Annotated in this window: 30 protein-coding genes; 22 read left to right on the top strand and 8 right to left on the bottom strand. The window is 42.1% G+C overall.

The window, feature by feature from the left end; translation table 11 throughout:
• The first annotated feature begins 463 nt into the window (after positions 1–463).
• From LBQ60_05455 to LBQ60_05385, 15 genes are all read left to right on the top strand, one after another.
• Positions 464–1,768, top strand: a complete 1,305-nt coding sequence (locus tag LBQ60_05455) for an IPT/TIG domain-containing protein (protein ID MDR2037352.1) — start codon at positions 464–466, stop codon at positions 1,766–1,768.
• 24 nt (positions 1,769–1,792) lie between these two features.
• A complete protein-coding gene (locus tag LBQ60_05450) occupies positions 1,793–4,933 on the top strand; it encodes a TonB-dependent receptor (GenBank protein MDR2037351.1) in 3,141 nt (1,046 codons plus the stop codon).
• A gap of 12 nt (positions 4,934–4,945) precedes the next feature.
• Positions 4,946–6,952 (top strand): RagB/SusD family nutrient uptake outer membrane protein, encoded by a 2,007-nt coding sequence (locus tag LBQ60_05445; GenBank protein ID MDR2037350.1) that lies wholly within the window; start codon positions 4,946–4,948, stop codon positions 6,950–6,952.
• Between the two features lie 18 nt (positions 6,953–6,970).
• On the top strand, positions 6,971–7,909 hold the full coding sequence (locus LBQ60_05440; protein ID MDR2037349.1) for a DUF4361 domain-containing protein: 939 nt from the start codon (positions 6,971–6,973) through the stop codon (positions 7,907–7,909).
• A 21-nt stretch (positions 7,910–7,930) separates the two neighbouring features.
• The gene (locus LBQ60_05435) at positions 7,931–9,478 is read left to right on the top strand and encodes an Ig-like domain-containing protein (GenBank protein ID MDR2037348.1); all 1,548 of its coding nucleotides are present in this window, start codon (positions 7,931–7,933) and stop codon (positions 9,476–9,478) included.
• 321 nt (positions 9,479–9,799) lie between these two features.
• On the top strand, positions 9,800–11,068 hold the full coding sequence (locus tag LBQ60_05430; protein ID MDR2037347.1) for a Gfo/Idh/MocA family oxidoreductase: 1,269 nt from the start codon (positions 9,800–9,802) through the stop codon (positions 11,066–11,068).
• 107 nt (positions 11,069–11,175) lie between these two features.
• A complete protein-coding gene (locus tag LBQ60_05425; GenBank protein ID MDR2037346.1) occupies positions 11,176–11,334 on the top strand; it encodes a hypothetical protein in 159 nt (52 codons plus the stop codon).
• Between the two features lie 136 nt (positions 11,335–11,470).
• Positions 11,471–11,926 carry a hypothetical protein gene (locus LBQ60_05420; protein MDR2037345.1) on the top strand — a complete coding sequence of 152 codons (456 nt, stop codon included), beginning with the start codon at positions 11,471–11,473 and terminating at the stop codon, positions 11,924–11,926.
• Between the two features lie 65 nt (positions 11,927–11,991).
• Positions 11,992–13,212, top strand: a complete 1,221-nt coding sequence (locus LBQ60_05415) for a 6-bladed beta-propeller (protein ID MDR2037344.1) — start codon at positions 11,992–11,994, stop codon at positions 13,210–13,212.
• A 229-nt stretch (positions 13,213–13,441) separates the two neighbouring features.
• Positions 13,442–13,801 carry a hypothetical protein gene (locus LBQ60_05410; protein ID MDR2037343.1) on the top strand — a complete coding sequence of 120 codons (360 nt, stop codon included), beginning with the start codon at positions 13,442–13,444 and terminating at the stop codon, positions 13,799–13,801.
• Positions 13,791–15,077, top strand: a complete 1,287-nt coding sequence (locus LBQ60_05405) for a hypothetical protein (GenBank protein ID MDR2037342.1) — start codon at positions 13,791–13,793, stop codon at positions 15,075–15,077. The genes LBQ60_05410 and LBQ60_05405 overlap by 11 nt, the downstream gene beginning before the upstream one ends.
• A 33-nt stretch (positions 15,078–15,110) precedes the next feature.
• Positions 15,111–18,854 (top strand): carboxypeptidase regulatory-like domain-containing protein, encoded by a 3,744-nt coding sequence (locus tag LBQ60_05400; protein ID MDR2037341.1) that lies wholly within the window; start codon positions 15,111–15,113, stop codon positions 18,852–18,854.
• A gap of 140 nt (positions 18,855–18,994) precedes the next feature.
• Entirely contained in the window at positions 18,995–22,324 is a 3,330-nt protein-coding gene (locus LBQ60_05395) for a DUF1080 domain-containing protein (protein MDR2037340.1), read from the top strand.
• A 48-nt stretch (positions 22,325–22,372) separates the two neighbouring features.
• Entirely contained in the window at positions 22,373–23,698 is a 1,326-nt protein-coding gene (locus tag LBQ60_05390) for a Gfo/Idh/MocA family oxidoreductase (protein ID MDR2037339.1), read from the top strand.
• Between the two features lie 318 nt (positions 23,699–24,016).
• A complete protein-coding gene (locus tag LBQ60_05385; protein MDR2037338.1) occupies positions 24,017–26,272 on the top strand; it encodes a CotH kinase family protein in 2,256 nt (751 codons plus the stop codon).
• Between the two features lie 29 nt (positions 26,273–26,301).
• Here LBQ60_05385 and LBQ60_05380 read toward each other — a convergent pair whose 3' ends face one another.
• The 3 genes from LBQ60_05380 to LBQ60_05370 all read right to left on the bottom strand — a co-directional run bounded on the left by LBQ60_05380 (position 26,302) and on the right by LBQ60_05370 (position 30,433).
• Entirely contained in the window at positions 26,302–26,895 is a 594-nt protein-coding gene (locus LBQ60_05380; protein MDR2037337.1) for a sugar O-acetyltransferase, read from the bottom strand.
• Positions 26,896–27,112: 217 nt separating this feature from the next.
• Positions 27,113–27,961 (bottom strand): aldo/keto reductase, encoded by an 849-nt coding sequence (locus LBQ60_05375; GenBank protein ID MDR2037336.1) that lies wholly within the window; start codon positions 27,959–27,961, stop codon positions 27,113–27,115.
• A 414-nt stretch (positions 27,962–28,375) separates the two neighbouring features.
• Positions 28,376–30,433: an AAA family ATPase gene (locus LBQ60_05370; GenBank protein MDR2037335.1), complete on the bottom strand. Its 2,058-nt coding sequence runs from the start codon at positions 30,431–30,433 to the stop codon at positions 28,376–28,378.
• Positions 30,434–30,567: 134 nt separating this feature from the next.
• On the opposite strand from LBQ60_05370, the gene LBQ60_05365 reads away from it, so the two are divergent.
• Positions 30,568–31,044, top strand: coding sequence for a GNAT family N-acetyltransferase (locus LBQ60_05365; GenBank protein ID MDR2037334.1), 477 nt, complete (start codon positions 30,568–30,570; stop codon positions 31,042–31,044).
• Positions 31,045–31,071: 27 nt separating this feature from the next.
• On the opposite strand, the gene LBQ60_05360 is transcribed toward LBQ60_05365, so the two are convergent.
• From LBQ60_05360 to LBQ60_05350, 3 genes are all read right to left on the bottom strand, one after another.
• Positions 31,072–31,836 (bottom strand): LuxR C-terminal-related transcriptional regulator, encoded by a 765-nt coding sequence (locus LBQ60_05360; protein MDR2037333.1) that lies wholly within the window; start codon positions 31,834–31,836, stop codon positions 31,072–31,074.
• Positions 31,837–31,919: 83 nt separating this feature from the next.
• Positions 31,920–32,942: a WYL domain-containing protein gene (locus LBQ60_05355; protein MDR2037332.1), complete on the bottom strand. Its 1,023-nt coding sequence runs from the start codon at positions 32,940–32,942 to the stop codon at positions 31,920–31,922.
• On the bottom strand, positions 32,926–33,435 hold the full coding sequence (locus LBQ60_05350) for a hypothetical protein (protein MDR2037331.1): 510 nt from the start codon (positions 33,433–33,435) through the stop codon (positions 32,926–32,928). Before LBQ60_05350 ends, LBQ60_05355 begins: the two co-directional genes overlap by 17 nt.
• A gap of 134 nt (positions 33,436–33,569) precedes the next feature.
• On the opposite strand from LBQ60_05350, the gene LBQ60_05345 reads away from it, so the two are divergent.
• From LBQ60_05345 to LBQ60_05335, 3 genes are all read left to right on the top strand, one after another.
• On the top strand, positions 33,570–35,084 hold the full coding sequence (locus LBQ60_05345) for a TROVE domain-containing protein (GenBank protein ID MDR2037330.1): 1,515 nt from the start codon (positions 33,570–33,572) through the stop codon (positions 35,082–35,084).
• Between the two features lie 279 nt (positions 35,085–35,363).
• Positions 35,364–37,319: an InlB B-repeat-containing protein gene (locus tag LBQ60_05340; protein MDR2037329.1), complete on the top strand. Its 1,956-nt coding sequence runs from the start codon at positions 35,364–35,366 to the stop codon at positions 37,317–37,319.
• Between the two features lie 317 nt (positions 37,320–37,636).
• Positions 37,637–38,029 carry a pyridoxamine 5'-phosphate oxidase family protein gene (locus LBQ60_05335; protein MDR2037328.1) on the top strand — a complete coding sequence of 131 codons (393 nt, stop codon included), beginning with the start codon at positions 37,637–37,639 and terminating at the stop codon, positions 38,027–38,029.
• Positions 38,030–38,355: 326 nt separating this feature from the next.
• On the opposite strand, the gene LBQ60_05330 is transcribed toward LBQ60_05335, so the two are convergent.
• Positions 38,356–38,574, bottom strand: coding sequence for a hypothetical protein (locus LBQ60_05330; protein ID MDR2037327.1), 219 nt, complete (start codon positions 38,572–38,574; stop codon positions 38,356–38,358).
• Between the two features lie 74 nt (positions 38,575–38,648).
• Positions 38,649–38,933 (bottom strand): hypothetical protein, encoded by a 285-nt coding sequence (locus LBQ60_05325; GenBank protein ID MDR2037326.1) that lies wholly within the window; start codon positions 38,931–38,933, stop codon positions 38,649–38,651.
• Positions 38,934–38,971: 38 nt separating this feature from the next.
• Here LBQ60_05325 and LBQ60_05320 point away from each other — a divergent pair, with 38 nt between their 5' ends.
• The 3 genes from LBQ60_05320 to LBQ60_05310 all read left to right on the top strand — a co-directional run.
• On the top strand, positions 38,972–40,414 hold the full coding sequence (locus LBQ60_05320) for an SWIM zinc finger family protein (GenBank protein ID MDR2037325.1): 1,443 nt from the start codon (positions 38,972–38,974) through the stop codon (positions 40,412–40,414).
• An 86-nt stretch (positions 40,415–40,500) separates the two neighbouring features.
• Complete coding sequence (locus LBQ60_05315) at positions 40,501–42,339, top strand: HEAT repeat domain-containing protein (GenBank protein MDR2037324.1); 1,839 nt, start codon at positions 40,501–40,503, stop codon at positions 42,337–42,339.
• A gap of 44 nt (positions 42,340–42,383) precedes the next feature.
• Positions 42,384–42,952 (top strand): AAA family ATPase (locus tag LBQ60_05310; GenBank protein ID MDR2037323.1); only part of this gene is annotated, 569 nt, incomplete at its 3' end.

The raw sequence follows: 42,952 nt of genomic DNA, 5'->3' as shown, positions 1-42,952 counted from the left end.
GAGAGAGAGAGAGAGAGAGAGAGAGAGAGAGAGAGAGAGAGAGAGAGAGAGAATGTAAAAAAAGAGAGCCCCTAAAGCTACAACTACTTTTCAGGAAAAGCAACATCCCGAAATCATTTTTTATATCTGGTCATTCGTCAGGATTTTGGCATATCTGTTCCACAACGAATTTGTTGTAGGATAGATGCAGTGCGTCTATCCCTGAAATATTATCCAAGTCATCCACCCCTAAATCTTATGCCTATGATCAGATAAATAACAGCTTATGAAATAAATGTTGTCGCATTCAATGACAATAACTGGGACAAGAAATAATATTCAATATTAATGAAGAGAAAGATGATAGATTGAATGTAACTAGCTGAAATCGTGTATTCTGCGAATGTGGTTATTTGACAATAAAAAGCATATTCCTGATATACGTAAAAATGCGTTTATAAAAATTATAAAAAATTACACTAAAATGAAAAGAAAAAAGCAACTAAGTATTCTCTGTTTTATTGCAGTTATGATGCTTCTATATTCGTCGTGCAAAGACAGTGACGGATCCAAAACAGATTACGACCCTACAAAGCCTGTCCTGATAACCAATATAGAACCTGAAGCGGGAGGCCTGGCGACTAAGGTCTTTATTTCCGGAAGTAATTTCGGCACAGATGTATCAAAGATCAAAGTATATTTCGGTGAAACGCCTGCTCCGGTAATCAGCTCTTCGGGAGAGTACCTCTACGTATTTTCTCCGCGCCAGCAAGACGGATCAAGGCACATATCCGTTGTTGTGGAGAATGATAGTACAGTATTTGAAGATAAGACGTTTACGTACACAGTCAATTTCATTGTCCGTACCGTTACCGGGAAAAAGGGGACCACACAGTTTAAAGCGGGTAAACTGACGGAAGCAGAATTTCATCAGCCGTCTACATTAGTAGCCGACCAGAATGGCAACCTCTTTTTATCACATTGGCGTGTTCCGTTCTGCTTGGTCCGGATCAACGAAAAAGAAGACATCGTGGAAGCGGTATTGCCCGGAAGCGATGCTACATATTATGCATTGGGAGCACCCACAGTGAATGTAAACGGGGTGGTATCCGCAATTAATGACGACGGTGCTGTCTATTTCTCTTTTGATCCTATTGAAAGCTGGACACCAAGGGAACGGACTATTTTATCCGATGGGACCTATACAAAATCAAATGCGCACAGTATTGCAGCCCATCCGGTAACAGGCGATTTATATACACGTTATCAGGGGAATGGGTATCTCATCAGGATCAATGCTGAAACCAGGGAAGCGACGCTTGAGTCTGAAACAGTATCTCCGTCCGATTCATACCTTGTTTTCGACCCTGTTAATCCGAATCTTCTGTATATCGCATATGACCAAATAAGTTGCATCGGTTTGTATAATCTTGAGACAAAGGAGCATACTATTTTCGCAGGCGCGGCAGGACAGGCAGGATGGATGGATGGGCGGTTGAAGGAAGCCAGATTCCGCAACCCAAGCCAGATGATCGTAGCGCCCAATGGCAATCTGTATGTAGCAGACAGGGCTAATCATTGTATCCGTGAGATTGTTCTTCCCGATGAAAACGGCGAAGGCGGTATGGTGAGAACAATTATCGGCAAGGGAGGCGTAGCCGGTTATCAGGACGGCAACCCCGATGATGCATTGTTTAACGACCCGAGAGGAGTGGCTGTGTTGCCCGACGGCACCATATATATAGCCGACCGGGGTAATAATGTAGTCAGAAAATTAACCCAAGAATAATTAATCATTTATAATTAAGAATTTATGCAAATCATAAATAAGAAATTTCTGGTCATTTGCTTGCTGTGCCTGTTCCCGTTTCTGGTTTCGGCGCAACGAACGCTGAACATGGGCGGCGTGGTATCCGACGAGGAAGGGCCTATGCCCGGAGTGAGCATACATTTGAAAGGCCGTACTACTATAGGTACGACCACCAATACGGATGGTACATTCAAGATCAGGGCATCCAAGGGCGATGTTATTGTATTTTCCTTTATCGGCTACGAAACCGTTGAATATCTGGTGGATCAGGAAGATAATAATATTCAGGTGATGATGGTCTCCGCTGGTACCGAATTGGAGGAGGTGGTAGTTACAGGCTTGGGGACCCAGCGTAAAATAAGCGTTGTAGGCGCTGTTACCTCAGTGGATGTAAAAGAACTGCAGGTTCCGGCAACCTCCATGTCCAATATGCTTGGGGGACGGGTTGCAGGTATGATTACCACATTGAGCAGCGGTGAGCCCGGTAAAAATATTGCCGAATTCTGGGTTCGGGGTATCGGAACATTCGGTGCCAGTAGCGAAGCATTGGTATTGATTGACGGACTGGAAGGAAAACTCTCGGATATTGACCCTGCCGATGTGGAGTCATTTTCTGTACTGAAAGACGCTTCAGCAACGGCTGTTTACGGTGTCCGCGGCGCCAACGGCGTGGTGTTGGTGACTACCAAGCGTGGAGTCAGCGGAAGACTGAGGATCACAGCAAGGGCAAATGTGACATTGTCTCATCTGAACAAGATGCCTGAATATCTGGGAGCATATGATTACGCCCGTTTAGCCAATGAAGCGAGATCTGTACGCGGAGAAGAAATTCTGTATAACGATACTGAAATGAAAATCATCCAGCACGGCCTGGACCCCGACCTGTACCCGGATGTTAACTGGCAGAAAGAAATCATGAAACGAGTAGGATTTCAGCAAACTTATTATATGAGTGCGCAGGGTGGCGGCGATGTGGCGCGCTACTTTGTCAGTTTGGGCGCTTCTATTGAAGATGCAGCATACAAAATAGCTTCTGAAAACAATATCAGGAAGAAAGTTGGATACAACACCTACAATTTTCGTATGAATCTGGATATCAATCTGACCAAAAATACAACAATGTATTTTGGTACTGATGGCTTTATGTCTATGAAAATAGAGCCGGGTTTTGCCGATACTGATGCCATGTGGGCTGCTCAGGCGAATCTCACCCCGCTTACCGTTCCCGTTAGATATTCGAATGGTGCGTTTTCTGCTTACAATAATGCGGCTGGTTTCTCAAATGTTTCGCCTTATGTGTTGCTGAATTTTACGGGAAGAGCAAATAAGCAGGCTTATACAGGTAAGCAAACTATAGCTGTTGTACATGATTTTTCATATTTGTTGGAAAATCTGAAACTAAGGGTACAGGGAGCATATGATATTAATTCGTGGAAAAACGAAATACGCTACGTAATGCCTGATTTGTACTTAGCGACCGGACGTACTGAGTGGGGCGATTTGCAGTTATCCCGAAGTTTTGATGCCAGAAGCCCGTCATACGCAGATTCGCAGCGCCAGGCGAGAAAATTCCACCTTGAAAGTACGGTGACATGGGATAAAGTTATTGCAACCGACCATCGCGTAAGTGCGTTGGTATATTATTATATGAGCGATGAGATGGATACCAACTACGCTGCAAACGCAGCTGATGGCCGTGTAGCATTGGAAGCTTTGCCGAAACGGTATCAGGGACTTTCAAGCCGGCTTACTTATGGGTTCAAGGATACTTACATGATTGATGTAAACTTTGGCTACACCGGTTCTGAAAACTTTGAACCCGGCAAACAATTCGGGTTTTTCCCCTCAGTGGCTCTCGGGTGGATCCCTACCCAGTATCAATGGATGAGGGATAATGCGGGATGGCTCAGCTACCTGAAGATCCGCGCTTCTTATGGAACGGTGGGTAGCGACCGTATAGCCGACTTCCGCTTCCCTTTTTTGACCATTATAACGGAAAATCGGTCCACAGGATGGGGAAGTAACCTCAATGGTATTGTTGAAGCACAATTTGGCGCCGGTAACCTGGTATGGGAAAAAGCGCTGAAGTCCAATGTAGGTATTGAAGTACGTTTTCTTAACGACAGACTGCAGCTTGTAGCCGACTTTTTCAACGACAAGCGTGAAAATATTTTTCAGCGTCGCCAAACTATACCCGGTCATGTCGGTCTGGTATGGTCTGCACGTCCATATGGTAACGTAGGGAGTATGCGCAGTTTCGGTAGTGATGGAAATATTTCCTACACGCATGACTTCAACAACTGGGGTTTTACGGTCAGAGGAAATTATACGTATTCGAGAAATGAAGTTTTATTCTGGGAAGATGTGCCTACACCATATCCCTACCAGCTACGTGACGGGTATCCTCACGGCGCTATACGCGGTTATATTTCCACGGGGTTATTTACTGACGAAGCAGATGTAGACAATAGCGCCGCCCAGTCTTTCGGCGGATTCAAAGTGATGCCGGGCGACATTAAGTATAAAGATGTCAATGGTGACGGAGTGGTCAATACCGACGATATGGTGTATCTTTCCGACCCTACTTACCCACAGCTGATGTACGGATTCGGCGGTGAAGTAAGGTATAAAAACTTTACGCTGGGTATATTGTTCACAGGCAGGGGTAAAACAACCTTCTACCATGTTGGCTATACTGATGGATATGGTACCAATGGTCCCGGTTATGTACCTTTCAACAATGGACGTGTCGGTAATGTCCTGACCATGGCTAACGACCCTTCCAACCGTTGGGTGCCGAAGGACTATGCCCTGGCAAATGGCATAGACCTCTCTAAGGCAGAAAATCCGGATGCCCGTTTCCCACGACTGTCGTACGGATATAATAATAATAATTCGCAGTTGTCCACATTCTGGAAAAATGACGCTCGCTTCCTGCGCCTTCAGGAAGTCACGCTCAATTACAACCTCAACAGCGATTTCCTCAGAAAGGTAGGATTGTCGTCGGTGGATATACAGTTTGTCGGCAGTAACCTTTATGTCTGGGACAAAGTAAAAGACTGGGACCCGGAACAGGGTTACAGAAACGGACGCGCATATCCGATACCGGCGAGATATACGCTGCAGCTTTATCTTAACTTTTAAAAAATAAAAAAAATGAAAAAAATGTTAAAGCATATTATCATTTTTACGTGCGTGGCCATCATGGCGATGCCTTCATGCAATTATCTCGACATTGCCGATAATTTTGAAGAGTCGTTTAAATGGGATTCTATTTTTACCTACAAGAGGCATCTGGAACGTTATATCTGGAATATACCGACGATGTTTCCGGATGAAGGCCAGAAATTCATCCACCTGGGTTCGTTTGCCTGCGACGAGGCCTTTTCGATCATGGTCAGCGATTATACCGCGCTCGATTATATACAGGGAAAAATAACGCCCACCAATCTCAGGACGTTTAATATCTGGAACGACATGTACATTGTCATCCGCAGGGTGAATACGGTTCTTGCCAATATGCATCTGACGGTCGATCTGGAAGATGGTAGCCAGGAAAAGAACGAATTGCTGGGTTATCTCTATTTTATGCGCGCCTACGCATATTACAGGCTGGTGACATATTACGGTCCTGTAGTGATTGTAGGTGACGAGGTGTTGGAGAACAACGAGGAGATCGAGTATTATGACCGCCACAGAGCAACCTTCGACGAGACGATAGATTACGTTTGTGGAGAATTGGAACGTTCGGCGGCGCTTATGCCGGAGACTGTTTCGGCCAGCTATTTCGGTCGGCCTACATCCGGCTCCGCGCTGGGGCTGAGCGCCCGCCTGCGGCTGATACAGGCAAGTCCGCTATGGAATGGAGGTCTTGCGGCCCGCAGAACCTACGGAACATGGTTACGGTCGACCGACGGGGTAAACTATGTTTCGCAAACCTATAACGAGCAGAGATGGGCTGAGGCAGCGGCGGTTTGCAAGCGTATCATAGATTCCGATCTTTATGCTTTGCACACCATCCAGAAACGTACAGATACTCCGGAATTACCCGACAATGTACCTACCGCTGATTTTCCCGAAGGAGCCGGAAATATTGACCCTTTCAGATCGTTTCACGATATGTTCGACGGGGAATCGCCGATGATGCGTAATCCCGAATTCCTGTGGGCACAACGGTCGGACGGTCCCGGTATAGAAAACTATACGCGGCATTCCTTTCCGTACGAAACATTTAACGGATATGGCACAGTTTCCGTACCGCAAAAAATGATCGATGCATTCCGTATGGCCGACGGACGTCCTATCAATAATTCAAGCGCTGAATATCCTTACGAAACAGATGGGATATGGAATGGAAGGGATACTGCTTTCTCCGGTTATACGCTGAAGGCAAATGTTCACAAAATGTATGTCAATCGCGAGTTGAGGTTCTATGCCAGCATCGGATTCAGCGGAGCGCACTGGCCTATGCTTTCCACTGCAAACAACGCAAGAAAAAATGTGCAGTTCTGGTATAATTCAAGCGGTAACGCGGGCAAAAACACTGTCCGTAACCTGCCCTACAACGTAAATACTACCGGTTATACGTTGAGAAAATTCGTACACCCTGAAGACTCATGGGGAACAACCGGCCAGGGAACAGATTACGAAAATTCCCGGCGGATGGCTAAAGCTTATCCTATTATACGTTATGCAGAGATCTTGCTTGCTTATGTGGAAGCGTTGAACAACCTGACCACTACTCATACCATTCAGGGCAGCGATAATAAAACCTATACGCTTTCGAGGGATATGGGCGAAATGGCGAAATATTTCAACATGGTACGTTTCAGGGCAGGCTTGCCGGGATTGACTGCTGGAGAGCTCGCTTCGCCGGAAACGATGCAGAGTTTGATAGAAACAGAACGCATGGTGGAATTGCTTCATGAAAACGCACGTTTCTGGGATGTGCGGCGCTGGGGCAAGTACGAAACCACTGAAAGGGAGCCGATCATGGGTATGGATATGGATGCTGACGGATTAGCCTTCTACAATATTGTTCCGGTCAATCAGGTGGTTGCCAGAAACAGAGTAGTAGACAAGAAACTGATCCTTGTTCCTCTTGATCTGAATGAAGTAAGGAAAACACCTTCCTTAGATCAAAATCCGGGTTACCAGTATTAATTGAAAACAGAAAGTAATATGAAAATATCAGTAAAAATATTCATCGCCGGCATCATTGCATTCAACTTTGCCGGTTGTGACAGCGATGCCATTTATCAGGACGAACAATACAAACCTATGGTTTATCTTCTGAGCAGCGGTACGGAAAATGTATATGTTGCATCCTATACGCTCAATGAAGAAAGTTCGGAACAGTATGTTACCGTCGGATGTGGAGGTTCCGAAACCAACGAGAAGGCAATCGAAGTGAACATCGAGCCGAATCCTGAAATGTTAGACAGGTACAACATGTTGAACTATGATTACGAGCATCAATATGCCAGACTGTTGCCAGCATATAGGTATGAAATTTCCTCTTACTCGGTAACATTACCTGCGCAGTCGGATGATCACTATGCAAGAATGCCCGTGAAAGTCAGGCCGGATGGGCTGTCGCCCGATTCGATCTACTTCGTTCCGCTGAAAATCGTAAGCATATCGGAATACGAGGTGAACGAGGAAAAACAGGATGTCCTGTTCCGTGTAGCGATTGAGAATGATTATGCCACCCAGTATCCGAAAACCGAATACACCAAAAGCGGCCAACTGTCCAACCCATTGCTTGTGATGAGCGGTACAAAAACAGTACATCCGTTAACGAAAGATAAGGTGAGGATGTTGATCGGCAACGAATCGTATACAAGCGAAATCACTACTGCAGGTCTTGCCAAAAACTCCGTTGTGGTTCAGATACATGAGGATAACACCGTTACCGTTACACCTTATGATGATTCCATGATGGAAGTGGAAATGATTCCTAAAGAGGATTACAACCGTTACGATCCTGCCCTGATACAAGGCCTTACCCCAATGCGCGTATTCTGGCTGAGCTACAGGTTTCGTCAAAGTGCCGATGGTGTTAATTTTGGTGCATGGAGGGAAGTAGAAGAAAGATTGATACGTGTAGAAGAAGATTAATCAATTAAAAATAAAAATGAAATGAATAAGGATAAGAATAGATTTTTGTTTCATGCATGCGTCGTTGTCTTTGTCGGCTGTTTGATGCTTTCGGGTTGTGCCGAAGGTCCCGACAGGGATATAGAACATAAAATTTTTGTCACCCATACGGAATTAAACCTGATTGCAGGTGACGAAGTTCAGGTCATTGCAAGCCCCACGAATCAGACCTTTATATGGGAAAGCAGCAATACAGCGGTGGTTACGGTCAGTTCAACCGGTCTGGTAAAAGCCGTTGCCGATGGAGCATGTTTTATTTATGTTACCAGTAGTGAAGGTTTAAAAAGGACCATACCTGTTGATGTGGTTGAGTTTATTCCTCTTGCCGGGATTGAAGTAATCAATCCCGCAAATCTTACAACCGTAGAAACAATATCCATGTTACTCGGTCAGTCTATGAGCCTGGGAGCAAACGCCTTACCAGAAAATTATAATGAAGAAATACCTTTCAATGTAATCTGGGAGTCAGGAGACGAAAGTATTGTGATCATTGATGAAGTTACAGGCACATTGCAGGCGCTTGACTTTGGCAGTACTGAGATTATCGTTTCATCTGTGGAAAAGCCGGATGTGAAAAAAGTGATTCCGGTAGAAGTACTGGTGATTCCGATTACTGAAATCGTAGTAGCTCAAACTTCTCTGGAATTATTACAGTATCAGATCGTCACCTTATTGACCTCCTTCCTGCCGACAGACTACAGCGTTAGAGACGAATCACTCGTATGGGCCTCATCCGATGTATCCGTAGTAACGGCCACTGATGGTAAATTAGAAGCCATTGGCGCAGGTACGGCTACTGTAAAAGTTTCGTTGACCGCCGATCCTGGCGTATTCAAGGATATTGCCGTAACTGTAACGGCGGTTTCTCCAGGTGTTACCACTCTTGATTTCTCGACTTTTTCTTCCTTCGTTGCAACTCAAGGTAACGAAGCGCATGATTTCATTTATAAGAAAGTTAATTTTAGTAAAGACAGTGAAGTGGAAATACAAGGAATGGCTCCTGAAGATGTTGCAGAAATTTACAATCGCGATTTTTTCTTTTACAATCGTGATAAAAACAAATTAATATTTACAGGAGCATCAGGCGAATGGGATGTTATGTATTCTGAAAAATACAAGTACATCTGGATTACCAGGGAAAATGATTTGCGCCCTGCTTGCAACTGGATCATGGGGGCTAATTTTGCATCCGCTCCCGTATGGCATCCTGACTTTGGCAATGGCAACTATAGTGGTCAAAGAGGAAATCCAAAAAATCGCGCATACATGGTTCAGATTCGTGACGGTGTTTATCAGGCGCATATATTGTTGGATCAAGCATCGTTTGCAATTATGATTGTTAGAGGTTGGGAGTTGGTTGGTGGCGATTGGGACAGTAAAGTTTCTGCTCCCGGATTAACTATTGTTGGCGCTCCATTAACCAAACCCGCTAATAACGAGATGGGTCCGGAAGGTGGATTTATTCCGGGCTACTATAAGGTAACTTATGATGCCAACAATCAACGGTTAACACTTGAAATAGTAGATTAGTGATTTTTATATCCTGCCGTGAGTTTTTTTCTTACGGCAGGATTTTTATTATTGATACTTTATTATTGAATATTGACAGGGTATAGTAAATCAGCATTGTAGAATTAATTTTTATGTAAATGTTGAGGATGATCTTTCAGGCGAACTTAAATCATTATGCAACTTAGAAAAGTAACGTTTCTTAATCCTGTTAAGAACCTGTATCTGGGATTGGAGAAACCTATCAATTAACTTTTTGTGTATTAATTTGTTACAGTGTCATAACGCTCTGTGTAAATAAACAATAAACAATAATCGATTATCAATTATCAATTACTTACCATGAATCAGACAATTCAAAATAGGCGTAGTTTCCTTAAAACAGCAATTGCAGGAACGGCGGCTTTTACAATTATTCCCCGCCATGTTTTGGGAGGGAAAGGTTTTTGGGCGCCAAGCGACGAGCTTACTAAAGCAATTATCGGCGTAGGCAACATGGGGCGTAACCATATCTCTTATCCCGGTGCGCGCCTGACAGCTATCTGTGATGTGGATAAAAATCATCTTGAAACGGCGCTCGGGATGTGTCCCGCCGGAACCAAAACATACCACGATTACCGGGAATTGCTTCTGGATACTTCCATTGACATTGTCCATATTGCTACTCCGCCACATTGGCATGGTATCATGTCGGTCGATGCGGCTAAAGCCGGAAAAGATGTGTGGTGTGAGAAACCGATGACCCGTACCATCGGGGAAGGTATTCGTGTCCGGGAAGCCATGGAACAATATGGCCGTATGTTCCGGCTGAATACATGGTTTCGTTTTGCCGATAATTTTTATGGGATGGGAACCACTGTGAAACCGATTAAAAAGCTGGTCGAAAGCGGATTATTGGGCTGGCCGTTAAAAGTAACGGTAAGTGCCGTTACAGGCTTTGACTGGAAATTCTTCTGGGTCGGAAAGACAGGGCTGGCAGTCGAACCCATACCTGCCGGACTGGATTATGAGATGTGGCTGGGCCCGGCTCCGTTCAAACCATACAATGCCCACCGTACGCACAATACATTCCGTGGATATTGGGATTATGACGGCGGCGGACTTGGAGATATGGGACAACATTATCTTGACCCGGTACAGTATTTTCTCGGGAAGGACCATACCAGCCCGGTAGAAGTGATCGTGGACGGAGAACAACAGGATGCCGATGCCTGTGGGACATGGAAACGTATAGAACTGATATATGCCGACGGATGCCGTATTATACTCGACGGTGAAAACAAAGATAAGGACGCTGCTTATATTGAAGGCCCTAAAGGTAAACTTTATCCGGGATTTCGTTCGGATATTCCTGATCTGGAGAAAAAGCTGGCCGCTTTTCCCGATCCTGAACAGCAAATGGTTAATTTTGCAGAAACCGTGCGAAGTCGTACTACTTTTGCTTTAAACGAGCGAAATGGCTTCCGTTCATCCACGATTGTAAATATGGCGATCATAGCTGTACGATTAGGGCGGTCATTGAAATTTGATCCTGAGAAACTTCAATTTATAGATGATCCGGGTGCCAATGCCTTAATAAATCAACCGATGCGTGCTCCGTGGAATATCTGATTTTAATTATTCGTTTACGTTCATGAGACCGCTTTACTTAGTTGAAGATTTTTATTGCCGATAAAAATCTTCACGCAGGAATCAGAACCAAAAATTTATAATCGAAAATGAAGAAGTTATTAATATCATCCATATTAATAGTCGGGATATTATCAGTAACGTTTTCCCAAACCGACACAAGGATCCGTGTGGACAGGATTGCGGATATAGTTATGAAATTATCCATAGAAAATACGACGGGTTCGAATCAATTGATGGATGAATAAAGCTGATTAGGTATTATTATTATGGATTTGGACTGCAATAATGATTGAACAAAGCGTTACGGAGAGTGAAAATTATAAATTATTTTTTTGACAATTTAATCATTTTAATAAATAAACCTTTAAAAATCTATATCTTATGAATCGGAAATTTTTTGTTGCGATTGGTTGCGTGGCTTTAGTGCTATGCTTTTCTTTGAATGTGCGAAATACTTTGGATGATTATGGTATTCAAAATATTTCATTGAAGAATGTCATTTGGGCGCAAAACGGATCTGGTAGTAATGGTTCTGACGGATCGATGTTGGTACCTTGTCTGACAGAGACAATGGGTTATGAGCCAAAGTTTTATGACTGCTTTTATTGTGTGAGCCCATTAAATTTAACCTGTTACCGAGGTCCCTGCGATCGTATTAATTTGCTTATTTCAGCATCTTATACTTTGAAATGTGTTAAGCCCGATAATCATGATCCAAAAAGTATTTGTAGGGAGGGAAAAGAAATTGTTACCTATGATGTTGATGCATGTTGTAGGCTTAGTTCTCCATACTACGAACTAAGAGCCTATACGAAACAATGTAAATTGGCTGATTAGCTGTGTGTTTTTTACGTCATACAACATCTTTTTGGTTTTACCTATTGAGAAACTGTTGTGCGGTTTTGTATATCTTTATCCTGATCAATGGTTGTTCCGACAGGCGTAAATATCCTGTTGATTCCATATCTGCAAATGATTCGTTGTTCGTGGTTGATGTTGACTCGATTCAAGATACGGAAGTGAAGTATCTTTCGGATTTTTTTCACAGCGTACATACGACGATTTTGGATGATATTCCTGAAGCCTTATTTGGCACGTTCAGTAAAATGGCTGTTATTGACAGTTTGTTGATTGTATTGGATATTGGTATTAGCAATTCTGTTTTCGTTTTCGACCATAAAGGTAATTTTATCAGGAAAATAGGTTCGATTGGTAAGGGACCTGGAGAGTATCTTACGGTTTATGATATAACATATGATCCGATAAATCGTAGTTTGATGCTTTTGGATACATGGTCGCAAAAAATCAATGTATATGATCTGCAAACCGGTATATACACAGGCTCAATAAGATTAAAGGGCGATGTGGACAGGTTGGTCAGAGCTTATCATATCCATTATCAAGACGGTGTGATTTATACCGATGCATATTTTGATTTTCCTTCTCCAAGGAATTATCTGTTGCGTTCATTTTCCGACAGAGGTATACAACGCACCAAACATTTGAGAACAGAAGATTATAACAAAGGATGGAATAACATAGACTTTGTCGAAAAAAGTGTTTTCTCCGATTTTGGCGGAAATGAAGGAGTACTGTTCCATCAACAGTTTATGGATACCATCATGATGATTCAAAACAATCGAATATTTCCTTACGCGATTTTAAAATCAAAGCGGTTCGTTACCAATGATCAGATAAAGCAAATTTACAAAAATCGCAGGAATCGTGGAAATAAGATCCCTTTCGAAGATTTGTATGGTATGGATGTAATCTGGGGTATATCAAACATTGTACTGCATAAGGATTTTTTATTTTTTCGTTACCATGATGGAGAATACAGAGGGGAGCAAATATTGTATCATAAAGAAACAGGTGCCACATCAAAGGTATACCTGATCAATGATGTTCTTTATAAAGAAGAAATCCAGGAAAGAGTGTATCAGAGTTATCTCTGTGCCAACAGCAAAGGATTGTATACTTATATAGATATTGATGATTTTGAATTATTAGTGAATCATGCTCGTGCCGGTTTACTTTCGCTGCCTTCCGATCAAATTGAAAAAATCATACAATTGAACGAAAAACCTAACCATGTGATTTTGTATTATGAATACAAAAACTAAAATAGCCGTTGCCATACCGGCGTTTCTTTGCTGTTGTTTGTTGTATTATTGTTTGATTCTCAACAATCAATTAACAGAGGCAAAACATATCCAATCGGAGATGAAAAAAAATGCGATTTCGGACACTGATTTTTTATGCTACAGTAACAGAATAGCAGAAATTGTCCAACAATTTCAGAAATTTATAACTAGAAAAGAATCAGATTCTTTGTTGGTGCAAGCGCCTGTTTTGATATACAGATATTCTCAATTTATTTGTGACGATTGTATTCAGGCTGAATTGGAAGAATTACGCAACTTGCAGAATGAAATCGGGAAAGAATATATTTGGATTCTGCCGGCTTACGACGATACGCGGAACAACCGGATCAAACTGTTGAATATGTTGCATTATTTTAATTACAGGATCATTCCGCTTGAAGAATTTTCAATGCCAGCGGATTGTGATGATAAGGAATTAAGGCGTTTTTTTGCTTTCATCAACAAAGAAGGGAATCTTAGTATGGTTTTTTTTCCTGAAGCATCCAAGCTGCATCTGACCCAAAACTACTTTTCGGAAATCAAAAAAAAGTTGGAAAATGAGCAATAGCTTAACGAAACTGACTTTGGCGATTGCCGCCCTTGCGGTATATTATCCGATATTGGGCAACAATTTTACTTTCGGATGGGATGATAACTGGATGGTAGTGAATCAATATGTTGAAGGCGGTGTCAATTTCGCAAATATTTGGGCGCTTCTGACTGAACGTTATCATGGGCAATACGCACCGGTGAATCAATTATTGTTTCTTTTTTTATACACGATATTCGGTTATCATCCGCTTCCATTTCATTTGACTAGCCTTCTCCTGCACATTGGTTGTATCCTTTGGGTTTATACGATAATCAGGAAACTTTTCGCTTTAACGCCACGCATTCGTTATCCTTATGCAAACGAAGTCGCATTTTTCACGGCTCTTCTTTTTGCCGTTCACCCGCTCAATGTGGAATCTGTAGCATGGATCAGCGCGGTGAAAGTGCTGAATTATTCATTTTTTTATCTGGCGGCAACATACTCTTTCCTATGCTTTTGGAAAACAAGAAAAATACAGTATTATATTTTTGCCTTATTGCTGTTTATCCTATCCTGTGGCGGAAAGGAACAGGCGGTAATTTTTCCGATATGGCTCTTGATGCTGCAATGGTTGCTGGGTAGTGATTTAAAGTGTCGGAAATGCTGGTTGGAAGTAGCGCCATTCTTTTTTATCTCCCTGTTTTTCGGAGTCATTACCATGATGGCACAGCCGACAGGTGTGGGTGTAATAGTTGAACCTTCTTTTCCCTTATGGCAGCGATTTCTTTTTGCTTGTTACTCTTTTGTAGAGTATTTAGTTAAGTTCGTATTTCCATATAACCTTCTCTATATTTATCCTTTCCCCATAACGAGCGGCGAACCGGTACCCGTATGGATGCTGTGGTATCCGGGGTTAATTCTTGTAACTGGGGTTTGTTTATGGAAATATATCAAAAAATGGTATATTGCTTGTGGTCTTGCATTTTTTTTCATACACATTGCCCTTGTATTGCACATTGTGCCGATTTCAAGATCTGCCATTGTTGCCGATAGATACATCTACATGGCAAGTATTGGATTATCGTTCATTGTTGCTTATTATTTCGTTCTGTTTCTAAAATCAGAGAGAAAAGCTATAAAAAGACTATCTGTCATTCTTTTTGCCGGAATTATATTATGCTTTGGAATTCGTTCCAATCTACGCTGCCGGCAATGGGAAGATTTTGAAACCATCAAAAAAGATTTACGGGAACTGCTTGAACAGAGACCGGATTATAGTCCCAATAAATTTGATAATGATTTTAAACTGTGAATTCGATAAAGAAAAAGTAAACTGGTTAAAGCTATGAGCCCAAACAAAATAGTTTTAGTTTTTCTACTGTGTATTTTACCATTCATTCTGTCCGCACAGTATATCATCAGCGGGTGTATTACCGATGCTGGTGACGGCAGCCCAATTCCCGACGCATCGGTTTTCGTTTCCAACACCACTGCCGGTACTACTACAAACGCTGCCGGTTATTATCATCTTAAAATACCCAGCGGAGGAAGTTACCAACTAGTGGTTTCGCATGCGGGTTATCAATCAATATTCCAAGATATTGAACCCGGAAGAATCTCTCATACATTTAATGCAACATTGCAGGTGCGTGAAATAGAAGAAGCAACGATAGCTTTGAAAGTCAGCGCCCGTAAAAAAGATATTGACCTTTTCTGGAAAAGCATACTGGGAACAACTCCATCTAAAAGAACCATCCATGCGACCAATCCCGACGACGTTTTCTTTTACTACAATCCGGAAACACAGAAACTGACAGTTACTTGCCGTAGGCCGCTGCAAATTGTCAATTATGAAACAGGATACCATATCCAATGTGTGCTTGACCATTTCACGCATGACTATCAGGCCGATATCACCTCATGGCAGTTACAGTCAATGTTCACAGAGCTTGAACCTGTAAATTTGAAACAAAAACTGATCTGGGAAAAAAAAAGAAAAAAGATATATCTGGTCTCCATTTCAAATTTTATCAGGTCATTTTATCAAAACACATTGTCTGAGAATGGATTTATGTTGTTAGATGTTCGTATGAAGTCAGTAACCACACTCAAGAGATTATTACCCGTTTCCGGTCTGCAACAAGTCATTGTAGACTATGAACCGGATGAGATCCATGCAGTAAATCCTGATGACTTTTTATCTACAGACTCTACTAACCATAAAATGGTAAATATACCGGAACTTACGGAAGGACATGAAATAATGCTATTTTGTTTCGGCAAACCGATCACCGATAAAGAAATACAGGAAATAACGGCAGCAAAAAAGTTAAAAACAGGCTGGAGAAAGATTGGCTTATTTCGAAATGCTGTCAACACGCCACAACCGATTAATATTTTTCCTGACGGTACATACAAGAATCCATTGAAGTTGACTTCCATGCTTTCTTCAGAATCTTTAAACGGGCTTAATATGATTCTGCCAATAGAATATCAGTTAGACGTTGATGATATTGTTGTGGAAACATTTTCGGAAAATGAGCCCCAGAAGGATATTATGCCGATAAATCGTTTTACCACTCCACTTTTAGATATTGCCAAACTTTTCGACCATCAATTATCCGTTTTCCCTCAGGAAAAGGTTTATTTGCATACCGACAAACCGTACTATCTTTCGGGCGAGCGAATTTGGTTTCGCGCTCATATTGTGGATGCTGCAACGCACATTCCCTCTTTTTCGTCGAACTGCGTTTATGTGGAACTGTTCAATGCGAAAGATTCGGCGGTCAGCCGCATCAAAACAGGACTTGGGAACGATTTGTACAGCGGATATATCTCTATTCCTGAGGATGTGCCGGAAGGCGATTATACCCTTAGGGCCTACACCGCCGGAATGAGGAATTTGGATGAAGATTATTTCTTTATGAAAAATATCCGAATTGGCGATCCATTATCACGCATTATGCAGGTTCAGCCTGAATTTCAATTCTTATCGGATAAAACAATCGACGCTGATTTTCGTTTCTCACTCATCCGCCCTTTGGTACCTGTCAACCCTGAATCACTAAAAATCACCGTTAACAGCGAAAAGCCGGCAAATCTGCGAACTGTGGACGGAAAATCAGGGTTTAGTTTCAATCTTACACCCGATGAAAAACAGCGAGTGATGCTGTTGGACGCTGAATACGAAACGATACCGTTTAGTCAATACATCAAAATACCATTGCCGGATGATGATTTCGACGTATCGTTTTATCCCGAAGGTGGTTCCGCCCTGTATGGCATTGAGGGACGAATAGCATTCAAGTCGACACAACGTGATGGAACGGAAATTGACGTGGAAGGAACGGTGTACGACAGTAGGGGAAATGAAATTACCCAGTTTAAAACAGACATGCGCGGTATGGGATTATTCATGCTGAAGTATGATACGGGAGAGGCTTATCATGCCGTTTGTACCAACGGCAAGGGAAAATCCAAACGTTTTGAGTTACCAGCCGCCCGCGAAGATGGTTATGCGCTTTCGGCGGTATGGAGCCGAGACCTGTTAAGTGTAAATGTTCAGCCTAAAATTGCCGATACGCTGTGTTTACTCATTCACACGCGTGGTGTGGTACAGGATGTATTTGTTTTGGAAAATGCAAACGAACCGGTAATTTTCAAAAAGAAAAATTTTCCTTCGGGGGTAAGCCATTTGCTCCTTTTGACCAAAGACATGGTTCCTGTATGCGAACGGTTAGTATTTGTTCAAAATGACGATCAGGCGAAGGTGGTTTCTAAAACAGACAAAGAGAATTATGTCACCCGAAGTCCGGTGGATTATATGGTCAGCATTACTGACGAAACAGGCGGACCCTTGCCTGGAAATTTTTCGGTTTCAGTAACCTGCGACAACGAAGTTGCTGCTGATACAATGATGAATATATTGACTTCGCTTTTGCTGACCTCCGATTTACGCGGAAATATACCCGATCCGGGATTTTATTTCCGCAAAAAAGGACGATCGTCTGAATATGCGCTTGATTTGCTGATGCTCACACAGGGTTGGCGACGCTACGATACAGAAAGAATAGTAAAGAATGATTTAATGAGCCTCGACACATTACAGGCAAAAGGATATGGATTGTCCGGAATGGTAAGATATGCCTTAGGATGGCGACCGGTGGAAAACGCCAATGTGAGCATCCTTTCGATGGGTGGCGGTTTTACATATGAAACATCCACCGACTATAACGGCCGTTTCTACCTTCCTGACAGCGAAACACCGGATAGTACTGTACTGATTGTTAAGACTGATGCGCGAGCAGACAGACCGGTCAAATATGAATTGCTACTCGACGATGTGTCTTATCCTGAGCGGATGCTTCCTGTTGTTGCCAACGGTGCGCCTGACCGCGTGCAGTTTGCCAATTATGCCGATAAAGCGGAACAACAATATGTGGATGAATTTGGAACCCGGATCAGACACATACCGGAGGTGACCATTACGGCGCCAAAAAAGATGGGCAGAGATTATTCCCGTTATTATCAACCGAAAGACGTTCACTATGTTATAACAGAGAATGATTTGAAAAAATTACCGCCGACAAATATTACACACCTCATATTGCGAATACCGGGTGTACATCTCAAAGATAGTGTATTCGAATATGCAAGAGAACCTGTTGCAGTTGTTGTTGATGATTTTCCGCCGGGTGCGGTTCCGTTGGATGAAATCGTTCCTTCCCAGGTTATTCAAGTAGATTTTTTAGTTAGACAAGTTGGATTTATACTGGAAAGATATACGATATCAATAACTACCACTTCAAGAAAGCCCAAAGAAACACCTTATATCAAATATTTTATGCCGTTGGGATTTCAGAAACCGTCTGAATTTTATGTTCCTGAATACGATACGCCAATAAAAAATGCCAAACCCGATTTGAGAACGACCATACATTGGCAATCCAACCTTACTACTGATGAGGAGGGAAAAGCCAGTTTCAGTTTCTATACGGCAGATGATCCTTCAACTTATACGGTTGTGATTGAGGGGATGACTGAAGATGGGAAGATTGTGTATCAGAGAGATAAGATAGTGGTAGAGTAGAATATTTTTTATATCTGTAAAACAACAATAAATGATCCCTGTAAATTTGACGATGATGGAACAATCAAAATAAATGATACATCCTTTCAGATACTTTATTTCACGAAGCAGAGTCGAAAAAATTAAAAATAAAATTCAAAATGAAGAAAATAGTTATATCCATTCTATTAACGGTGAGTTTGTTCATATCGGGATTTTCCCAAACCGACACAAGAACACGTGTAACCAGGATCGCGGATCTGGTCATGAAATTACCTGCAGAAAATACGGCAGTCTTTAATCAATTGATGGACGAATTAAGCCGTTTAAGTGGTGTTATCATTGATTTGGCGCCCCAGTTAACCGATCCCGGCGGAAATGATGCTCAGATCCGTTATGCCATCAGCGGTCTTGCCATGTATTCTTCGAAAGACCCAGATAAAAGAGCAGCAGTAGCCGGAGATCTCTGTAAGGTCATCCCTCAGGCAAAATCAGACGAAATACGTGATTTTTTATTCATTCAGTTACAATATGTGGCTGGTGCCGGATCAGTGGAAACGGCTGTACAATATTTAGGGAACAACCGCCTTGCCGATGCTGCTGCACGTGTATTGGTGCATGTAGGTAATGATGCTTCCGGAAAAGCATTATTATCGGCACTTGACGTGGCGAGCGGTGCACAGCAAATCACTATTGCAAAGGCATTGGGCGACATGCACTACCTTCCTGCAATGGATGCATTGACCGGATTGTTAAAGAACAATGATGTGAAACTGAAGAAAGTGGTGCTGCATAGTCTGGCTGAGATTGCTTCCCCTGTTTCCGAAAAAACATTATTGACTGCAGCCGAAAATGCCGGATATAAGTACGAGTCCACTGATGCTTTCGGTTCGTATGTTTTGTATTTGAGGAACAGTCTCGGTTCACATTCAGATATGGTAGCTAAAGCTGCTAAAAAGATGCTGAAAACGACTTCCGAGACATCACAGATAGCAGCTAAAACAGCAGCGTTGGAATTGGTGGTATTATCGTTGGGCGGGAAATCTGTCGACTATGTGGTTCAGGCGCTGGCAAGCAAAGACAGACAATATCGTGAAGCCGCATTAAAATATTCGGTCCATATTCAGTCGCCGAAAATGTACGAAGCCTTGATGAAAAAGGCAAAAAGCGAAAAACGTACTGAGGTAAAAGCTGAAATACTGACTGCTTTTGGAGCTCGGGGCGATAAAGCCGCATGGCCATTCGTAAAAGAATGCCTGACAGATGTTAACAGCAACATTCGTCAATCGGCAATTATTACTGCCGGAAAATTGGGAGATGCAAACGCAGTCCCATCCATTATAAAATCAATGAATACCGACGATGAAAAAATTGTAGAAACTGGAAAAAACACCTTGTTGACAATGAACGACCATAAGATGGCTGATGATCTGGCGTCGGTGATAAGTCAGACATCTGCATTGTCTAAAGTGGCTTTTTTGGAAATAATGGCAGCGCGGGGTGCCAAATCACAGCTTGAGACGATCTTTGCCCAAACCTCATCAACAGATACAAAAGTGCGGTTGGCTGCTTATGAAGCATTGGCACCGGTGGTTTCGGAAAAGGATTTTCCCCGTATAGCAGAGTTATTGAATAAGGCAACAGATAAAAAAGAAACGGCGGTATTACAAAAAGTGATGTATTCCTCCATAGCATCTTCGAGCCAGGCACAACAAACACAATGGATATTGGCACAAATGGATAAAAGCCCGAACCCGTCATCCTACTATAACGTCCTGGCAATGGTTGGTGGTCAGGATGCCTTGAAAAGAGTAATGACCGGGTTTAACGATAATGCCGGTACCCGCCCGGCAGCATTTGAAGCGCTTACTGCCTGGAACGATGCTACCGTACTTACAGGGTTATATGAAATTGCTGTAAAAAATCCGGCAGGCGATTATTTTGAAAGGGCGATAAACAGTTATGTATCAAAAGTAGGTGCGTCGAAGGAAACACCCGAACAGAAATTATTATTGTTAAGAAAAGCCTTGGAAATAGCCAAAACATCTACCACAAAAAGAAGTATTTTAAACCAGATTGCACATACAGGCACTTTTATCGGATTGATCACGGCCGGAAAATATCTTGATGATGCTGATAACAGCGTGCAACAGGCAGCGGTACAGGTCGTCCGTACGATATCTTTAGATCATCCGGAATACTATGGTACTGAAGTTACCGCTTTATTAAATAAAGCAATGGCTGTAAATCAGGATCCGGAGGCCGGATACCAAAAAGAAGCCATACAAAATCATTTGGCAGCATTACCTAAAGACGAAGGTTTTGTGTCTATGTTTAACGGCAAAGATTTAAACGGCTGGAAAGGATTGGTGGAAGATCCGGTAAAACGCAGTAAAATGACTTCTAAAGAACTGGCACAAAAACAAAAGAAAGCCGATGAAATTATGAGGCGGGACTGGCATGTGGTAGATGGAATATTGGTTTTCGACGGACCGGCTTATGATAATCTTTGTTCTGAAAAAATGTATGGTGATTTCGAAATGTATGTCGACTGGAAGATTGCTGCCAAAGGTGACGCCGGTATATATCTGCGCGGTTCGCCGCAGGTTCAGATATGGGACAGGCCGGAGATAGGGTCGGGCGGTTTGTTCAACAACAATAAAAACCCCAAAGATCCTTTAGTGGTTGCCGACAACCCTGTAAATGAATGGAATTCTTTTTATATAAAAATGATTGGCGAAAAAGTGACCGTATACCTTAACGGGATATTGGTGGTGGACAATGTAGTGCTTGAAAATTACTGGGATCGTTCGATACCTATTTTCCCAAAAGAAGCTATTGAACTTCAAGCGCATGGAGAAAGGGTAGAATACCGCGATGTGTATGTTCGCGAAATACCGAGACCCGAACCTTATGAGGTTCCGGCAGCCGAAAAAGCAGATGGTTTTGTCCCCTTATTTAACGGACTGGATATGACGGGTTGGATAGGTAATTTTAATGATTATTCGGCACGGGACGGGATGATCGTTTGTGAACCTGCACCCGGATCGTATAGTAATCTTTATACAGACAAGGAATACTCGGATTTTATTATTCGTTTTGAATTTCAATTGACTCCCGCTGCCAACAATGGTCTGGGTATTCGTGCTGCGCTCAATGGCGCAGGAATGGAGCTGCAGATACTGGACAGCGAAGCAGATGTATATGCCAATTTAGCTGCTTATCAATATCATGGATCAGTATATGGACTTATTCCTGCTAAAAGAGGCTTCCTGAAACCTGTCGGGGAATGGAATTCTCAGGAAGTCGTTGTTGATGGCCACCATATTAAGGTTACACTGAATGGAACAGTGATTCTTGATGGAAACATAGCTGAAGCCAGTAAAAATTCTCATCCGATGCTGTCGGTTAAACGCGGACATATTGCATTCCTTGGGCATGATTCGAAGTTGGCATTCCGGAATCTCAGGATAAAAGATCTATCCAAATAGAACATCATGATAACAAACTTTTCAAAAACACATAATAATTAAAAAGATATGGAACAAAGAAGGCAATTTATCAAGAAAATGGTAGCCGGTAGTGTTGCAGCGTCCGCTTTACCTCATCTGCTTTCGGGCAAAGGAACAGTAAAAGGATATCAGGGTGTGAGTACCCCGCTACAGGACGATGCACCTGTTCGCATAGCACTTATCGGAAAAGGCGGTATGGGGACGGGCGATACACGTACGGCTTTGCAGGTGCCTGGTGTAAAGCTCGTTGCAGTATGTGATCTTTACGATGAACGGTTGCAAAGTGCAAAGAAAGAATGGGGTGACGATATTTTTGTGACGCGCGATTACAAGGAAATTTTGTCGCGCAATGATGTAGATGCCGTAATTGTGGGTACCTCCGATCACTGGCACCAAAAGATCAGTATTGATGCCATGAAGGCCGGGAAACACGTCTATTGTGAAAAACCGGTAATACACAAAATTTCCGAAGCCAAAGACCTGATCAAAGCGCAGAAATTGAGCGGATGTGTTTTTCAGTCGGGGAGTCAGGGCATCGCTTCGATTGGTAACCGGAAAGCAAAGCAGCTGGTACAAAGCGGAGCGATCGGCCAGGTCAATTTAATCGAAGCGGCGTTTACTTCCGGACCGCGTCAGGCTTGTAGAGTACCTGACGGTATATCGCCGGAAGATATCTGGTGGGACCGCTATATCATGAATGCACCCAAGGTCGCCTTTGCACCTGACCGCTTTTTCTGCTGGCGGAACTGGAAAGATTACGGAACGGGTATCGCAGGCGATTTATTTGTACATGTGTTATCGAGTTTGCAATATATTATGGATTCGTCCGGACCCGGAAAAGTATATACCACAGGAGATGTAGACGGTATAGGCGATACACCCTACATCATGCTGGGATATTTCGACTATCCTGCCAAAAATGGAAAAAATGCTTTCAAAGCGGCATTAACGGCAAATTATGCTGACGGTGTATCGGGGAAGTGGGGCAGTTTAGATTTCACTATCATAGGAAGTGAAGGGACGCTCAGGGTGCAATGGGATAAAGTGACCTTGAAAAAACCAAGAAAGGTTTCGGTTTCCGATTTCAACGGATTAGCTTCGTTAGGAAACACTATAGACAAGCCGGAACAGATAAGCGATAATGAGCTACTATTTGTGGAAAAGGGTTATAATAGGTGTCACCTGGATCATTTCACCCGTTTTTTTGATGGCATCCGTAAAAGAACAAAGGTCGATGCAGACGTCATGTTTGCAGTCCAGACAGCAGTTCCGGCTGTTATGTGTTTTGAAAGCTATCTTTCAGGTAAGCCGGTGTATTGGGATCCGGAAAAATTGAAAATTAAAAAATCCTGACAAGTGTCATGTTATTGATATAGAGATGGCTATTTTGATGTAATCGACCCGTTCGGGATAGCTATTGTTTAGGTAGATAGCCATCAAATGATTTCAACATAAAATGTGTGTCAAATCCGTTGTATCGTTCCGGATTTTATCTGTTGTCAATATTTCTGTCTCTCTATCAATAATCACAATTTTTTAACATTCTGTGGACAATTACTGTATATCTCAATGATGTACATTATCAGGATGTTTTGCTTATTCGGCTTATTTTCTGACGACTAAGGAATAATCAATATGAAAATATCTGAAAATCACACTATTTCTGGGATAATGAAAGTGATTACACTGATCATCGTATTTTGCCTTGCTATGCCGGCGCAATCACAAACGATTACGGGGTTCGGTTTTCCTGGCGAAGCTACTGGCTTGAGCAAAAACCTCAATGGTGTGATTGATCATGAAAAATATACAATAACCGTTACCACACAGGAATGGATTGAAAATATATCACAACTTCCTGCAACATTCACACTTGACGGCAATTATGAAGTGAAAGTGGGCAGTATCGTGCAGGAAAGCGGAATCACAACAAATGACTTTCGCAAAAATGTTATTTATACGGTAGGCGGTCATGTACAATACACAGTAATTTTCGAATCCCCCCAGGCAAGTGGACTTCCAATAATTAGGATCAATACCCAAAACGCTGTCTCTATAACCAGTAAAGAAAACTACGTGAATATGACATTCAATTTAACCGATCCGAATAATTCCGGGAACAATATTTCAAAAACCGACTTTAAGGATGGAGTCAGGGGACGAGGGAATGACAGTTGGATTAACCCTAATTCCTTGAAAAAGTCATATAGGGTAAAATTTGATAAAAAGACCAGTTTATTTGGCCTGGCTCGTGCAAAATCCTGGGTATTGATCGCTCAATACCGGGACCCGACCTTGTTGTTTAATGTTATTGCATTTGAACTTGGGAGTCGATTTGAATTACCTTTTAATCATTCCTATAACTTCGTAGAATTGTATCTGAATGGTAAATATAAGGGAAATTACCTGCTTACGGAACAAAATCAGGTGGGGGAAGGGAGAGTGGATATAGATGAAAATGAAGGTTGGTTCGTTGAAATGGATGATTATTATGACGAAGAACCAAAATTCAGAACGGAAAAATACAATTTGCCTGTTATGGTAAAATCGCCTGAAATTGAGCCTTCTCAAATCAGTAATCCTGCTTATCATTTTGTCAGGAACGATATTAACCAGTTATGTAACCTGATGACCACGGCGGAATTCCCAGAAAACGGATACAGGGATTTGATAAATATGAACACCTTTATTGACTTTCTTATGATCACAGAAATTGTTGACAATAAAGAAATCCGATCCCCAATGAGCACGTATGTATACAAAGATAAGGGCAGTACAATCAATATGGGCCCTTTATGGGACTTTGACTGCGGGTATGGCTACGACTATAATTATAATCACTTTAAAGATCCCAATAGCCGGACTCCAATGCAATCATTTTTTCGAAGATTTTTTGAAGACCCGGTATTTCTGATGAAATATAAGGAGCGATGGAATGAAAAGCATTCGGATATTGCTTCCATTGATAATTTTATAGAAATGACTGCAAATAAAATTGAGCGTTCCGCCATTGAAAATTTTAAAACATGGTGGTATCGGGTAATTTCTTCCTGGTGGACAACAAGATATCCGACAGAGGATAATAACTTTCGGCAGCAGATTGCGAACATAAAAAGTTACCTGAATGCACATATTTCTTATCTGAATGCAGAAATAAATAAGGCGGAAGTTTTGCCGGGGAGCAAATCCTTTCAAACTCAGGAATTCGGAACGGAAGTTGCCTCCCAAACATTTACACTTGTTGCGTATGGTGATATAAGTGGGTTGAATGCAAAATTGGAAAAAGGAGAATTATCAGATTTTGAAATTTCATCAAATCTGGCCAAAGAAGCAACCGGAAATGGCGGATATTTTGCAACAATAAGCATTAAACCTAAAGATTTGCTTTTCGTTGCAACCTATACTGATGTACTTACTCTTGCAGGAAATAATCAGGGAAATCCGTTTTCAATGAAGATCCCGTTGAGATTTACAGTGGTCAAAGCGAATCCGGCCATAATACCAATGGAATTATACGCGAATCGCGGACAGTTACTTGCAAGTGTTGAATTACCTGATGGCTGGAAATGGGAAAATGAAACTGCTTTGGTTGGCAATGTGGGACAGCAGACGCACAAAGCGCGCTTTACCCCGGATGATACTGATAATTATAACATTTTACGCGGTGTTGACCTGATTGTAACTGTTAGTGATATAACAAGCAGCGGAGAAATACTGCAGGCAAATCAGTTGAAGGCATGGGTTCGTAATGGATTATTATCTGTAACCGGCCTTATTCCCAATGAAATATTGAGTATATATACCACAACCGGAGCACGGGTATACCACAGCATAGTTACATCCGATAAAGCGGATATATCATTAAAAGTTCAGGGAGTATATATTATTTCTTCGGGAAATCACACAATTAAAGTCGTATATGAATGATTTCAAGCATATACCTTACTATGGTTATCTTAATAAGGCTGATATCCGGTTTTATCCTGCCCGGTAATGGGACGTATCACTTTACAGGGAACCCCGGCAGCAATCACGCCCGGAGGGACATCCCTGGTGACTACGCTGCCCGATCCGATAATGCTGTTATCCCTGATAGTGACTCCCTGGTTGACCGATACTCCGGCGCCCAGCCATACATTATTTCCAATTTTCACAGGCCTGGCATAACATCCTCCGGCTATCCGCTCTCCGGCATCAATAGCATGATTGGCGGTATATATTCCCACACGGGGACCGAACAATACATTATCGCCGATTTCAATATCGGCACCATCCAGTAGGATGCAATCAAAATTGGCATAAAAATTATCACCAATGGAGATATTGAACCCGAATTCACAACGGAATACCGGTTCGAAGTGGACTCTTTTACCTACATTCTTTAGAAGTTTTCTCAACACTTCTACTCTCATCTCATTTGGCTCCCCAAAAGTGGCATTATATGCTGTTGTTAAAAAGACCGCTTCCTGCCTGGCTTTCACCAGCTCTTCGCTCAGGTCGTTATACATGGCTCCTGACAACATGATTTGCTTTATTTGCTCTACATCCATTCCGGTAATTTTTACATACGAATATATTCATTACTGTCGGAAAAAACGGGCGTTATGATGAAAATTTTAATTTTTTTCCTGTTATATGTATGCATATAAATCTGTCGCCCGTTCCGATTCTTCCGGGTAACGTTTTTATACTATGATACATACCAATATAAAAGTATATGATCTAGTACAGTCATCATTACTTGTTCAAATCAAACAATGAATGAGTTTAACTATCAAACCTTATTGTACCGAGCATTTTTACTATTTCAGGATCACGGTGATCCAGGAATACACTTTGTGCAGTATCTAGGGTTTTGATGGTATACATATCTTCGGAAGTCAATTCAAAGTTGAAGACATCGAAGTTTTCGGCCATTCGTTCTTTACGTACTGATTTGGGAATAACCACTACATCACGTTGTATCAACCAGCGAAGGATCACCTGTGCAACGGATTTACCATATTTTTTCCCGATCGATGTCAATATTCCATTACTGAAAATATCGTTTTTACCTTCGGCGAATGGTCCCCAGGATTCGATTTGTACAGCATTATCTTTAAGAAATTTCTGATTTTCAATTTGCTGGTGGAATGGGTGGGTTTCAATCTGGTTAACCGTGGGAACAACCTCATTGTGTACGATCAGATCCATGATTCTGTCCGGATGAAAGTTACTTACTCCGATGGCCTTTATTCGTCCGTCCTTATAAAGTTCTTCCATTGCCCTCCATGAGCCGTAAACATCGCCGAAAGGCTGGTGGATAAGGTATAAGTCCAGATAATCCATTTGTAATTTTTTTAAAGACTTTTCAAACGCTCTTTTTGCATTTTCATATCCGGCATCCTGTACCCAGAGTTTAGTGGTGATAAACAAGTCTTCACGCGGAATACCACTACGCTTAATGGCTTTTCCTACGGCTTCCTCGTTCATATAGGCTGCTGCCGTATCTATGGAACGATATCCGGTTTGTAAGGCATCGAATACAACATTTTCAGTTTCTGCAGGTGGTACCTGATATACGCCAAATCCCAGGATAGGCATTTCTACTCCGTTGTTTAATTTTACTGTTTTCATATTGATTGAATGATTATTTTCCATATACAAAAGTATTTTGATTCTGAGAACCGAATTAAGTAATATAAAACAATTAATGTTATATTTGTTGAACGTAATCTATTTGATCAATGTGACTTAAGTAAATAATAAATAGCACTGAGTGCTTAGTGCAGTTCAAACCATCACTTATTCAAATCAAACATAACAAAAATATATGTGTTTACAATACTTGATCGGTATTCAATAACTTCTATTGCATTTCCTTTGATGTTTTCTGATGTATTGATCATATTTCTTTAATGTCAAGTGCAAATGTAATAGATGACAATATTTTCTACTTTCCTCTCAGGCTCAAATAATTTTGCTCTAAAGTTCATTCTGTGTTCACCGGATATTCCGGTGAAATTTTAATTATTCATCTTATTGACTAGTTTAAATGTATTTGTTTTTGGTTCCGCAATAAGTCAATGTCAATCTGTGCATTGCTCTTGTTACAGCAACATAGAGCATACTTCTGTCAATCTCCGTATGATAATTTCTGTCGTTGACCTGTGGTATGATTACTTCGTCGAACTCCAGACCTTTGGCCATGTGAGCCGAAGTAATAATGATGCCTTTTACAAAAGCCGAACTCTGGTTCGATAAGAAATAAACATCATCAGTGTATACATTTAGTTGTTCTGCCATTTCTTTTGCCTGGGATTCAGTTTTACAAATTATTCCAAGTGATTTATGCCCGGATGCTTTGAATGATTTGATCAGGTGGATAATAGTAGAGATCTCCTCTTCGTTATTCTTAAGTTGTATGACTCTCGGGTGTTCGCCATGTCGTGCCACTGGTTCTAAGTCATCGTTTGTCCGGATTTTCTGTGCAAAATCGGTAATCTCATAAGTGGAGCGGTAGCTTTTACATAATTTCATGACCTTTCCGTTTATGAGCGATTTTTGTATCATGCCGGCTGTAGATGAACCATACGGATTCACCGACTGTCCTGCATCTCCAAGAACAGTTTTCCTGCAAGGATAGAGCTTTTGTAAAACTTTATATTGAATGGGAGAATAATCCTGCATTTCATCGATCAGGAGGTGTTTCACCTGGGATTGCACATAATTACCTTCCAGAACCATGTGAATGTATGCTAAAGGAGCTAAATCGGAATATTCGAGTGTCCTGTTCTTCCGCATTTTGAACATTTCAGGTTTTCCGATCCATTCAAAATAGGCTTTATATACCTGGAGATCGTTATTACCGGCGAACATTTTCTTTATTTCTTTTTTGAGCAAATTGTGTTCGGCGGTGGTAACATTAATATGGTATTGATTATGTGCCATCTCCAGGATATATCTGGTCATGGCATCAAAACGCCGGCGCATCGGGTAACGGCTGAAACGTTTGAATTGTTCTTCGATAAATTCGGATGGAATGGTAATATATCTGGTCAGTTGTACATCATTGGCCTTAAAATAGTTGTTTTCGATGTACAGGATAAAACGGTCGAGTTGTACTATGAAATCAAAGGTAGCTTTGAATTGAATCCGTCCGATGAAATCCATCGAAGGCTTTCCAAGCAATTCATTTACCTGTTCGAAAAAAGTCTGGTATTTATATTTGTGGTTCAATATACCTGAGAGTATCTGTTCCATGCCGGTTTCAGGAACACTTTCTTCTCCCAGCTCCGGCAATACATTTGAAATGTAGTCGGCAAAGACCTTGTTGGGTGAAATGATCAGTATGTCTTTTGATGAAAGCGTATCTTTCATCGCATATAGCAGATAGGCAATACGATGCAAGGCAATAGATGTCTTTCCCGATCCTGCTACTCCCTGGATAATCAGATGTTGGGCATCTTCATTACGGATGATCTGGTTTTGTTCCCGTTGGATAGTGGCCACTATATTCTTCATTTTATCGTCGGCATTTGCACTCAGCTCTTTCTGCAGAATATCATCATGAATAGTCAGGGAACTTTCGATCATGAATTCCATTTTGCCCTTACGGATCCTGTACTGACGTTTAAGCGAAATATTCCCATCTATCTTTCCTGCAGGAGAGCTATAAGAAGCATTTCCCAGTTCGTAATCATAGAACATGGCTGATATGGGCGCCCGCCAGTCGTAAATCAGATTGGTTTTGCTATTTGGATCGTAAAATGTATGGATTCCGATATATACGGGCAGTGTTTCAGCATTCTTATCCTTTTCTTTAAAATCTATCCGTCCGAAAAAAGGAATGTCCAATATGCTGCCCAATCGGTTACGTTTATCAATTACTTTTTCACCCAATGCAAAATGATTCAGGATACTTTCGCGCATTGACCGGATTTCGTGCGGATCAATATCTTTGTTCGTCCATAAATAACTCTTGTATTCCTGCAGGGTATCAACATGGTCTTTTACGGAAACATTGGCGTGGTCGATTGTTTCCTTTATGGTATTTATGACATACTTCAAATATTTCTTTTCCTGTTCTTCGCTCTTGTTGATGATCATGTTCTTTACCTTATCAATTAAAAAAATGGTGAAAGTAAACTTTGCTCTTTCAAAAAAATAGTAAAAATAGGACATCATTTCCTTTTCGGAAATGGCTATTTATAGCTAGTAATTATGTAGCTTTGCCAGAGTAAATGAAAAATGAACATATCCATATTAGTATAGCCAGCCTGGAGGATTTGAGCGAAATACTTCATCTCCAGAAACGGGCATTCAGGACAGAAGCGGAATCGCATGGGAATTATGATATTGAACCCTTAAAGCAAACTTATGAATCTATTTTGTCTGACTTTACTAATTATACATTTCTTAAGGCAATGTATGATGGGAAGATCATAGGTTCTGTAAAGTACAGGATGTTGGATGACCGGGTATGGATTGGAAAACTTATTGTGGATACGGACTATAGAAGGCAGGGATTAGGCAGAAAATTACTTACGGAAGTAGAGAATGTCAATCCCGAAGCTAAAAAATTTCAGTTATTTACAGCCGCATCAAGTATACATAATATACGCTTGTATGAATCTGTCGGTTATCAGGTCTGCCGGCAATATCAGGATGAAACACAGTCTGATCTCCCGATGGTAGAAATGGTGAAGGTAAATTACTGAAAAACAGTTTAAATTGATGGCCGAAAATCAAAGGATGATGCCATAATCCCTTGCCGTATTGATTGCTTCGATGATATTATCGACCTGCAATTTTGCCAGTATGTTTTTCCGGTGGTTATTAACCGTAAAAATACTTAAATTCAGCCTGGATGCAATTTCTTTACTCAGGAGACCCTGACGAATAAATAACAGTATTTCTTTTTCCCGATTGGTTAATTGCTTCTCTGCAGGAATATCTGCTGAGGTTAATACCTCACCTGTTTGCCTGTTTACCACAGTGCGTCTGACCTTTTCGGAAAGAGTCCTGTCCGGTGATATGTCCATTACCCCCATGATCATCCATGCCTTACCGGTTTTATCCTTCTGGGTTACCTGTTGGCGGCTGATCACATTTACATACTGCTGTTTTGCATTCAACATGCGGAACTGAAATATCTGCTGGTAATCATTTCTGTTTTCCACAGGAAGCGAATAGATAAACTGCCCGTGATCGATCTGGTATTCTATCAGCTGAGCCCTGTCATCAGGATGGATTCTTTCTTCCAATAAGTCACCCTGTTTTCTTATTGTTTGTATCCGGACAGGATGATATCCGAAAATGCAGGAAAAATTATCAGAAGCGAAATCATACCTTTTTTTGAATACATCGACAGTAAAAATACAACTTTGACTTATTTGGGAAAATTTCCGGACGGATTCTCTTTTTTTACTCCAGCAATCATAATCCACATCAAGACTGCTTATCTGCTGTTTTGCCCACAGTTCCTCAGGCGTTATTTTATGGTGAATCATGATGCAAAGATAGTCATAAATAATTATTTACAGATATGGTTGATGATTGTGTCTCTGATGTTTCAAGATGAAGACAAAAGAAATTAAGAACGGATTTCATACCTTTCCTTTGCCGCTTTATATTTCCATGCCATAAAATCTGCCAGTGATGGTGGTGATAATATTCTGATGGTATCGGCAAAACCAAAAAACTCCCGTTGCAGTTCCTGATTGATGATTACTTCCAGTTCAAAAACCATGGCGCCGTCTTCTTGTGTTTCTATCAGTCTTTGGCTTTTATGGAAAGGTTTGGTTTGCACATAGGGAGCATTCTGCCTGTCTACCCAAAAACGAATTTTTTCGGCTTTCATACCGGTATTTTTAGTCACACCGACAAGGTCATCGAAGAAGGTGACAGGATCAAAGAGCTTATTTTCCCCGTAATATTCCCCCTCTGCGATCTCTATGTGATGTATCCTATCAAGTGCCAGGTTGATCAGGGTTTCGTGTTTCTTCTTTGTCCCGAAAACAAACCAGCGGTTACGGTATTCTTTCAGAAGGTACGGATAGAAAACAAAATTGCTTGCGGAACGGGCTTTGAACGACCTGTATTTGATGTGTAGCGCTTGTTTGTTGACAATAGCGTGATAAACCGTATCCAGATAGTTCAACCCCTTCAGGCTTTCGTTCTTTTCAAAATCAATCACAGGGACTGTTTTCTTTCGTGCCGAAGTAACATGGTCTTCCAGCCGGCTTACAATATCTCCCATATCCGAAAAATACGAGAATCCTTTGAACTGCCGCAAAACTTCAACGGCTTCCGACATCACTTTCAGATCCTTTTCGGACAATGGCGTATTGGTAATGCTGTAATCAGGATCGTCATATTTATAAAACTTGTTGTCGTAAACCACGATGGGCGCATTGTATCCCAGTTTTTCACTGCGCATCATCTGGATATCCATCTGGATGGTACGTTTGCTGATGCCTTTGTCGATTCCTTCGTATTCATACAATGCATCGGAACATGCATCGATCAGGTCTTCGAGCGTCCATTGACGGAACCTGTTGCGTAAACAGGTATCGATGGTTTTATAACGGATTAATGCATTACGGTTTACAGGCATGATGGTATTCTTTTATTCCTGTATTGATCAGTGATTCCAAATCGTTCAGTTTTATTTTCAGCATCGAGGAGGGAATAACAAAGGGAGTACCTGCCATATAGTAATTATTTCTCAGTCCCTTTGCCTTAACACGACTCAGGTATTTTTCGGGATCTATAACAAATATCAACAGCATTTTATTACCTGAAATTTTGGTAATTTCCACATGTGTGATGTCATTCCATTCAATGGTACCCGCTCTGGGTCGGGTAATATTGTCGGTAATACCGTACCTGTCGATAACCAGATTTTGTGTGTTATCGAATAATTTTCGGGGAAATATGATCATGGCAATTCCGAAAAACAAAATACAGGCGGATGCAATTATTTTCTGAAATATTCCGAATTGCGGATCCAGAAGTATCCAAATCCCTGCAAGTACAAATAAAGCGGCACCTGCAAACAACTGAATGATCTTTGCTTTGCTGACAGGAATGACAATTTTATCTTCCATTTTTACTTTTTCTACAAAAATAATGAAAATATTTTTTATTACGCAAAAACGTTGCGTACCTGCATTGAAATCTTTGTAAAGTCAAACAGGAAAAAGAGTGTCGTAAGAGGCTTTTAACCATTAAAATGAATAAGATGAAGTTTAATTATGTAACCAAAGGAAAAAGTAAGGTGACAAATTACGAAGGAGCGGAAGCATACCGCTTGTCGCCTGAATGGCAATTATATGTTGCAGCTGTAACCTCTTCGCTGGGTGACAAGTTTTATGAAGGTGCGCAGACACGCATCGAAACATTGCGCCGGCTGATTGTACAATGCGATCCCGTGTTTGTGGCAAAGCTTGCGGTGTACACCCGCCAGCAGATGAACCTGCGTTCCATACCCCTGGTGCTGGCCGTAGAATTGGCAAAGGTACATCAGGGCGATTCGACCGTGAAAAAGATGGTAGCACGGATCATACAACGTGCCGATGAAATCACCGAATTGCTGGCTTATTATCAGTTTGCCAACGAGCGGAAGGGTACGAAAAAACTGAACCATCTGTCGAAACAGCTGCAGGCAGGTTTGCAGGCAGCGTTCAACCGTTTCGACGAATACCAGTTTGCCAAATATAACCGCGATGCGGAGATCAAGCTGCGTGATGCCTTGTTTCTGGTCCATCCGAAATCGAAGGATGATGCGCAACAAATGTTGTTCGACAAAATCATCAATGATATGCTCGAAACACCGTATACCTGGGAAACGGAGTTGTCGATGCTCGGACAGACTAAATATGCGAGTGATAAAGAAAAGAATGTCGCTTTCCGCATGAAGTGGGAAGAGTTGATCGACAGCGGGAAAATCGGCTATATGGCCTTGATGCGAAACCTGCGTAATATCCTGGAAACGGAAGTATCGCAGCAGCACATTACGAAAGTATGTGGAATCCTGTCGGATGCCGAAGCCGTTCGCCGTTCGAAACAGTTGCCATTCCGCTTCCTTGCGGCTTACCGTGAAATATCGAAAGTAAAATCGGGAGATGCCGGCAATGTAATGGATGCATTGGAAAAGGCTGTCAGTATTTCAGCCGGAAACATCAAAGGGTTCGATAATGATACGAAGGTTTTGATCGCCTGTGATGTTTCGGGTTCAATGCAAAAAGCCATATCGCCGAAAAGCAAGATATTGTCGTATGATATCGGGCTGATGCTGGCCATGCTTTTGAAATCGCGTTGCAAAAATGCCATCACGGGTATGTTCGGTGATACCTGGAAAGTGATCAATGTGCCGACCCGGGGTATTCTTGCCAATGTAGATGCATTCTACCGCCGCGAAGGTGAAGTCGGATATTCCACCAACGGTTATCTGGTGATCAGTGACCTGATCAGGTGTAAACAAGCAGTGGATAAGGTAATGGTATTTACCGATTGTCAGTTGTGGAACAATCGTAACGACGAGAAGATTTCCAGCTTGTGGAATACCTATAAAACAATTTCTCCCGGTAGTAAACTGCACCTGTTTGACCTTTCGGGCTACGGTACCACTCCGCTGGATATCACCCGCGAAGATGTGTACCTGATCGCAGGCTGGTCGGATAAGATTTTCGACATCGTTGACGCCATCGATAATGGTGGTAATGCGCTGGACGAAATCCGGAAAATAGAATTGTAGCTTAAGAAGTTTTGTGGATGTCGTAGTAAAGGGATACTTCAGATTGTCACTCTAAAAACCCTATACGTATGTCACTCCACAAAACTTTTTTAATGAAAAAAATGACCTATTGTTTACTTTATTGAATTTCAGAAATATACTTCTTTTTAATGTCAATTAAATCCCCGAAAGGGTGAACCTTCCGGGCATACTCAAAAATCACCCTTTTGGGTGATTGACGGGTGTTTTTATCATCAATACTTTTGTCTGAAATAAATTGTAAATCTTATCCATTTACTTATGAAGAATATTTGGATCATCATATTAATAAGCATTCTATTAGGGTTTGTTTCCTGCTCATCGAAGGACGATTCCGAAGATGAAACGGTTTATACAGTTACTTTCGACACAGATGGCGGCAGCCCCAGTCCTTCCGTCCAACAGGTGAAAGCCGGTGATATGGCTGTTGCACCGAATGTAAATCCGGTTAAAACAGGTTATGTATTTCTTTTCTGGTACCTGGATGGTGTAAAAACGGCTTATAATTTCCAGACACCTGTAATTGGGAACATTACACTTTATGCCCGATGGGAAGACGAATCAGCTGCCGAATACTGGCAGGTTAGCTGGGAGTTGAATGGTGGCAAATGGCCTTCGGAAGATAACCATGTGTCCCGTGTGGTAAAAGGCGGAACACTTGCCGAGCCTGCTGTTCCCGTCAAATCTGACGATACTTTTGAAGGCTGGTACAAGGAAGCGGATTTTACCAATAGAATCACTTTCCCTTATGATGTAAGCACCGTGACAGGTAACTTTATCCTTTACGCTAAGTGGAAAAACAGCGGCGGCGATCCTTCTTCTGTCAACCACAACATAAGCAGTGCAGCGGAATGGAATGCCGCCGTGAATGCTGTCAACACTGCCGGTAACAATAAAACACATACCTTTACTGTTACCAAAAGTTTCAGTCTTCCGGGGGTAGGTACTACTACGTTATTTACCAAAGAGTTGACCGATATTGCGGTAACCATCAAAGGACAGGGCAGTCCTGCCCCGGAAATAAGTGTAACAACCGACAAAAGGGGATATCTGATTTATCTTGCATCTGTATCACAAAAAATCGTGCTGGAAGACATTGTTCTGAAAGGTCATCCCAGCAATAACGCGGCGGTACTTTGTGTGAAGACCGGAGAACTGGTCATTGGGAACGGAGCCGTTATTACCGGAAATACCAACACCGCCGGTGGTAGCGGAGGCGTGGATGTGGGTGGTAAACTCATTTTGGATGGCGGTGAAATCGTTGGTAATGTTTCCGGAACTGCCAGTGCAACGAACGGTCATGGTGGCGGCATATGGGTAGATGACTTTGGTGAATTAATTATGGTAAGCGGTAATATCAGCGGAAACAAAGTTTACGGCCAGGGTGGTGGTGTATATGTGGATCTTTTTGCACGCTTTACTATGAAAGGCGGTAATATTTTCGGCAATACAGCCTGGGCGGCGAGTTCGGGCGCACGCGGCGGCGGAGTATATAACTCAGGAGGAGATTTTTACATGAGCGGCGGCAGAATTACCGGATACGACTGGATACACGGAAACGTCATCGATTTGCCGGAACACTATTCAGGTGATTTGAATATACGCGATAACTGCAATTCGGTAGTTATAGGCGTTACTGCAATGGGTAGCTTCGGAGCGGCTTTGTATAGTCCGGCTGGAGATAATCACTACGGTACTTTCACAGGAGAAACTTTTACGCAGACCGGTAGTTTTGGAAACAGTATTCATATCGAGAGGAATATTGAGATTGCCGATGGAGTCAGACTCAACCGGTTCGAAGCGAATGGCAAAACCTTGCATCCCTATCGCGGAGGAATGGATTACTGGGGTCATTTCTTCAACGCTGCTACCGAAAATGTATTTATAGGTTTAACCACGATATACGGTGAATGGATCGCGCTCGATATGTTGGTTCCCGACGGCAGGAACAGGTTAGTTGCAGGGACATATACATTCGGTACGGCCGGAACTTCTGCTGTCGCGTACACTTTCGTGGACAACGACTACACAAGCTATGTACAGGATGCTGATGGCAACAAGCTTAAAATGACCGGCGGGACGGTAAAGGTAACAGTTACGGGAACGGGCGATGACGCGGTTTACACTATCACGGTAGACTGTATGCTCGAAAATGACGGTAAAGTGAAGGGAACATACCGGGGGCCGTTGAAGTGGTACGATCTTACCGGAACATAACCAACAGTAAAGGGCGTCTGGTAAAAACGATAGTGTAAATTCCAGTGACAATATTAACCGGGAATTGTAAAACATAAATTATTAACGGATAGGAGATTGTTCATGCAAGGACGATCTCCTATTTTTTTCAAACAATCAAAACGAAACGGGTTTCGTTTCACTTAATCTTGAATCTTGAACTTTAAACTTTAATTGGGATTGTCAACACAATCTTGAGAGATATTTTTCCCCTTCGATTTACGATTCCGTGATATTGGCAGAAAATATGTATTTTTGTTTGGAGACAGGATTTACAGCAAACCCATTAAATATTGAATATGATGAACAAAGCAGTAGAATTATTACAGAAGAGTAAAGTTTTTTATATCGCCACGATAGACGGTGATCAGCCTCGTGTACGTCCTTATGGCGCTGTTGCCGAAATTGATGGGAAGTTGTATATCTGTACAAATAATAAAAAGCCATCATTCAGGCAAATGCAGGCAAATCCGAAAGTAGAAATCAGTGGCTTGTTGGGTGAGGATAAATGGTTTCGTATCAACGGAATTGTAAAAGTCGATTCGCGCACTGAAGTAAGGGCGGAATTTCTGAAACAGGTTCCTTTACCGATATATAAAGCTGATGACGGTATTTTCGAAGTGCTCTATTTTGAAAGCGGAACAGCGACAATCAGTTCTTTTACCGGCGAACCCGAAACATTTGCCGTATAAGTGGTATGTTCATGGATTTAGTAAATCGGTTGAGCCAGTAGAAAAGGGTATTTACTTACGGTGGGCTTTTGTCTTCGTAGTTGGCCTTTCAAGATTTACTAAATACTACCAGCGTTCTCATGAAGCGGGGGCAGGATGATTTTTCAGGTAAAGGTGACTCAAAAGCGGGTCGCCTTTTTCATTTTACAGCGATAAATAAAAAATAATCATAAAAAGGTAATTTTTTATAACTACGCAAAAATATTGCGCATCGCACTTTTTACTTTGCAACATCATACAGATGTTCATTGACAAGATATCAATAAAACAAGTGCCGTAGATAAGAGTTACTTCGCACTTCCACTGCCCGGGTCGCGGGTTCGATTCCCGTCACTTCCTGTTTTGCAAAAATAACGGAAGTGTAGCTCAGACGGTAGAGCAGGATATAGTCTCTTTTCGCTTGTCGCCTTGTTTTTCAATATACAACGAGTGCCGTAAAGAAGGGTTACTTCGATGGTAGAGCGGCCGTTCGAAAGAATGGTGTGCGTGAGTTCGATTCTCATCATCTACAAGGATGTAGCTCAGTAAATATCGCCCTTTTTGCTTGTTACCTTGTTGTTTTGTAATATATCCCCGTAGCTTAAAAGGAAAAGCCTGCGGAAAAAGATTGATCGTGCCGTAGAGTGTATGGATATCCCCGTATCGGCTGCGCGCTGGTATGGGTAGATTTTGCAGAAGCACCGAAAACATTCATTTGTAAGTAGGGAAGCGCATTTAGAGCCGTACTGCCCTGCAAGGGGAATGTGAGTTCGAATCTCATCGGGGATACGTGATTTTCAAAATATGCTATAGCCATTACACATTGTTGTAACCTGTCAGGGAAAAAGAACGTATAAAATTCATGTTTCGATAATGGAAGTTTCATTCTAAAAACGGAACCTTATTCTCAACAAGAACCAACCAATGGAAATCACTTCAAAGAAAATCGAAGAGCTTGCTCCGAATGCAAGTGCAGCCAAAAACGGCCGCGACCTGGTTACCAAAAATAAATTCTCCAATCTGAAAATATCGACGGACAAGACACTCATCTGGGGTGAATGTGCGGGTAGCGGGAAAAATCCCTACGCCTGTTCTGCGGATTATGTCGATGAAAATAATCCCGTCTTCCGCTGCAATTGTCCCAGTCGACAGTTTCCATGTAAACATGCTATCGGGCTGATGTATGCTTACGAAAAAGGATTGGCGTTCGCGGAAAGCGGTGAAATACCTGCCGATATTGTTTCCAAACGGGAAAAAATCGATAAAAAGCAGGAAAAGAAGGAACAGGAAAAAGAAGACATCAAGACCAAAGCGTCGAAGCCGAAGAAAGTGAACACAGCAGCTTTGGCGAAAAAGATCGATGTACAGCTTTCTGGTATCGACATGGCGGAAAAGATCCTGGCAAATATCGTACAGACGGGGATTTCGTCTGTCGATGCCAAAGAAACGCGGACATTGAACAGCCAAATCAAGGAACTGGGTAATTATTACATCAACGGTGTCCAGACGGCCTTCAACAACCTGATGCTGGAACTTGCCGATGTAACAGGCGAAGAGTACACCGATGTGATCAACCAGATCAATTTTATCTCGGTTTTGCTGAAAAAAGGCAGGGCATATCTCAGTCAAAAGAAAGAAACTCCCGAAGCACCACCCGAACTCGACTCCGCTATCGAGGAACAGATCGGGTATGTGTGGAAGCTGACGGAACTGATGCAACACGGACTTTATGAGGAAAACGCGGAAATTGTACAATTATCATTTAACAGCAGCGACAATCGCGCCCGCAGGGAATATGTGGACGAAGGCACCTGGATCAATCTGAAAAACGGGAAAATTTATAAAACGAAGAATTACCGTCCATACAGGGCTGCCAAATATATCAAGGAAGACAACAGTGCCTTCGATGTGTTGCAACTGAAGGAATTGTTTATCTATCCGGGCGACCAGAATCCACGGATACGCTGGGAGCAGGAATCGGTGAAGGAACGGAAAGTCGATGCTGACGACCTGGCCAACATACATTCGTTTGCATCGGTAAACTATGCCGAAACCATCAAATCTGTGAAAAATACAATGAAAAATCCGCTGATGGATAAAAATCCTGTCGTGTTGCTCGCCCTACACAAAGTGTACGTCAACGGCGAACATCTGGTGGTGGAAGACGGGCAAGGTAGCAAACTTACATTAATTGATATGACAGGTCTGAATATTTCTGCCGAAAACAACCTGAAATCCATGTTACCGGCAAATCCAGCAGGCATGTCGCTATTGGTGATGGTCAACAACGATGTGGCTACAGGATTGTTGTCCGCACAACCCATGTCACTCATCACATCGGAAAAAATCATCAGACTGTTTTATTAATGGAAAAAGGAAAGTTGAAAATGGAAAATTATTTCCAGTAGTCTGAGTGACAATATTCAATAATCAATAAAAAATAATCAATTGAAATGAGATTACAACCATTATACGATCTTCAACAGGATATTAACCGTTTGTTCATTGCAGGCAGCAAATTTGCCAAAGGCGATCCCCGTTTGCAGAAACATATCCCGATATTGGCCAAGCTGGGCGAAAAAGCGCCCGTTTTCAAGAAACTCTCGGGCGACATCGAAGACCTGATTCAGGCGGACAGCCGACAATCGGCGGAAAAATTAATGTCCGTTGCCACATTGCTTTATTCCGTGCTATACACACAGGGCGACTCGGTGGAGGTGGATGTGGAAGTAAAGGAACAGGTACCAGGTATCGATATCGGAAATGTGAACACCGTATTTTCGTACCTGCAACTGAAACCCGTGATAGAAGCGTTGACCACTGCCAGTTCGGGGCGGTTGGAAATCCTTAAAGATGCTTTGGAACGGAATATTTTCGAGGACTCGCGTACCTTTCTGTACCTCGACTTTGCGTTGGCCGATAAATATTCGGAACTGAGCGAATATGTGGCCGACACCATTATTCCCAAGGTCGGGATGCCGATGCTTCCTTTTCTTTTACAGAACTTTACGTATGAAGATAAAGCAGAAAACGTGCGGCGGTTGAGGTTGCTGAACAGGTTCGGTTGTACGGAAATAAAAGCAATGACGGAAAAAATATTGTCCGAACCGCTGCCCCTGTTGCAGGCAGAAGTGATTCATATCCTGAGTGGTAATCCCGAAAATGAAACACTCATCATTTCTCTTGCCAACGACAAAAATAAGTTGGTTCGCGAAGCCGCATACATGGCTTTGGCAAAATTGAATACCGAAACAAGCCTTGAAAAACTGACTTCAATATACCTGAAAAACAAGAACAAGACCAATCTGCCCGCTATTATTGCCGCATTAGCTACGTCGAAGCTCCCGTTCTTTTTCCGCGAGGTATACGACATGGTTTCGGTGGCTTTCGAGGAATTTATTGCGCTGGATAAATCGACGGATGATAAAATACTGATGGAAAAGCTGGATCGTTTCAAAACATTGTTGGATGTCTTTGAGAATAAGGAAAACGATCATGTGCTGAATTTCTTTGCCGACGTGTTGAAAAACAAGAAATACCGCCAATTGATCGCTGCCAAAAAAGCATTGCTCGAAAACCATGCTTACTCGGTAGCCCACAGTATCATCGGCAGTCTGAATACATTCAACAAAGCCACGGCCGTAGCTTTTTATGAAAAGAACATCGGCGATATTCCCGACGAGAACTGGAAAACGCCTTTGTGGAATAATTATTTCTATTCCGCAGTCGAATCAGGATATCCTAAGGACAAGGTGTATAAAACGTTCCGCGATGTCTTCAAAAAAGGAATGATCGGCGTCAGCAACCTGTATGACGTGTACAGCAACGGCAGCAACTTTTATTATTACAACGATAAGGATGTGGAAATATATACCGACAGGATCGATCCACGCTGGACGGATTTTCTGTACGATATGTTCTCGGGCAAAATGAAATGGGATTACGCATACGATCAGGCGCTTCAACTCATCAATGCCATTGAACCGAAAAGCAAAAAGTTCGATAAATTGTTGATTCATCTGGCTGCAAAAGTTGCACCTGCCGAAGAAGTTACCATTTTTAAGCTCATCATGGAACGGGAAATTGCCGACCGGTTCAGTATTATTTATTCTGTCATGGAGAAATATCCGAAAAACACCTATTATTACGCTTTAAATCGTTTGAAAAATACAGGTTTATGGACGCGATTCCCGAAAGAATATGCACCAAAATTCCGCGACCTGTTCCTGAAAACAAAAATAGATCTTTTTGAGAGTATCGCCGATGAAATAGAGTTCGGAAGCCTGAAATAAGAACCATTCTCCAATATTTGATAATCAACATTCAATTCATACACATGTCAGAAAAGAAAGAAGATGTTTTGAGGCTGCCCGCCGAATTGCTTTATGCAAATGAGCTTGGAGCGCTTAAGGATGAAGATAAAAAGGAAGAAAAACCCGCAGGCTGGCAGTTGTCGCCCAAAGCCGTGTTAAAATTTGTTACCGGTGGCAAAGCCTCAGGCGTCGATATTACTCCCAAGTATATCGGACATAACCGTTTGGTGGAAATTGCCATAGCTACGTTGCTCACCGACCGTTCATTGCTGCTCATCGGGGAACCGGGAACCGCCAAATCGTGGTTGTCTGAAAACCTTACCGCAGCCATTTGCGGCGATTCGGCCAAAGTAATACAAGGCACGGCAGGGACCAGCGAGGAGCATATCCGCTATTCGTGGAATTATGCCATGTTGCTGGCCAACGGTCCATCCAACGAGGCGTTGATTAAAAGCCCCATCTACAGGGCAATGGAAACTGGTTCGGTGGCACGTTTCGAGGAAATTTCCCGTTGTGCATCCGAAGTACAGGATGCGCTGATCTCCATTATGTCCGAAAAAACCATCGCTATTCCCGAGCTGGCAAAGGAAAT

It is taken from the genome of Bacteroidales bacterium (assembly GCA_031275285.1).
GTDB lineage: Bacteria > Bacteroidota > Bacteroidia > Bacteroidales > UBA4181 > JAIRLS01.
The sequence above is the reverse complement of the archived record's forward strand: the minus strand, read 5'-3'. Positions and strand labels throughout refer to the sequence as shown.

Coding starts and splice junctions, on each gene's coding strand:
- LBQ60_05455 (MDR2037352.1), top strand. CDS start 464: ATGAAAAGAAAAAAGCAACTAAGTATTCTCTGTTTTATTGCAGTTATG.
- LBQ60_05450 (MDR2037351.1), top strand. CDS start 1,793: ATGCAAATCATAAATAAGAAATTTCTGGTCATTTGCTTGCTGTGCCTG.
- LBQ60_05445 (MDR2037350.1), top strand. CDS start 4,946: ATGAAAAAAATGTTAAAGCATATTATCATTTTTACGTGCGTGGCCATC.
- LBQ60_05440 (MDR2037349.1), top strand. CDS start 6,971: ATGAAAATATCAGTAAAAATATTCATCGCCGGCATCATTGCATTCAAC.
- LBQ60_05435 (MDR2037348.1), top strand. CDS start 7,931: ATGAATAAGGATAAGAATAGATTTTTGTTTCATGCATGCGTCGTTGTC.
- LBQ60_05430 (MDR2037347.1), top strand. CDS start 9,800: ATGAATCAGACAATTCAAAATAGGCGTAGTTTCCTTAAAACAGCAATT.
- LBQ60_05425 (MDR2037346.1), top strand. CDS start 11,176: ATGAAGAAGTTATTAATATCATCCATATTAATAGTCGGGATATTATCA.
- LBQ60_05420 (MDR2037345.1), top strand. CDS start 11,471: ATGAATCGGAAATTTTTTGTTGCGATTGGTTGCGTGGCTTTAGTGCTA.
- LBQ60_05405 (MDR2037342.1), top strand. CDS start 13,791: ATGAGCAATAGCTTAACGAAACTGACTTTGGCGATTGCCGCCCTTGCG.
- LBQ60_05400 (MDR2037341.1), top strand. CDS start 15,111: ATGAGCCCAAACAAAATAGTTTTAGTTTTTCTACTGTGTATTTTACCA.
- LBQ60_05395 (MDR2037340.1), top strand. CDS start 18,995: ATGAAGAAAATAGTTATATCCATTCTATTAACGGTGAGTTTGTTCATA.
- LBQ60_05390 (MDR2037339.1), top strand. CDS start 22,373: ATGGAACAAAGAAGGCAATTTATCAAGAAAATGGTAGCCGGTAGTGTT.
- LBQ60_05385 (MDR2037338.1), top strand. CDS start 24,017: ATGAAAGTGATTACACTGATCATCGTATTTTGCCTTGCTATGCCGGCG.
- LBQ60_05380 (MDR2037337.1), bottom strand. CDS start 26,895: ATGGATGTAGAGCAAATAAAGCAAATCATGTTGTCAGGAGCCATGTAT.
- LBQ60_05375 (MDR2037336.1), bottom strand. CDS start 27,961: ATGAAAACAGTAAAATTAAACAACGGAGTAGAAATGCCTATCCTGGGA.
- LBQ60_05370 (MDR2037335.1), bottom strand. CDS start 30,433: ATGATCATCAACAAGAGCGAAGAACAGGAAAAGAAATATTTGAAGTAT.
- LBQ60_05365 (MDR2037334.1), top strand. CDS start 30,568: ATGAAAAATGAACATATCCATATTAGTATAGCCAGCCTGGAGGATTTG.
- LBQ60_05360 (MDR2037333.1), bottom strand. CDS start 31,836: ATGATTCACCATAAAATAACGCCTGAGGAACTGTGGGCAAAACAGCAG.
- LBQ60_05355 (MDR2037332.1), bottom strand. CDS start 32,942: ATGCCTGTAAACCGTAATGCATTAATCCGTTATAAAACCATCGATACC.
- LBQ60_05350 (MDR2037331.1), bottom strand. CDS start 33,435: ATGGAAGATAAAATTGTCATTCCTGTCAGCAAAGCAAAGATCATTCAG.
- LBQ60_05345 (MDR2037330.1), top strand. CDS start 33,570: ATGAAGTTTAATTATGTAACCAAAGGAAAAAGTAAGGTGACAAATTAC.
- LBQ60_05340 (MDR2037329.1), top strand. CDS start 35,364: ATGAAGAATATTTGGATCATCATATTAATAAGCATTCTATTAGGGTTT.
- LBQ60_05335 (MDR2037328.1), top strand. CDS start 37,637: ATGATGAACAAAGCAGTAGAATTATTACAGAAGAGTAAAGTTTTTTAT.
- LBQ60_05330 (MDR2037327.1), bottom strand. CDS start 38,574: ATGATGAGAATCGAACTCACGCACACCATTCTTTCGAACGGCCGCTCT.
- LBQ60_05325 (MDR2037326.1), bottom strand. CDS start 38,933: ATGAAACTTCCATTATCGAAACATGAATTTTATACGTTCTTTTTCCCT.
- LBQ60_05320 (MDR2037325.1), top strand. CDS start 38,972: ATGGAAATCACTTCAAAGAAAATCGAAGAGCTTGCTCCGAATGCAAGT.
- LBQ60_05315 (MDR2037324.1), top strand. CDS start 40,501: ATGAGATTACAACCATTATACGATCTTCAACAGGATATTAACCGTTTG.